The organism is Sphingomonas horti (genome assembly GCF_009753715.1).
Classification (GTDB): Bacteria; Pseudomonadota; Alphaproteobacteria; order Sphingomonadales; family Sphingomonadaceae; genus Sphingomonas_B; species Sphingomonas_B horti.
Genome location: NZ_WQMS01000001.1, coordinates 111,817 through 169,487, shown reverse-complemented (window position 1 = coordinate 169,487; position 57,671 = coordinate 111,817). Strand labels below are relative to the sequence as shown.

The following is a 57,671-nucleotide window of genomic DNA, read 5'->3' as shown; positions in this document are numbered from 1 at the left end:
TTCCTGCGCGCGCCGCATCAGCTCGTCATTGGCAGCGATGCCCTCGACGGCGCGATCGAGCCGGCCGGCCGCCTCGAACGTCTCGATCAGCCGGACATAGGCCGGCAGCTCCTCGGTCGCGCCGGCTTCGGCGATCGACAGAGCGAGCGTCTGGTGGCGGTTGTCGTCCAGCACCAGCTCGGCGACGTCGTCCGTCATCCGCGCGAGCAGCGCGTTGCGGTCCTCGAACGACAGCCGGCCTTCGTTCATCTCGCGATTGAGCGCGATCTTGATGTTGACCTCATTGTCCGAGCAATCGACGCCGGCCGAGTTATCGATGAAATCGGTGTTGATCCGCCCGCCATGCGACGCGAACGCGATGCGGCCGGCCTGGGTGACGCCCAGGTTCGCGCCTTCGCCGATCACGCGGGCGCGGATGTCCTCGCCATTGACGCGGAGCGCGTCGTTGGCCGGATCGCCGACTTCCTGGTTCGATTCCGCGCGCGCCTTCACATAGGTGCCGATGCCGCCGAACCAGATCAGGTCGACCGGGCTCTTCAGGATCGCCGAGATCAGCGCCGCCGGCTCGATCTCGGCCGTGCTGATCCCCAGCACTTCCTGCGCTTCCGGCGAAAGGGTGATCGTCTTGGCGGTGCGCGGGAAGACGCCGCCGCCCCTGGAGATCAGCTTTTCGTCATAATCGGCCCAGCTGGAGCGCGGCAGGTTGAACAGCCGGTCCCGCTCCGCCCAGCTCTTTGCCGGGTCGGGATCGGGGTCGATGAAGATGTGGCGGTGATCGAACGCCGCGACCAGCTTGGTCGCCTTCGACAGCAACATGCCGTTGCCGAACACGTCGCCCGACATGTCGCCGCAGCCGACCACCCGGACGGACTCGGTCTGCACGTCGATGCCCATTTCGGCGAAATGGCGCCGGACCGAGACCCAGCCGCCGCGGGCGGTGATGCCCATCGCCTTATGGTCATAGCCGTGGCTGCCGCCGGACGCGAAGGCGTCGCCGAGCCAGAAATTGCGCTCCAGCGCGATCGCGTTGGCGACGTCGGAGAAGCTGGCCGTGCCCTTGTCCGCCGCGACGACGAAATACGGATCGTCGCCGTCCCGCGAGACGACGCGGTCCGGATGCACGACCTCGCCCGCGACGATGTTGTCCGTGACGGACAGCAGCGAGCGAATGAAGATGCGGTAGGACTCGGTGCCTTCCGCCAGCCAGGCGTCCCGGTTGGTGGCCGGGTTCGGCAGCTGCTTGGCGAAGAAGCCGCCCTTGGCGCCGGTGGGCACGATCACCGCGTTCTTGACCCGCTGCGCCTTCATCAGGCCCAGAATCTCGGTGCGGAAATCGTCGCGCCGGTCGGACCAGCGCAGGCCGCCGCGCGCGACCGGGCCGGCGCGCAGGTGGATGCCTTCGACGCGCGGGGAATAGACCCAGATCTCGCGCCACGGCACCGGCGCCGGAAGGCCGGGGACCTGGTGGCTGTCGAGCTTGAAGGCAAGCGCCTCGGCCGCAGCCGGGGAATAGGCGTTGGTACGCAGCGTCGCCGTGACGACGCCGCGGATCATCCGGAGGATACGGTCGTCGTCCGCCGCCTGCACCCCGGCCAGGCCGGTTTCGATGCAGGCGAGCGCCGCGTCGGCCGCGCCCTCGAAGCAATTGTCCGGATTATGGCGCGCGTCGAACAGGTCGATGATGCCCCGGGCCACGGCCGGCGCGCGGCGCAGCGCGTCGACGACGGTCTGCAGGCCGTAGGACAGGCCGGTCTGGCGCAGGTAACGGAACCAGGCGCGGAACAGCACCGCCTCGTGCGGGAGCATCGAGTTGGTGACGACCAGCCGGTTGAACTGGTCGTTCTCCGCAGCGCCCGACAGCACAGCGGCGATCGCCGGCTCGATCACGTCGGCGCGGGCGAGCAGCGTCTCGGCGACCTGACCCTCGTCCAGTTCCAGCAGAAAGTCGGAAATGTCGCCCAGCCCTTCGTCGAGGGTCGCGGGCACTTCCTCCATCACGCGGAAGCCGAAATTCTCGAGCGCCGGGACGGCCGAGGACAAGGGGACCATGCCGCCCCGGTTGAAGATCTTCAGCCGAAGCTGGCGCGGGCCGTCCCGATCCAGCCGGTGCAGGCGCACCGCACGGGTCCCCGGCGATTCGAGCTCGGCGAGCCGCAGCACGTCCAGCGCCGCTTCGGCGGGGGTGTAGCGGCCGCGATAATAAGCCGGGAAGTGGTTCGCATATTTCAGCCGCAGCCGCGCAGCCCGGCCGCTGTCGACATGCTCGGCCAGCGTCGATTCGATCGCCGGGGCCCAACCGCGGACCATTTCGCCCACGCGCCGGTCGAGCGCGTCGGTATCGGGCACATGGCCTTCGCGGATGTCCAGCGTGTAGCGGATCAGCGCAAGGTCGCCGCTTTCCAGCGCCATAGCCCAGTTCAGGATCTTCGCGTCGGCGGATTGCGCGAGCATGCGGCCGATCGTCACGCGCCGCGCCGTCGTCAGCTCCTCGCGCGGCAGCCAGACAAAGGCGAAGACGTGGCGGTCGAGCGCGCCCGACACCGTCACCAGCTTGGGCCGCGGGCGGTCCGACAGGGACATGAAGGTCAGCGCCAGCCGCTCCAGGTCATTCGGCGTGAACGCGATCAGCAGGTCGTGGGGAAGGGTGGCGATCGCGTGCGTCAGCGCCTTGCCGGCATGGCCGGCCGGGTCGAAGCCGTATCTGTCCTGCAGCGCCGCGAGCCGCGAACGCAGCACCGGCACCTTGTTCGGCGGCGTTGCCAGCGCGGCGCTGGTCCAGAGGCCGGCGTGAATCGACAGAGCCTTGACCTGGCCCCCTTCGTGCACGGGCAGCAGGATCAGGTCGAGCGGCGTGCGCCGATGGACGGTGGCGACCAGGTTCGACTTGATCAGCAACGGCGCTTCGCCGCCCTTTTCGAACCATTCGAAAGCGCGTTTCAGCGAGGTGGGGGCGAGCAGGTGCTCGCGTCCACCGACCCGGGAAATGCCGAGCGCGTCGGACTTCGCGTTGCCGCGGTCCCGCACTTCATGGCCGAGCTGGGTGAAATGATTGTCGAGGAACCAGCGCAGCAATTCGGCGCCTTCGCCTTCCGGCATGCGATCGGCGTCCGCCTTCATCGCCTGCTGCATCGCGCGCCAGTCCTGGACCGCGGCGCGGACATCGCCCAGCACCGCCTCGATCTCGTCGCAGATCGCCCGCCGGACGCGCGCGTCGGCGCGCTCGACCTCCAGATAGATCATCGATTCGCGCCGGGCGCCGTCGCCACCGTCCAGCGCGATCAATCTGCCGTCGGCGTCGCGGCGGACGCTGACCACGGGGTGAAGCACGCGATCGATCGACAATTCCTGCGCGGTGACTGTGCCCGCGACCGAGTCGACCAGGAAGGGCATGTCGTCGTTGACGATCGCAAGCCGCATGTAACGGCGGCCATGGCCGACTGATTCCAGCCGGACCGACGGGGTGCCGGGCGCGCGCTGCGCGGCGGCCTCCGCCATGAACCGGGCGGCTTCCGCCACCGCATCGCCGTCGAAGCCATCAAGCTCCCCGGGCAGCGCGCCCTTGACCAGAGCCTTGGAAATGTCGCTGATAAGCTGTTGATCCGGCGTTTCCTGCCGGTCGCGCGTGGCCGTCGCCATGTAACTCCGCCTAGGTTTGAGCCCGTCCTCGCGGGCCTGACATCCGGTCGCTATGCGCCGGGCGGGTTACGATCTCAACCCCGGAAGGTCCCTTAGGCGGCTGCCTTGCGAATAGCCTTGTCGACCAGCGCCGGATCAGTGACGGGGGCGAGGATCGCCAGCTGGCCGGGGCCGCTGCGGCGCGCGACCAGGATCACGAATTCCTCGTCCCCGGCCTCGATCTCGATCTCGGCCCTGGCGGGCGCAACGCGAAGCGCCGAACGTGCCGCTTCGCCATGGTCCGGCTTCGCCGCCGGGGCGCGGTGCGCGCGCTCGGCGCGAACCACGGCCTTCAGGCCGCCTTCGAACCTGTCCAGATACCGGGCCAGCGCGCCCCGCTCGACGCCTTCGCGCCGGGCGTAGCTCAGCGCCGCCGCATATTCGGTCAGCCGCGTCTTGTCATAGCCGGCGCCGAAGACGAGCTTGACGATCGGCGTCATCGGCGCGCGCGCCTGGACGCTCAGCCCTTCCTGCTCCAGCAGCGCCGTATAGGCGTCCGGCTGCTCGTCGGCTGCGAGCGCGAAGTCCCAGGCGCGGCCGATCGCTGCGTAGAGAGCGGAATGGGCGCGGCCTTCCGACTGCGCAGCGCCTTCGGCGCTCAGCCGGGCGGCGGCGAGCCAGTCATGCAGCGAATGGCTGGCGGCCTCGGCCGGGGCGTCCGCTTCCGGCCAGACCGGCGCGGCATCCGGGGACGCGGCGACGGTGCCGAGCGCGCCGGCGACCTCGCGCTCCAGCTCCTCGCTCATCGCATCCGACGCGGCGTGCTTCCAGTTGATGACGCCATAGACGTAATCGATGGTCTCGCCGTCCGACGAAAAGGGCATCAGGATGCCGCGATACAGCGTCGGCAGCCCGCGATGGTTGGTGAACTCCGCCTCGAAGCCGATCGGCGCCCGGTTGGCGATGATCTGCATGCACGGATCGGTCAGCCGCGACACCAGCGAGCGCGGGGGTACGTCTGCGACGGTGCGGATGCCGTAGAGCATGTCGCACTCCTCGCGCAACGCGCGGCCCAGATAGGTGACGGTCGGGTTGTCGAGCGATCGGCTGAAATCGAGCAGCACGCTGTGCGGGCCGAAATCGGCGATGCTGGCCGGGTCGAGATCCTGGATCGACGGGCAGGGGCGGCCGTTCAGCAGCGACGCCCAGTAATCATAGGCGCGGACGTGCATGCGCCGCTCGCTGCCGCCGATCACCGGCGGCGGCGAATCCCAGCCGATATCGTCCTCGTACTCGTCGCGATTGAAGTCGTACGCGGTGTCCATAGCCGTGCCCCACTTGATCGCCACGATTTGCCGCAAGCAAGGTTAACGCCGCGTAAAGGCCCTAGCCGAACGCCCAGCGCAGCGTGCGGGCGATGCCGATCGTGCCGCTGCGCACCAGCGGGGTCAGCGGCCCGGCGCCGCGCAGCCCATGCATCCGCCGCGCCCAATCGGGCAGCAGGTCGACCGCGGCCCACATCGTCAGCCGATGCAGCGGCTCCGCGCTGGGCTTGTGCGCGGGCGAGCCCAGCACCAGGGCGGCCACTTCGCGAGTCCGGGAATCGACCTTCAGCTCGCCGCGCGTCGCCTCGATCAGGCGCCACGCCTCGGCCAGGCTGCGCGGCACGGGATCGGCGCCGAGCGCTTCCCCGATCCGCGCCATTTCGGCGACGTAGCGATCGCGATCGGCCGCGTTCATCCGCGGCTCTGCATAGCGGATCCAGCCGGCCAGCGCGCTGACCGTCTCGGTCACGTGCACCCAGGCGAGCAGGCGCGGATCGTCGGCGCGGTAGCGCGTGCCGTCCGGCAGCGTGCCGGAGACGCGGGCGTGGATCGCACGCACCCGCGCGATCGCCGCTTCCGCTTCCTCGCGGCCGCCATAGCTGGTCAGCGCGATGAAACGCGCGGTGCGGCGCAGGCGGCCGAGCAGGTCTTCGCGGAAACGCGAATGATCCCAGACGCCGGCGAGCACGGCCGGGTGCAGCATCTGCAGCAGCAGGCCGGAGACGCCACCGACCATCATAGCGGTGACGTCGCCATGCACGCGCCAGACGACCGAGCGGGGGCCGAACAGCCCATCGGGTCGCCGCACGACCGGCTTCTGGCCCCTGGCGCGATCGTTGAAGATCGCCACCACTTCCGACGCGATCCGCCGCTTCACCAGTCCGGCAAAGGGAAGGGCGGCAGCGCCGGCATCGGGGTAGCGCGCGGACATGGTGTCAACATAAGCGCGAACGGCCCGCTTGCCAGCGCCGATTCGCGCTGATAAGCGCCCGCCTCGCCCTTGGCCGCTTTAGCTCAGTTGGTAGAGCATCGCATTCGTAATGCGGGGGTCGCAGGTTCGAGTCCTGCAAGCGGCACCAACCCTGACATGGTCATCCGGCACCACCGCGCCAGCTATCGGCGGAGGGCCTGGCGCAGATTGCCGTCGGCCGTTTCGATCGCCCCTTCATCGATACCGCGCGCGATCAGGACTGCGCGCTTGATGCTGCCGCGGGACGCCACGAGCGCGGCTTCGGCCGTGCCGAGGTCGGTTTCCGCGATCTTCGACACGATCGTCGCCGCGCGGACGCGAAGCTTTGCGTTGGAGACGCGCATGTCGACCATCAGGCCGGCATGAATACGGTCAAGTCGCAGCATGATGGCGGTGGAGAGGATGTTCAGCGCGATCTTCTGCGCGGTGCCCGCCTTCATGCGGGTCGAGCCGGCGACCACTTCGGGCCCGGTCTCCAGTAGGATCGCATGATCCGCAAGCGCGAGCAGCGGGGTTCCCGCATTGCTCGCGAGGCCGATCGTCAGCGCGCCCGCCGCCGCCGCGGCACGCAGGGCGCCAAGCGTGAACGGCGTGCGCCCGCTCGCGGCGACGCCGATCATCACGTCGGCCGGGGTCGGCGAAGCCTCGCGGATCGCGGCCTCGCCCGCGGCGGCATCGTCCTCGGCGCCCTCGACGCTGTCCAGCAGCGCCCCCATGCCGCCGGCCAGGGCATAGACGGTGCGGTCCCAGTCAAAGGTCGGGCCAAGCTCCACGCCGTCGAGCACGGCCAGCCGGCCGGACGTCCCGGCGCCGGCATAGATCAGCCGCCCGTCCTGGCGCAGCCGGTGCGCCGCCGCGTCCGCCGCGTCGGCGATCGCCCGGGACTGGGCATGCGCCGCCGCCGCCGCGGCGAGCTGCCCTTCCAGCATCGCCGCCACCGCTTCGTGCGTCGGCCACAGGTCGAGATCGGCGTAGCGCGGGCTGATCCATTCGGTCGACAAGGCGGACACTCCCTTCGCCGACGGCTCTATTCCCTAATGTCATAGCGATGCCATATCTTCTTAGTCGGACCTTCATGCCATTGGCCTAAGGTCGTGGACCGACGATGGACTATTATCTGGGCATCGACGCCGGCGGCACGCACACACGCGCGCGCCTCGTCACGGCGGACGGCACGATCGTCGGCAGCGGCGAGGGCGGCCCCGCGAACACGCGCATCGGCCTTCCGAACGCGCTCGATGCCGTGGCCCACGCCTATATGCAGGCGCTGGAGGAAGCGGGCCTTGACGAGAGCCATTTCCACCAGATCCGCGCCGGGCTCGGCATCGCCGGCCTCAACCGGCGCGGCGTGCTGCCCGGCCTGCAGGAACATGATTTCCCGTTCCGCTCGATCGCCTTCGCCAGCGACGCCGCGATCGCCAACCTGGGCGCGCATGCCGGCGGCGACGGCGCCATCGTGATCGTCGGGACCGGCAGCATCGGCTTCGCGCGCGTCGGCGACCAGGTGCACACGATCGGCGGCTATGGCTTTCCCATCTCGGATGAGGGCAGCGGCGCCGACCTGGGGCTGCGCGCGATCCGCCAGTCGCTCTGGGCGCGCGACGGCCGCATCCCGCACAGCGCGATGACCGAGGCGGTGCTCGGCCATTTCCACGGCAAGCCGAGCGAGATCGTCGCCTGGACGGGACGCGCGACCCCCGCGGATTATGCCGCGTTCGCGCCGCTGGTTATGGACCATGCAGGCGAGGGCGATCCGGTGGCCGAGGCGATCGTGCAGGAAGCGGCGCTCAGGATCGACCGGCTGATCCGCGTGCTGCTCGACCGCGGCGCGCCGAGCTGCTGCCTGATGGGCGGCGTCGCCGCGCGGATGCGCGACTGGCTGGCCGCGAGCATCCGCGAGCGGCTCACCGAGCCGCTGGGCGACGCGCTGGAGGGCGCGATCCTGCTGGCCCGCACCCGCGCGGTGGAAAAGGAAACCGCTTAGGCGGGCAGGACGGGGCGCCGACAGCCTTCAACTCCGGCAATTCAGCGGTTAAGCCCTGATCGACATGAATCTGCGTCACATCGAGATTTTCCACGCCGTCTATGTGAACGGCTCGGTCAGCGCCGCGGCCCGTGCGCTCAACGTTTCGCAGCCATCGGTTTCGAAGATGCTGCGCCACGCCGAATCGCTGCTCGGCTTCAACCTGTTTCAGCGCACCAACGGCGGGCTGGTGCCGACCGAGGACGCGCACACGCTGTTCACCGAGGTCAGCGAGATCCAGGACCGCGTCTATGCGCTGCGCGAGGCGGGGCGGAACCTGAAGCGGGGCGCGGGCGGCGTGCTGCGCATCTCCGCCTTGCCGTCGCTGGCGCTGGGGGCGCTGCCGACCGCGGTCGCGCGGTTCATGCGGAATCACGAGAATGTGAAGTTCGACCTGCAGACTGTCCATCACGACGACCTGCTCAGAAAGCTGTACGAGCGCGAGACCGACGTCGCCATCGCCTATCAGGTGCCGCCGGCGACGCCGATCGGCAATCGCTGGCTGGGCGAGGGCGAGCTGGTGCTGCTGTACCGCGAGGAGGACATGCCCGACGCGGCGCCGTCGCTGGAGCTCGACGTGCTGCGGGGCAAGCCGTTCATCAGCCTGGCGGCGAGCGGCCCGATCGGCGCGCTGTTCAGCCAGGAGCTGCAACGGCGCGACCTTCAGCTCGACGAAGTCGTCTCGGCGCGGACCTTCTATATCGCCTGCTCACTGGTTCGGCAGGGCGTGGGCATGACCGTCGTCGACAATTTCACCGCGCAGGCGTCGCTGACCCCGGGGCTGTCGATGCGGCCGCTGAAGCCGCGGCTGACCTTCGATGTGCAGGCAATGTTCCTGACCAATCGGCCGCCTGGCGCGCTCGCCTGCGATTTCCTGAAGACGCTCGGCAGCGTTATCGACGATCTATAACGACAAGCTATGCCGAGCGCCGCACTCGCTATGCGCCGGCTTCCGGTCGCGCGGGATACGCCTGCGCGGGATGATCCCAGGTCCCTTCCTCCTCTATCTCGGCCACAGCGACGATCCCGTCGCGATCAAGACGTCGCGCGGGCTCGCCGAATTCCGGCGGGTGGATTGCATCGGCGAATTCCGGCATGACGATTGCCCGCTGACGCTGGGCCTGCCGCGGATGGGGATGGACGAGGCGGCCGCGGCTGGCGCACGCACCTTGGTGCTCGGCATCGCCAGCGCCGGCGGCCGGCTTGGGCCCGACCTGGTCGCAGACGCGGCGGCGGCGCTCGAATCGGGGATGAACGTCGCGGCCGGGCTGCACGAGCGGCTGCGCAAGGAGTCGCGCCTTGTCGCGCTGGCGGCCGAGCGCGGGCTGCAATTGTTCGACGTGCGCGACCCTCCGGAGGATCTGAGCGTCGGCAAGGGCTATCCGCGCGCCGGGCGGCGGCTGCTGACCGTCGGCACCGATTGCTCGGTGGGCAAGATGTATTCGACGCTGGCGTTGACCCGCGCTTTGCAGGCCCGAGGCGTCGCCGCCGATTTCCGCGCGACCGGCCAGACCGGCATACTGATCGCGGGCGAGGGCGTGCCGGTCGATGCTGTCGTCTCCGACTTCATCTCGGGCGCGATCGAGCGGCTCGCGCCGGCGCGCGACGACAATGGCTGGGACCTGATCGAGGGTCAGGGATCGCTGTTCCATCCCTCCTTCGCCGGGGTTTCGCTTGGCCTGCTGCACGGCGCGCAGCCCGAAGCGCTGGTGCTGTGCGACGAGCCGGGGCGGGCGCATATGCGCGGCATTCCCGGCCGCCCGACGCCGGGGCTGGCCGATACGCTGGAGCGCAATCTCGAGGCAGCGCGCGTGACGAGTCCCCAAGTCCGCGCGGTCGGAATCTGCCTGAACACATCGAAGCTGGATCGCGACGAGGCGCTGCGCCTGTGCGCGCGGACGGAAGACGAGCTTGGACTGCCCTGCACCGATCCGGTCGCTTTCGGTGTCGAAGCCATTATCGACAGGCTGCTATGCGTCGAACCCTCAACGCCCGCCACGATCGCTTCGCGCTGACGCAGCCCTTCCGCATCTCGCGCGGAGTGAAGACCGTCGCGGATGTGGTGACGGTGACGATTGGCGAAGGCGATGCGGTCGGGCGCGGCGAGGGCGTTCCCTATGCCCGGTACGGCGAGAGCATCGACAGCGCCTTGGCGCAAGTCGAGGCGGCGCGGGACTTGATCGAACGGGGCGGTGGCCGGCGCGAGCTGCTGGCGGAACTTCCTGCCGGCGCCGCGCGCAACGCGATCGACTGCGCGCTCTGGGACCTCGAGGCGCGGCGCTCCGGCGTCAGCGTCGCGGCGACGATCGGCGCGCCCGAGCCCGCGCGGCTGGCGAGCGCGCTGACGATCGTCATCGACGCGCCCGACGCGATGGCACGTGCCGCCGCTGCGGTGGCGCGGGCGCCGCTGCTGAAGGTCAAGGTCAATGCCGACGATCCGGCCGCGCAGATCCGTGCGGTGCGGGACGCGGCGCCCGAGGCGGCGCTGATCGTCGACCCCAACGAAAGCTGGGACCAGCCGCTGGTCGAGGCGATGCAGCCGGTGCTCGAAGCGGCGCGGGTGGCGCTGCTGGAGCAGCCGATCCCGGCGGACGCGGATGACTGGCTGCAAGGGTTCGAGCCGGTCGTGCCGATCTGCGCCGACGAGGCGGTGCATGTGGCGGCGGACCTGGAGCGGGTCGCACGGCGGTACCAGGTCGTCAACGTCAAGCTCGACAAGTCGGGCGGGCTGACGGCGGCGCTGGAGCTTGCCGATGCCGCGCGCGCGGCGGCCCTGGGCCTGATGACCGGCTGCATGGTGAGCTCCTCGCTGTCGATCGCGCCGGCGCTGCACATCGCGCGCATGTCTGACTTCGTTGATCTGGACGGGCCGGTGTGGCTCAAGCAGGATTATCCCGGCGGCGTCCGGGATGAATGGGGGCTGCTCGTGCCTCCGGAGAAGGGCTTTTGGGGAACGGTGTGAAGACTCTGCGACTGGCGCTGCTCTGCGTGACCTCGGCCTTCGGCATGGGAGCGGCGCCCGTGCCACCGATCGACCTGCTGATCCGGGGCGGCACCGTCTATCCCGGATCGGACGCGCCGTTCACCGGCGACGTCGCCGTGAAAGGGAACCGCATCGTCGCGGTCGGGCCGCATCTAGCGATGGGCGCGGCCCGCGTGATTGACGCCAAGGGCATGATCGTCGCGCCCGGGTTCATCGACCCGCACACCCATGTGGAAGGGCACCTCGCGTCGAAGGACGCGCAAGAGCGGCTGGTGCCGGGCTTCCTGATGCAGGGCGTGACGACCGCGGTGATCGGCAGCGATGGTGGCGGATCGTACGACATGACGAAGGTGTTCGCCCACCGGCAGACCGGCATCAACTACGCCGCCCATGTCGGCTTCGGTGCCGTGCGCAGGGCGGTGATCGGCGAGGCGGATCGCGCGCCCACCAACGACGAGCTGGCGCGGATGAAGCAGCTGGTCGCAGGCGCGATGTGCCAGGGCGCGATCGGCTTCTCGAGCGGCCTCTTCTATGCGCCGCAGAGCTTCGCGAAGACCGAAGAGGTTGCGGCGCTCGCCGCAGAGGCGGGCAGGCGCGGCGGCTTCTACGACAGCCATATCCGCGACGAATCGAGCTACAATATGGGGCTTGCCGCGGCGATCGGTGAGGCGATCGATATTGGACGCCTGGGCCATCTGCCGGCGCACATCTCGCATATCAAGGCGCTGGGCGTCGATGTGCACGGGCAGGCGCCGGCGATCATCGCGAAGATCGAGGCGGCGCGCAGGGCCGGGCAGGACGTGACCGCCGACCAATATCCCTGGTCGGCATCGGGCACGAGCCTTGCCGCCTCGCTGGTGCCGCGCTGGGCGCAGGACGGCGGGCGCAAGGCATTGCTGGCCCGCTTCGACGATCCATCGCTGCAGCAGAAATTGCGCGCCGACATGACGGACAACCTGCGCAGGCGCGGTGGACCGGGCGCGTTGCTGGTCACCGAAGGCGAGTTTCGCGGCCAGCGGCTCGACGCGATCGCGAAAGCGCAGGGCACCGACCCGGTGTCGGCCGCGATCGCGGTGATCCGCAAACATGATCCGGCGGTCGCGTCGTTCAACCAGACCGAGGCCGATATCGAGGCGTTCATGCGCCAACCCTGGGTCATGACCAGCTCCGACGCGTCGACCGGCCATCCGCGCAGCTATGGCAGCTTCGCGCGCAAATATGCCCGCTACGTCGTGGAGCGCCACACGATCAGCCTGCGCGACTTCATCGAGCGGAGCAGCTCCCTGACCGCCGACACGCTGGGGCTGAGCGAACGCGGCCGGCTGAAGCGGGGCGCCTTTGCCGACATCGTCGTGTTCGACCCGAAGCATTATGCCGAACGCGCGACCTATGAGCAGCCGACGCTGCTGGCGCAGGGCGTGCGGACGGTGGTGGTCAATGGCGCGGTCGCGGTCGACCAGGGCAAGCTGACCGGCGCGGCCGCGGGGCGCGCGCTCAGGAAGACACCGCGGCCGGGCAGCTGCTGATGGGGCTGCTGAGGGGCTGGTTCGCGATCCCGCTGTGGAAGCGCGTGCTCGGCGCGCTGCTGCTCGGGCTGCTGTTCGCCCTTGTATGGCCGGAAGGGACGCCCGCCGTCGCATTCATGGGCGAATTGTTCGTCCGCGCGATCCGGATGCTGGTCGCGCCGATCGTGCTGGTGACGATCGCCGCCGGCATCACCGCGCTGGGCGACCCGAAGCGGATCGGCGGGCTGGGCGGCCGCACGATCGGGCTGTTCGCGCTCACCACCGCCATCGCCGTCTCGGTCGGCATGGCGGTGGCGGCGCTGATCCGGCCGGGCGTGGACGCGCCGCTGGGCACCGCCGCACCGCATGCGCTGGGACCGGCGGTGACACCCTATGACCAGCTGATCGGCATCGTCCCGCTCAATATCTTCGACGCGCTCGCCAAGGGCGACATGCTGGCGCTGATCTTCGTCGCGATCCTGACCGGCGTCGGTACGCTGGTGGCGGGCGAAGCGGGCAAGCCCTTCGCGGCGCTGCTCCAGTCCGCATCGGCCGTGCTGCTCAGGATCGTCGGCATCGTCATGGAAGCGACGCCGTTCGGCGTGTTCGCGCTGATCGCCAATGCGGTGGCGGCGAACGGCGCGGCGGTGTTCGTCAATGTCGGCTGGCTGGCGCTCGCGGTGCTGATCGGCTCGCTGGTGCAGATCGTGCTGGTACACAGCCTGATCCTGCGGCTGCTCGCGCGCGTGCCGGTGCTGCCGTTCTTTCGCGGCATCATCGACGCGCTGGTGGTCGCCTTTTCGACCGCGTCCAGCTCGGCGACGCTGCCGGTCGCGATGCGCGTGGCCGAAAAGAACCTGGGCATCGGCCGCCCGGTCTTTTCGACGACGCTGCCGCTGGGCGCGAGCATCGGCAAGGACGGCACCGCCATGTATGTCGGCCTGCTGAGCATGTTCAGCCTGCAGGCGTTCGGCGTGGAGCTGTCGCCGGCCGTCTATGGGCTGGTGCTGCTGACCGGGGCGCTCGCCGCGTTCGGGACGGCGCCGGTGCCGTCGGCTTCGCTGTTCATGCTGGCGGCCGTGCTGTCGGCGGTCGGCGTCGCGCCGGAGCAGACCGCGCTGGTGGTCGGCTTCGTGCTGCCGTTCGACCGGTTGCTCGACATGACGCGCACGGTGCCGAGCGCCAGCGCCAACCTGACCGTCGCGACGACCGTGGCGCGCTGGGAAGGGGAATTGGACGAAAGAGTCTACCGGGCGGCAGCGACCGCCTGAACGGGGGAGATTGGCCATGCAGCGAATGTCAGTCCGCAGCGCCGTGCTGCTCGTCGCGGCCCTTGGGTTCGCCCAGCCGGCCGTCGCGCGGGAGCCGCTGCAGCAGCGCGTCGAAGCCGCGTTGGCCGAGGCGGGGCCGGGGACGCGCTTCGGCCTGGTGGTGACGACGGCGGACGGGCGCGAGCTGGTCGCCGTCGCGCCGGACGACCGCTTCATCCCCGCATCGAACACCAAGATGTTCCCGACCGCGGCGACCTTCGCGTCGGTGGCGGGGCTGGACCAGCCGGATGCGAGCGGCGGCGCGGCGGTGCGGCTGGAGCAGAGCGGCCGCGGCGCGCCCGACGTGATCCTGACCGGCCATGGCGATGCGCGCCTGTCGAGCGCGGACGACTGCACGGTCGACTGCCTCGCGACGCTTGCCGACGCGGTCGCGGCGAAGACCCGCCATGTGCGCGACGTGGTCGGCGACGACAGCCTGTTCCCGGACCAGCGCTGGAGCCCGGGCATGAGCTGGAACAACATCCCCTCCGCCTACGGCACCGCGATCTCCGCGCTGACGCTCGACGACAACGAGGTGGCGCTGCGGGTGATGCCTGGCGCCGCGGGCGGCCAGCCGCGCGTCGAGCAGCTGCCTTACTACACGGTCGAGAACCGGGCGGTGACGGTCGCGGCGGGCAAGACCGAGCTGAACGTCGAGCGGCTGCCGGGGCAGCGCACGATGCTGCTGACCGGCACCATCGGCGCGGGCGCGGCGCCGGAGGTCGTCCGGCTCGGCATCGACGATCCCGCGCATTACGCGGCGTGGCGGCTGAAGGCATTGCTTGAGGCGCGCGGCGTCAAGGTCTCGGGCGACATCCGGACGCGCCACCGGGCGTTCATGCCCGCCGACGATCCGAAGCTGCGCGCCGGGACGCCGCCGGTCCGCCCGCCCCAGCCCGAGGCGCTGACGCGGCTCATCCCGCCTCCGCTGATCGAGGACCTGACGCACACCAACAAGGTCAGCCAGAACCTGCATGCCGAACTTTTCCTCCGCCGGCTCGGGCTGATCGCCGGGACCGGCTCGATCGAGGACGGCGAGGCCGTCGTGCGGGCGATGCTCGAGCAGGCGGGCGTGCCGCGCGCGGGCTTCGACTTCTCCGACGGCTCGGGCATGTCGACCTACAACCGGCTTGCGCCGCGCGCGGTGGTGACGTTCCTGCGCTGGGTCGCGGCGCAGCCCTGGGGCGCGGCCTGGCGCGCGACGCTGCCGATCGCGGGCGTCGACGGTACGCTCCGCAACCGCTTCAAGGGCACCGCGCTCGAAGGCCGGCTGACTGCCAAGACCGGGTCGCTGAACGCGACCAATGCGCTGTCAGGCTATCTGACCGCGAAAAGCGGGCAGACGCTGACCTTCTCCGCCTTCGCCAATGACGTGCCCTCGGACGCGAGTGCGCTCAAGGCGATGGACGCGGCGCTGGAGCTGGTCGCGAACGAGAACTAGGCGGAAGCCCAGGCGGCGATGACCGCATCGCCGGTCGCGCGGCGGAGTTCCATGATGCGGTTGTCGCTGTGCCGCGTCGGGTGGACGCGGTTGGTGAGCAGGGTCCAGGCCAGCCCGCGATCGAAATCGACCCAGAGCCCGGTACCGGTGAAGCCTGTATGGCCGATCGTCTCGGCCGAGCAGGCGTCGCCGCCCGGCCAGCCGTCGAAGCGCCGCTCCCACCCGCAGGTGCGGTGGCCGTGGACCGGTGTGCGGATCGCTTCGAGCATGGCCGGCGAGGCGCCGCTTCCGTCGAGCAGGCCGCGCGCGAAATCGAGCACGCCGGCGACGGTGCCGAACAGGCCGGCATGACCAGGCGCGCCGCCCAGCGCGAACGCGTTCTCGTCGTGAACCTCGCCCTTCATCACGCGGCCGCGCCAGGAACATGCCTCGGTCGCGACCGCTGGCCCCGGAGGCGGCCCGAAGCTCAGCCCCGGACCCAGCGGCCAGTCGGAAAGCGGCCTGCCGGTGATCCGCTCGATCGCGATCCCGAGCAGGATGAAGTTGATGTCGGAATAGACCGGCGGCCCCGCCCGCCACTCGCGCTGCAGCACGAACGCGCGCAGGCGCGCCGGATCGTCGCCATAGGTGTAGATCGGCTCGACCGCCGGCAGGTGGGTGCGGTGGGCGAGGCAGTCGCGGAAGGTCAGCTTGCGCTCCGCCGCGCCAGCTATGTCATATTGGCGGAGATCGGGAATCGCGTCGGTCAGCGGCCGGTCGACATCGATCCGGCCCTGGTCCGCAAGGCTCAGGATCATCGTCGTGGTGGCGATCACCTTGGAGACCGACGCGAGATCGAACCAATGGCCTTCGGTCAGCTCCTCCCGCTCGGGCACCAGTGCCGCCATGCCGGCGACGCGAACGGCGCGACGGCCGTCAGCCGTCACAAGGCCGAGCGTCGCGCCGGGAATCCGCCCGTCCGCGATCGCCGCGGCCGTGGGCGCGAAGGCCTGGTCCAGCAGCGCATCCATCAGACCGCCTCGTCATCCGGCGCGCGGGGGCGGAGGCGGCCGATCACCGGCAGGAACAGCACCGACGCGAGGCTGAGCGCACCCGACAGGACGAAGAAGCCGTCATAGCCGATCGCCTGCTGCATCGATCCCGATGCCCCCGCGAGCAGCCGCGGCAGCAGGAAGGCGAAGCCGGACAGGAAGGCATATTGGGCGCCCGGATGGCGCGGGTTCACCAGCATCGATAGATAGACGACGAACACGGCGCCGGCGAGGCCGTTGCCGAATTGGTCAAGCGCGGTCGCGATGTAGAGCACGACGGGGCCGGCCGCCTGGTGGGCCAGCCACACAAACGCCCAATTGCCGATCGCCGCCGCCAGTGCGCCGAGCGCCAGCGTCCACGCCTGCGGCCAGCGCGTCACCAGCCAGCCGCCCAGGGCGACCCCGATCATGCTCGACAGCAGCGCCACCGCGCCGTCGGCGATGCCGATCTGGGTCAGCGTATAGCCGAGCGAGGCGACCAGCGGCTTCGACAGCGTCAGCGCCAGCACGTCGCCCATCCGGTAGAGCGAGACGAACGCGAGGATGACCAGCGTCGCGTAACCATAGCGCCAGAATACGTCGACATAGGGCCCGATCGCGGCCGAGCGCCGGATCGGCGCATCGGGCGGCGCGCGGCGGATCTTCGGCAGCACCAGCGCCATTGCGACGAACGGCAGCATTGCCAGCAGCAGCACCGCGAGCCGGGCGTCGGTCTTCGGGCCGATGCCGGCGCTCGTCGCCAGGTCGAGCAGCAGCCAGCCGACCAGGGCGGTCGCCGCCGCCGCCGCGAGCAGGATCGCGGCGCTGGCGACCAGTCCCTGGATCAGCGCCGTCGTGCGGCCGGCACTCGCGTCCGGCTCGCCGCGCATCGTGACGAGGATGGGGAAGGGCAGGAAGGCCGCGGCGGCGATCACCAGATAGGCCGCTGTCCAGCCGCTGCTGTCGGCGACGATCAGCGCGCCGCTGCCCGCCGCCACCATCGCGGTCCGGTAGCCCCACAGGTTCGCGGCGACGATCGGCCCCTGTTCTTGCTCGGTCGGCGCCAGTTCGATGCGCCATGCGTCCGCCGCGACCTCGAGCGTCGTCGTCCAGAAGGCCAGCAGCACCGCCCAGAGCGCCGTCACGGCCAGGCTGGCGTCGCTGGAGGTCAGCGCCATCGCCACCATCGCGCTGACGATCCCCAGCTGCGACAGGATGATCCAGCCGCGACGCTTGCCCCAGAAGCGGCCGAAGCCGGGCACCGAATAGCGGTCGAGCAGCGGCGCCCACAGGAATTTGAAGGTAGGCAGCAAGGTCACCCAGGCGAAGAAGCCGATCATCACGATGCCGACGCCGTGCTGCGTCAGCCGCAGCGCGAGCACGGTCGAGAACATGTAGAAAGGCAGCCCGGCGCAGAAGCCGAGCAGCAGGTAGAGCGCGCTGAGCCCGATTCCCCGCGGATGGGCCCGGGGCGAAGGCAGCACCGCCTCAGCCGCGGTCGACATAGGAATGTCCCTCGATCACCCGCACACGCTCGACCGGCGGGGCCGATCCGTCAACGGGCTTCGCGCCCGGCAACCTACCGAAAAACGTCCGGTTCGCGCGTGAAATGACCGAAGGTTATATGCGAGCCAACAGAAACTATGGCGCTTCCGGGTGGTCCTGTTACTTATTGTCCGCAGGGGTTTCGCCAAGGGGGATTATTGCAAATGTTGGCTTCCATCTCGCTGAAAAGGGTTCTCCTTTCCGGGACCGCCTGCGCAGTTCTTGTCACCGCCGCTGCCGCATCGGCGCAGACCGCGCCGTCGGCTCAGGCCGCGGATGCCCGGTCGGAAGACATCGTCGTCACCGGCACCCGCATCGTCCGCGACGGATTTGAGGCGCCGACGCCGCTGACGGTAATGTCGCTGGAGGACATCCAGAACTCCTCGCCGACCAACAACGTCGCGGATTTCGTCAACCAGCTGCCTTCCCTCGCGGGATCGACCAAGCCGGCAAACTCGCGCCTTAACCTCAGCAGCGGCCAGGCCGGCATCAACGCGCTCAATCTGCGCAACCTTGGTGAGACCCGCACGCTCGTCCTGATCGATGGCCGCCGCTCGGTCGCGTCGACCATAACAGGACTGGTCGACGTTAATACGATCCCGCAGGCACTCGTGGAGCGCGTCGAGGTCGTCACCGGCGGTGCGTCGGCCGCCTACGGCTCGGACGCGGTGGCGGGCGTCGTCAACTTCGTGCTCAACAAGAAATATGAAGGCCTGAAGGTGTCCGCCGACGCGGGCATCACAAAGCGTGGCGACGGGTTCAATTATTCGGGCAGCGTGACCGGTGGCATGTCGTTCGCCGATGGGCGCGGCCATGTCGTGCTGAACGCCGAAGTGGCGCACAATGACGGCATCTTCAAGGTCGATCGCGCCTGGAACGCCACCGGCTTTGTTCGGATCCAGAATCCGAATTGGACGCCGAGCAGCACCACGGAGCCGCAATTTCTGGTCCGGCGCCAGATCGGTGCGGCCAACTCGACGCCGGGCGGCCTCATTCTTTATTCCTCGGGCGGCACCGCCAACAGGCTGCGCGGCACCTATTTCGGCCCGGGCGGCTCGGTAAACCAGTTCCAATATGGGGCTCTGACCTTTCCTTCGCCCACAGGGTCCTCCGCACCGTCTCTGACGCAAGGTGGCGACTGGCAGGTCAATGATTCGGGCCGCCGCATCGGCCTTGATCCACGCGACGACCGCTACGGCGTCTTCGGCCGGCTCAGCTATGAGATCGCCGACGGAGTCGAGCTGTTCGCGGAAGGCTCGTACAATTGGCAGGAAGTCTTCTTCAACGCCGGTCCCAACCTCTCGTCTTGCGGCAGTGCCAGTGTCAACAATGCCGGTATCCCCGGCGCCAACGGGCTCTGCACGCTGCGGGGAGAAAACGCCTACCTGATCAAGGCACTTGGGCCGACGCAGCTTGCGGGCATCACCGCGGTGGGGATCGGCACCACCGCGGTCGATCTTCCTTTCCGCGCCGCGAACAACAAGCGCGAGGTGCAGCGCTACGTGGTCGGGGCCGAGGGCGAGTTCACCGCGTTCGGCAAGTCGGCGCATTGGGACGTGTACGCGCAATATGGCCGCGCGGATCTGCGCGAGCAGCTGCGCAATATCATGCAGTTCCCGCGAATGTCGAAAGCGGTCGATGCCGTGTTCTCGGTGCCCGGCGATACGTCCAGCCAGATCGTCTGCCGGGTGAATGCCGACGCCGACCCGACCAACAACGATCCGGCCTGCGTGCCGCTCAACCGGCTGGGCATCGGCGTCGCCGATCCGGCGGCGATCGCCTACGCGCTCGGCGACCCCTATCGTGACGAGACGGTGACCCAGAAGGTTGTGGGCGCGAACCTGTCGCTCACCCCGTTCGCCACCTGGGCCGGCGACGTCAGCCTCGCGGTCGGCGGCGAATATCGCGAGGAGAAGATCAGGGGCTTCGTGCCTCAGGAGTTTCAGCCGCTCATTACGCGGAACGCGACCACGGGGGCGCTCAGCACGACCAACCTTTGGTCGGTCGGCAACTATCTGCCCTCGAACGGCGGCTTCAACGTCAAGGAGGCCTATCTCGAAACCGTCGTACCGCTCGGCCTCGGCCTCGAGTTCAACGGCGCGGTGCGCGCGACCGATTATTCGACCTCGGGCTATGTCACGACATGGAAAGCGGGCGCGACGTGGCAGCCGCTCGATGCCTTCCGCCTCCGCGTGACCCGCTCGCGAGACATTCGCGCGCCCAATCTTGCCGAACTGTTCCAGGCGGGATCCTCGAACAGCGACGCGGTGCGCAACCCCTTCTTCGTGCAGAACCAGAACAATCCGGGGCCCGGGAACATCGTCTATCCGGCGAGCATTTCCTATTCCGCGACTGCGGTCGGCAACCCGGACCTGAAGCCAGAAAAGGCGGATACCTGGAACATCGGCGCGGTCTTCACGCCTGGGTTCCTGCCGGGCTTCAACCTCTCGATCGACTATTTCCGCATCAAAATGAAAGAAGCGATCGGGACGCTCAGCGCGCAGGAGATCATCAACCGCTGCTTCGAAGGCGTGCAGCAATATTGCGACGCCATGACGCCGGACCCGAACAGCCCCGGGCGTCTGCTGTTCCGTGCCCAGCCGTTCAACTTCGTCAGCCAGGTGGTGCGCGGCATCGACTTCGACGCCTCCTTCCGCCGGACGCTCGCGAATGGCGATACTCTGGCCCTGCGTGGCGTGGCGACGCGCTATATCGACAACCTCACCGACCAGGGTATCGCCGGAGTCGAGGTTATCGACACCGTCGGCGTGAATGGCGGCCAGGCGAGCACGCCAAATTGGCTCTACCGCTTCAACGCAACCTATGACACGCCCCGCTGGTCAGTCACCTGGGTGGCGCGCGGCGTGAGCGCCGGCCTGTATGAAGCCGGGGCCATCGAGTGCCGGTCCGCTTGCCCGGTCTCGACAACTCAGCACCGGACCTATGACAACAATCACGTCGACGGGACATTCTATGTCGACTTCAATCTGACGGCCAAGCTGGGCATCTGGGAAGCAGGGGACTCAGAGGTTTTCGTGAACGTGACTAACCTGTTCGATGCCAAGCCTCTGCTGCTCCCGGAAACGGGACTGGCCGCGAACAGCACCTACAGCGATCTGCTCGGGCAAGCCGTCCGCGTCGGATTCAGGGTGAAGGTACGATAAGCCGGGCGGGATTCCGGCGGTCCCCTTCCCAAGGCCGCTTGAATCCCGGCCGCACGCAAAGCCGCGGTCTCGCAACCGCGGCTTTGCCTTGTTCCGGCGCAACGCGGGGATGAGCCGATGAATCACTTCCCGCCCCGCGACGGCATCGTTCATTGCGAAGACGTGCCGCTGCCGCAGCTCGCGCGCGCGGTCGGCACGCCGGTCTTCGTCTATTCGAGCGGGGCGATGCTCGCGCAGGCGCAGCGCTTGCGGGCGGCGCTTGCCCCTCTCGGCGATCCGCTGATCGCCTACGCGGTCAAGGCCAATCCCAATGCCGCCGTGCTGGCGACGATGGCGGCGGCGGGCCTGGGCGCCGACGTCGTCTCGGGCGGCGAATATGCCCGCGCCCGCGCTTCCGGCGTGCCCGCCGGCAAGATTGTCTTTTCAGGCGTCGGCAAGACGGCGGCGGAAATGCGGCGCGCGCTGGAAGGCGGGCTGCGCCAGTTCAACCTGGAATCCGCCGAGGAGGCGGAAATGCTGTCCGCGGTCGCATCGGCGATGGGCCGCGTCGCGCCGGTCGCGATCCGGGTCAACCCGGATGTCGAGGCCGGCACGCACGCCAAGATCTCGACCGGCGCCGCGCACAGCAAATTCGGCATCCCGATCGCCGATGCGATCGACGCCGCGGCGCGGGTGAAGGCGCTGCCCGGCCTCGACCTTGCCGGGGTTGCCGTGCACATCGGCAGCCAGCTGACCAGCCTGGCGCCGCTGGAACGCGCGTTCGGCAAGCTCGGCGCGCTGATCGCCGAATTGCGTGCCGCCGGACATGATATCCGTACGGCCGACCTGGGCGGAGGCTTGGGGCTCCGTTACGATCCGTCGGCGCCGGAGCCGCCCAGCATCGAGGACTATGGCGCGATGGTCGCTCGGGTCACGCGCGGTTGGGACGTCCGGCTGATCTTCGAGCCCGGCCGGCTGATCGTCGGCGATGCGGGCGTGCTGCTGACCGAGGTGATCCGCGTGAAGGCGGGGGCTGCCCAACCTTTCGTCGTCCTCGACGCGGCGATGAACGACCTGATGCGGCCCAGCCTCTATGATGCGTGGCATGGGATCGAGGCAGTCAGGCCGGACGGCGAAACGATGATCGCGGACATTGTCGGGCCCGTCTGCGAGTCCGGGGACACGTTCGCGACCGCAAGGCTCATCGACCGCGTCGCGGCCGGGGAGCTGATGATTATCCGCACCGCCGGCGCCTATGGCGCGACCATGGCCAGCACCTACAATTCGCGCGCGCTCGTCCCCGAAGTACTGGTCAACGGCGCGGAATGGGAAGTGGTGCGCGAACGGCGCGACACCGAGGCGTTCCTGCGCGAGGAACATGTCCCGGCCTGGGTCGGCCGGGAGCTGGTCGGGTAGCGGCCGTGGCCGCCCGTTGCCCGCGCGGCGCTTCGCGTCCTACATTATTGCGCATCGTACTGAGGTCGTTCGCCATGTCGCAAGTCGCTGCCGCTTCTTTTCTGGCCGCTGCGCCGATTGAGGCCGGCCAGCCCGCCTTCAAGGCCGCGGTGGAGGAATTCCGCCAGCTCCATCGCGAGGAAGTACGGCGGGCGGGCATCGTCGGCAGCAGCTTCTACTTCATCCGGGATGGCCGGACCGTGGTCGCCGATCACCTGGGGGAGCAGGATGCGGATGCGCACATTCCGGTCGACGCGCAGACGATCTACCACTGGGCCTCGATCACCAAGACGATGACCGGGATCGCGATCATGCAGCTGCGCGATCGCGGGCTGCTGACGCTCGACGATCCGATCGTCCGCTACGTGCCGGAACTGGCGGCGGTGCACAACCGGTTCGGCGACACCGACCGGATCACGCTGCGCCAGCTGATGAGCCACAGCGCCGGCTTCGGCGGCGCGACCTGGCCTTGGCGCGAGCATGACTGGCAGCCGTTTGAGCCCAAAAGCTGGGCGCAGCTGGCGGCGATGCTTCCCTATACCGAGGTGCGGTTCAAGCCGGGCACCCGGTTCAGCTACTCCAATCCCGGCATCGTCTATCTCGGCCAGGTGATCGAGCGGCTGTCGGGCGAGGACTATGAAGTCTATGTCGACAAGCATATCCTGAAGCCGCTCGGCATGCATGCCAGCTATTTCGACACGACGCCGCCGCACCTGCTGCCGCACCGGTCGCACAGCTATTATGTCCGGGGCGGGGCACGCACGGCCGCGCCGTTCGACGTCGATACCGGCGTGACCGTATCGAACGGCGGCCTCAACGCGCCGCTGCCGGACATGGCGCGCTACGTCGCTTTCCTGATCGGCGATCCAGAGCGCCAGGCCGAGTACGATCTGGTCCTGAAGCGCGCGTCGCTCGAGGAAATGTGGCGGCCGCAAATCGCGGCGGGCGACGATTTCACCCAAGGCCGGATGGCGGAGACCACCCAGGCCGGCCTGTCCTTCTTCATCGACGATAGCCCCGGTCTGCGCTTCATCGGGCATAATGGCGACCAGAACGGCTTCCGCGCCTATCTGAGCCTGTGCCCCGACCGGCGCGCCGGCAGCCTGCTGGCCTTCAACACCGAGACGCGGCCGGTCGCGAACGATCCGTCGAACCGGGACACGGCGGAATCGCGCATCGCGCTTGCGGCGGGCAAGCTGTGCGAGGCGATCGCGCCGGACGGCTGATCAGCGTCCGGGGCGGAGGACGGTCCGGGCGGTTACGTGCGCGTCGACGGCGGCGCGGCTGAACAGCATCGGCTGCATCTCGCCCCGAATCCAGGGCCGGTAGAAGTCGCTGTAATGCGGCGACCGCGGGTCGTTCGACTGGCCCGGCAGGTTCAGCATCACCGAATTGTCCCAGGCGCCGACATCGATCACCTGAAGATAGCTGGCGCCGCCGCTGACCTGCCAGCCCGGCGCGTCGCGGAGCCAGCGCGCCATGACGGTGTAGGAGTCGCCGCCCGATCCCTCGCTCTCGATCGGCGGAAAGGCAGCGGCGATCGCCGGGATGCGCGCCAGCGGGTGGGTGATACGGACCTGGTGCAGCGCCCCCCAGCGCCACGCGGCGGGATCGGGCCCGAGCTGCGCGGACGCGCTCTGCCAGGCCGCGGCGAGGGCGGCGTCGAACAGGGCGTCGCGCGCCTTGGCCGGGGCGGCTCCGAGCCGGGCGTCGGGCCGCTCCAGCAGCCCCAGCAGCACGGAAGGCGCGATCTCCGTGACCAGCGCCTTGGCACGCTCGGGCACGATCGCCGCCAGCATGCGCGTGCCGAGCTCGCGCCATAGGATCTCGAACAGCGCCGCCGGTCCGCTGTCGCGGTCCAGCCGTGCGTCCCAGCCGCGGAGCATCGCGATGGCCTGTTCCGCGCCGGCCGATCCGCCTTTCGGAAGCAGCGCGATCAACTGCCGCGCGGGTTCGGAGAAGGTGTCGTGCTGGAGCGCGATACTGTCCGCCAGCCGGTGCTTCGGCTGTGCCGCCAGCACGCTGGCGACCCGTTCGTAACGATAGGGATCGCGGAACGAGAAAGCGGGGATGCGGTCGCGCGGCCAGTCCGGCGGCAGGTTGTTCTGGTTGGCCGAGGCGAACCAGCCCTTGGCCGGGTTGTACTCGCTGGGCAGCGCGCGGAAGTCGCGCATGCCGGTCCAGTCGTAGCGGCCGTCGCCGGGCACCGGCATCAGCCCTTCGCCCCGGCGCCGCACCGGAACATAGCCGATCACCTGCCAGCCATGGTTGCCGTCCACATCGGCATAGTGGAAATTGGTCGGCGACGGGTGAAAGCGGAACGCGGCCCCGTGCAGGCTGGCCCAGTCGCGCGCCAGGTTGATCGCGATCATCGCGAAGGCGCCGCTGCCGCCGGGCTGCAGCTCGATGGTGGCGACCGCACTGGCCCGGCGCTTCGCGGGATCGTGCGCGACCACCGGACCCTGCACCGCGTAGCGCAGCGTAACGGCCTTGGGCGGGGCGTCCTTGACCGGAATGGAGAGCTCGACGCGTTCGAAGCGCTTCCATCCGCCGTCGTGGCGATAGCGCTCCGGGTCCTCCGGATGCAGCTCCAGGATGAACAGGTCTTCCTGGTCGATATGGAAATTGGTGCGGCCGAACGCGAAGCGGTCGGTATGGCCCTGCATGATGCCCGGCAGGCCCGGCGCGCCGCCGCCGATCACGTCCAGGCCGGGCGCGCTAAGATGGGCGACGTGGCGCGGGCCGAAGCCGCCGATGCCCAGATGCGGATCGTTGGCGAGGATCGGCCGCCCGGTCGCGGTGCGCCGTGGCCCGACCGTCCAGGCGTTGCTGCCCGCGTTGGCGCGCTCGGTCGCGTCGGTGCGCGGACCGTCGGGATCGTCCTTCGGAACCAGCGCGCCGAACGGCAGCCGCCCCAGCCGCAGCACGCCCAGGTCGGTCTCGGTCACCGCGGCGGCGTCGAGGCCGTCCGGCACGGCGAGCGGCCAGGCCGGCCGCAACGGCGCGACCACTTCGTCAAGCTCCAGCAAGCCCATGCCGGCAAGCCGCGCGCGCCGAACCTCGTCGTCCATGTTGCCGATCGAGGCGTTGCGCGCCAGCACCAGGTCCTCGACGTCCCATTTGAGCGGGCTCACCCCCAGGATGTGGTATTCCAGCGGTAGCTGAGCGGGATCGTCCATCACCTCGTCGATGCGGGCGTTGATGCCGGCGACATAGGCGCGCGCGCAGGCCAGGATGTTAGGCGGGACGGCGGCGAGCTCCGCCTTCAGATCGCCGCGATAGTGGAACAGCCGCGCGACCGCGTCATGCGGCGCGAATTCGGGCCCGAACGCTTCCGCCAGCCGGCCCATCTCACGCCGATGCGACAGGTCGATCTGGAACAGCCTGTCGCGCGCGACAACATAGCCCTGGCCGAAAAAAGCGTCCGGGATCGATCCGGCGCGGATGTGGGGAACGCCATAGGGATCGTCGACGATCTCGATCGGCGCCGACAGCGCGGCCGCGTCCACGCGGCGGAGCCGGGCGGGGGGCAGCGCGGCTGCGGCGCCGCCGGCGGCCGACAAAGCCGCCAGGGTCGCGGCCGAGCCAAGCAGAAACGAGCGGCGGTCGAGCATCAGCCATCATCCCCGGTTGTGACGCCGCAGGCTAGCCCTCGCAGCCGCCGCGCGTCCCATCACAAGCACTTGGCCAACCATAGAGGCAAGCTATGGCGCCTTGGAAGGCGCGTGCGCGGCGCCCGGCTGTCGCCGGTTCGGCGCTTATCCGGCGGAGGCGGCCCCGGCGACCAGCGCCTTGATCCGACGATTGAGACCGTCGCAGAGCAGCGGCTTTTCGATCAACTCCGCCCCCGCCTCGGCGACCGCCTTGCAGATGCTGCGGGTGGGATTGCTGGTGATGAGGACGGCGGGGAGGCGAACGCCGCGCGAGCGCAGCAGGCCCAGCAGCGCCAGACCATTCATGCCGGGCAGCCGGTAGTCGAGCACCAGGCACGCATCGTCCGGATGAGGCGGGCGCCGCGCCAAGGCCTCTCCGTCCTCGAAGCTTTCGACGACGAACCCGTCCAGCTCGAGGGAAAACGCCAGCGCTGCGCGGACCGCCGGATCATCGTCCACCAACAATATCCGTCGTGCGTCGCTCATCGTCGTCCCCGGCACCAGGAGGGGCGGCGCAGGCAGGCGCCGCCCCGGTTTTGGTTCAGGCGGCCTTGCGCCACATCGGCGCGAGCTCGTTGTGCGGCGGGCAGGGCGCCACTGCGCGCTGCGGCAGGCCGGCAAGCTCGTTGGCGAAGCCGTGATTGACATCGCGGTGATGGGCCTCGTCGGCGCGCACCACCAGCACCACGTCGCGCAGCGTCGCCGTATCCGGCAGGTTCCAGTAGCGCCTGGCGATCGACGGCGCCGGCACGTTCGGCGAGCGCCCCTCGTCGATCTCGGCAAGGTAATGGGTGTAGCTGATCACCGCCTCTTCCTCGAAATAGCCGACGACGCGGTGCGCGGTCTTCGGGCTGATCAGGTAAAGGGCGAAGAAGAACAGGTAGAAGACCCATTGCACGCCGATGATCACCGCGCGCTCGAACCAGGTCGGTTGCGCGACCTCGATGAACGTCATCAGGTGCATTCGCTCGTTTTCGGCTTCGTCCATCAGCGTACGGATCCAGCCGCGATCGTCCTTCATCCGGCGGAGGCTGTGAAGGTGGTTGATGGTCGCGCCGACCATGCCGGGCACGGCCGCGACGGTTTCGAGCACAACCGCGCGGTGCCCATAGCGCTCCGCAAAGAAGGTGTCGGCGCACCAGCGCAGCGCCTTGGTGAAGCCGAACGCGATGCGGTCCGACAGACCCTTGGGCGCGTGGTGGATGCTCACGTCGATGAACGGTGCAGTCATGGCCTAACTCCTGTGCTGGCAGCGCTTTTCGAGCGCTCCCGGGGCCTTGGGCACGGAATTAGGAGGGGGCGGGCGGAGCCGGAATTCGGGTCTTCACCCTAAGTATGTTCACGGAGGTCGCGCTTTCCGTGCGGCCTCCCTATGAGGCGGGCATGGACTGGCGCCTGGCCCGACGAGACCTGCTTGCGAAGCTGCTGATCCGGATCGATCCGTGGCTCGGCTGCGCGATCGCCGCCGCGGCCGTTGCGGCCGGGTTCGCGGCGCGACTTGGGCTGGAACGGCTGCTGGGACAAAGCACGACCTATATCTTCTTCGTGCCGGCAGTGGTGATCGCGGCGGCGCTGTCGGGGCTCTGGCCCGGCCTGTTCGCGACGGCGCTGGGCGCGGGCGCCGGCCTATATATCGACTCCCTGTCCGGCCAGATCAGCACCGGGAATTGGGTCGGCGGCGCCGTCTTCCTGCTGGTCGGGACCGCCGTGACCGTCGGCGGCGAGGGCTATCACGGCGCGCGCCAATATACCGAGGAGGTGAACGCCGGCATCGCCCAGCGTGAGGCGCATCTCCGCTCGATCCTGGAGACGGTGCCCGACGCGATGGTCGTGATCGACGAAGCCGGGTTGATCCGCGACTTCAGCCATGCCGCCGAGCGGCTGTTCGGCTGGTCCGCCGAGGAAGTGGCCGGGCGGAACGTCAAGATGCTGATGCCGTCGCCTTATCGCGAGGCGCATGACGGCTATCTGCAGCGTTACTATCGCACCGGCGAGCGGCGGATCATCGGTATCGGACGCGTCGTGGTGGGCGAGCGCAAGGACGGCTCGACCTTCCCGATGGAACTGGCGGTCGGCGAGATGAGTGGCGCGGACGGGCGTTTCTTCACAGGGTTCGTGCGCGACCTGACCGAGCGGCAGCAGACCGAGACCCGGATGCAGGAACTGCAGTCGGAGCTGGTCCATGTCTCACGGCTGACGGCACTCGGCGAAATGGCCTCGGCGCTGGCGCACGAGCTGAACCAGCCCTTGTCCGCGATCGCCAATTACCTGAAGGGCAGCAAGATGCTGCTCGACCGCGACGCGCCGCCGCACGCGCGCATCGCCGATGCCGTGGACAAGGCCGCGGACGAAGCGCTCCGGGCCGGGCAGATCATTCGCCGCCTGCGCGATTTCGTCGCCCGCGGCGAAACGGAACGCAGCATCGAAAGCCTGCCCAAGCTGGTCGAGGAAGCAAGCGCTCTCGCCCTGGTCGGCGCGAAGGAGCACGGCATCCGCGTCCGCTTCGACTTCAGCCCCGACGTCGACCTCGTGCTCGCCGACAAGGTGCAGATCCAGCAGGTGGCGCTGAACCTGATGCGCAACGCCGTCGATGCGATGGCCGGCTGCCCGCAGCGCGACCTGATCGTGACGATCGCACCGGCCGACGACGAGATGGCGCTGGTCAGCGTCGCCGATACCGGGCCGGGGATCAGCCCGAAGGTCGCCGACCAGTTGTTCCAGCCGTTCGTGACGACGAAGCGCACCGGCATGGGCGTGGGGCTTTCCATTTCGCGCACGATCATTGAAGCGCATGGCGGCCGGATCTGGGTCGAGCCAAACAAGGGCGGGGGCGCGGTGTTTCGCTTCACCCTGCCGAGCGTGGGCAAGGAGGAACTTTTCGATGGCGAATGAGCCGGTGGTGCATGTGATCGACGATGACGATTCGGCGCGGCAGTCGCTGGCGTTCCTGATCGATTGCGCCGGCCTCCAGGTCCGATCCTACGCGTCTGCCGTGGAGTTCCTGGAAGCTGTGCCGGACATGGCGCATGGCTGCATCGTCACCGATGTCCGCATGCCGGAGATGAGCGGGATCGAGCTGCTCGGGCGATTGAAGGCACTGGGCGTGCGCGACCCGATCATCGTCATCACCGGCCACGCGGATGTGCCGATGGCGATCCAGGCGATGAAGGAAGGCGTCGCCGATTTCATCGAGAAGCCGTTCAGCGACGACGCGATCCTGACGGCGATCCGCACGGCGCTGGCGCGGCAGAGCGACCGCGCCCAGGCCGACGAGGAGCGGGCGCTGGTCAACGAGCGGCTGGCGACGCTGTCGCAGCGCGAGCGCGAAGTGCTCGACGGGCTGGTCGAGGGACATGCGAACAAGGTGATCGCGTTCGACCTCGACATCAGCGCGCGCACGGTCGAGGTCTATCGGGCGAACGTGATGGCGAAGATGCACGCCCGCAGCCTGTCGGAGCTGGTCAGGATGGTGACGATCGCGCGCCTTCCCGGCTGAACCGCGCCGAAGCTAGTGCCGGGCGGCGGCGGACTCCTCGCGGATGGCGCGGAACTCCGAGCCCGGGCGCCATTGCGGCCACTGGTGCGAAAAGGCGAGGGTCCGGCCGATGTCGAGGAGGAGCTCGACATCCTGAGCGGCGCCGCGGAAGTCGAGCGCGGGCGACCATGTGTCGCAGGTCTGGTGGTAGCAGGCCATATAGCCTTCAAGCCATTTCTCGCCCGCCCGCTTGCCACCCTCAACCAGAGTGTGTGGCCCGGCGATGCCCATCAGCAGCAGCGTCGGCACGCCGCGCCGGGCGAAGGAGAAATGGTCGGCGCGGTAGAACAGCCCGCGCTCCGGCAGCGTCTCGGGCGTGACGGTGCGGCCCTGGGCCTTCGCCGCGCGGGCGAGGTCATCCTCCAGGCTGCTCTGGCCGGCGCCGACCAGCACCACGTCATGCGCGGGGCCGCCGGTCTGCAGGATGTCCATGGTCAGGTTCGCGACCGTTTTGTCGAGCGGAAAGAGCGGGTGGACGGCGTAGGTTTCGGAGCCGAGCAGACCGCGTTCCTCGGCGGTCCAGGCGGCGAACACGATCGTGCGGTCCGGCTTCGGCCCCGAGGCGAACGCGCGGGCGATCTCGACCAGGCCGGCAATGCCGATCGCGTCGTCGGCGGCGCCGGGACGGATCGTCCGTCCCTGCGCGTCCGGAGCGCCGATGCCGTAGGCGTCCCAATGCGCGCCGTACATCACCGTCTCGTCGGGCCGCTTCGCGCCGGCGATCTTGCCGAGCACATTGTAGCTCTGCACCTGCTCCGACGTGACGGGCAGGTCTGCGGAGAAGGTCGCGCCGGGGAGCGTCACCGGCTTGAACGACGGGCTGCGTGCTTCGCCGCGAAGCCTGTCCAGATCGAGCCCGGCGCGGCGGAACAGGTCGCGCGCGGCCTCGCCTTCCAGCCAGCCCTGGAGCAGAATCGGCCGGACCGGGCCAGTGCGCACGATGTCGTAATTCTCGCCGCCGGGTGCGACTACCGTGCTCCAGCCATAGCCGGCGCCCGGCGTGTCGTGAACGATCAGCGCGGCGATGGCACCCCGGCGGGCGGCTTCCTCATATTTGTAGGTCCAGCGGCCGTAATAGGTCATCGCCTTGCCGCCGAAGCGGCCGGCGGACGGCTCGCCCGGCTTCGCCTCGAAATCGGGGTCGTTGACCAGGAACACGGCAACCTTGCCGCGCAGGTCGACACCCTTCAAATCGTCCCATTGCCGCTCCGGTGCGTTTACGCCGTAGCCGACGAACACCAGGGGTGCGTTGGCGATCGCGACGCGATCGACCGGCCGAACCGTGCTGACATAGACCTGCTGCTTCTGCTGGAGGGGAAGGATCGCGCCGCCAAGGTCGACGCGCATCGTGCCCGCGCCCAGGCGCGTGTGGACAAGCGGCACGCGCTGGGTCCAGCCGCCATCGTCGCCGGCCGGCGACAGGCCGGCTTCCTTGAAGCGCGCGACCAGATAGGCGATCGTCTTCTTCTCGCCCTCGGTGCCCGGTGCGCGGCCCTGGAACGCGTCCGAAGCCAGCACGCGCGTGGTCTCCGACAGGCGCGCTGGATCGACGCTCTGCGCGGGCGCCGCCGCCGACAGGCAGGCGGCGATGACGGCGACGGACCGGATCGCGATCATTGTTCGGCCTCTTCCTCTTCGGCTTCCTCGCCCCCGCTCTGCTTCGACGTACCCGCCGGCTGGGCAGGCAGCGCCTTGCGCTCGACCGGCTTCAGTCCGGCGCGCTTCAGCTGGGCGTTCAGCGGCGCGAGCTCGGCATCGAGCAGCTGGTCGAGCGCCTTCAGCTGGGTGTCGAGCCGGGCGGAGAGGTCCGCGAAGACCAGTTCGCTCTGCTCGGTCGGCGGCGCGTCGGCGCTTTCGACCGTGCCGATCAGCCCGGCCAATTTGTCGTTGAGCATGATCGGGTAATTGAGCGGGTCCTGCCGGCTGCGATTGCGGACCTGGTAAATCCGGCCCTCGACCGCGCTCAATTTCTCGTCGAAGCTCGAGAGCGCGCCCTTGACCGCCGGGTCGGTCGCTTTCTTCGCTGCCACCTCAGTCTGCTGCTTGATGCCGCGGATCAGCAGCACGGCCTGGTTCGCTTGGCTGACGCGGGCCGAGATGCGGCTGGCGAAATCGAACCGGCGCTGCAGGTCGGCGGGATCGGCCTTGGCGCGCGGGTCGGAGCGGATGTCGAACGCCTGCTCCTGCACCTTGCCGTCGACGGTCAGCCGGGCGGTATAGCGGCCGGGCACCGCCTGGATGCCGCGATTGCGGCTGGTCCACAGGATCATGTCGGGAAACTCGGTGAAGCCCGGATAGTGCATGTTCCAGGTGAAACGATTGAGGCCCTGCTTCATGTCCGCGGTCGGGACCGGCTTCGGCCCGTTATCGTCCTCGTCTTCTCCCTCGTCCTTCTTCGTTTCCTCCTTCACGCCGCCGGCGAAGCTCTGCACGAGCTTGCCGTCGGGGCCGATGATGTCGAGGCTCAGCTTCTTCGGCGCCTTGGGCAGGAAATAGTCGACCGCGACGCCGGCATCGACGCCGCGCACCGCGGGCGCCGGCTTGAACAGCGTCACATGCTTGTCGCTGCCGGGCTCGACCTGACGCAGCACGTCGATGTTGTCCATGACCCAGAAGGAGCGGCCATGGGTGCCGATCACCAGGTCGTGATCGGTGACGGCCAGGTCGGCGACCTGCACGGCGGGCAGGTTGCGCTGCAATTTGTGCCAACGGTCGCCATTGTCGAGCGACACCCAGACGCCCCGCTCGGTGCCGAGATAGAGCAGGCCCGGGCGGACCAGATCCTCGCGGATGCTGCGGGCGATCTCGTCGTCCGGAATGCCTTTGCTGATCGGAGTCCAGCTGCGGCCATAGTCGCTGGTCTTCAGCACATAGGGCTTGAAGTCGCCCAGCAGGAAGCGGTGGCCGGTCAGATAGGCGGTGCCGGGCTTGTGCGGCGAATCCTCGATCGTCGTGATCTTCAGGTAAGGCGGCAGCCCGGCCGGCGTGACGTCGACCCAGTTCGCGCCGCCGTCACGCGTGACATGAACCATGCCGTCGTCGGAGCCGGCCCAGATCACGCCTTTTTCGAGGCGCGACGGCGCGAGCGCGAACACCGTGCCGTAGGTCTCGACGCCGGTCTGGTCGAGCGTGATCGGCCCGCCGGACGGGCCCAGCGTCGACGGATCGTGACGGGTGAGGTCGGGGCTGATCCGCTCCCAGCTCTGGCCTTCGTTGCGTGTACGCCAGACATGCTGCGAGGCGACGTAGAGCGTCTGCGGGTCCTTCGGATCGAACACGATCGGATAGGTCCATTGGAACCGCTCGGCGATGTCGCCCGCGGAATAGCCCATCGGATTGTCCGGCCGAACATTGATGCTGCGCGTCTGGCCGGTCGCGTAATCGAAGCGGTCGAGCTGGCCGCCGTAGCTGCCGGCGTAGAAGATGTTCGGGTTGCGCGGGTCGTTCGCGATGTAGCCGCTCTCGCCGCCGCCGACTTCGAAGCCATATTGGCCGCCCAGCACGTTCTTGAACTTCCAGTCTCGCGAGGGGACGCAGATGGTCGTGTTGTCCTGCTGCGCGCCGCAGACGAAATAAGGGAAGTGGTGGCTGATCGTGACCCGGTAAATCTGGGCGGTCGGGAAATCCTGCTCGGTCCAGCTCTCGCCGGCATTGACGCTGACATTGGCGCCGCCGTCATTGCCCTGGACCATCCGCTGGTTGTCGTTGCCGGCGATCCACAGGTCGTGATTGTCGCCGTGCGGCACCTTGATCTTTTTCTTGAACGTCTTGCCGCCATCGTCGGAGCGGAAGAACTGGACGTTCAGCACATAGACGCGGTCCTTCAGCTTCGGATCGGCGATGATGCGCGAATAATAGAATGCGCGCTGACGCAGGTCGCGGCTGTCGTTGGTCCGCGCCCAATGCGCGCCGCCATCGCTGGAGACGAACACGCCGCCATCGGCATGCTCGACGATCGCGTACACGCGGTTGGCATCGGCCGGCGAGACGCTGACGCCGATCTTCCCGATCGGTCCGCTCTGCGGCATGCCCGGAGCGCGGGTCAGCTCGGTCCAGGTCGCGCCGCCGTCGCTGCTCTTGAACAAGCCGCTGCCCGGCCCGCCCGAGCTCATCGCCCAGGGCTTGCGCCAAGCTTCCCACAGAGCGGCATAGAGCGTGTCGGGATGGTTGGGATCAATCGAGATGTCGACCGCGCCGGTGCGGGGATCGCGGTACAGGATCTTCTTCCAGCTCTTGCCGCCGTCGGTCGTCTTGTAGACGCCGCGCGCCTCGCTCTCGGTCCCATAGGGACCGAAGCCGCCGACATAGGCGGTGTCGCAATCCTTCGGATGGATGCGGACGCGGGAGAAATTCTGGACGTCAGTGAGGCCGATCTTCTTCCAAGTTTTGCCGGCGTCCGTCGATTTCCAGACGCCGTCGCCGGGCATGATGTTGCCGCGCAACTCGGTCTCGCCGGTGGTCAAGTAAACCACGTCGGGATTGGCCTCGCACACCGCGACGCCGCCGACTGCGGAATTGTCGAGCTGACCGTCGGTGACCGGCTTCCAGGTCGTGCCGCCGTCGGTCGTCTTCCACAGCCCGCCGCCGACCGCGCCGAAATAATATTCGTTCGGGCGGGCAACGCTGCCGGCCACCGCGATCGAGCGGCCGCCGCGATTGGGGCCGATGTTTCGCCACTTGAGCCCAGTGAAGAAGGCTTCCTCGCCCTTCGGTGGCGGTGCCGCTTCGGCTTTCGCGGCCGGCTTGTCGCTGTCCGCCGCATGGGCGGTGCCCACCGACAGCGCCAGCGCGGAAACACAGACGAACCAAAATCCCAGACGCCGCATCGATCGCTCCCCTTTATTTGCTGTTGGCCTGTAACATAGCCGTGTCTGCCGGCAACGCGTCTGCGTAGCCGCCGCCCAGGGCGCGGACGAGGGCCACCGCGGTGCGCATCCGCTCCGTGCCCACCCCGATCGCCGCGCGCTCGGCATCGAGCGCGGCCGTCTGGGCGGTCACAACTTCGAGATAGTCGGCGGCGCCTTCGCGGTAGCGAGTGAGGGCGAGTTCGCTCGTCCGTGCCGCCGCGGTTGCCGCCGCGTTCTGGTCCACGGCCTGCGCCGCGAGCAGACGCGACGCCGCGAGCGCGTCCTCGACTTCACGGAAGGCGGTGAGCACCGCCTCGCGGTAGCTTGCTGCCGCCTCGTCATATTGCGCGCGCGTCAGCCGCACGCGGGCTTGACGCCGTCCACCGTCGAACAGGTCGAGCGCGGCCGAAATCGGTCCCAGCGCCCAGAAGCCGGCCGGCGCGCTCAACAGGCTGCCATGGCTGCTTTCGAAACCGCCGGCGAGGCCCAGCGTCAGGTCGGGGAAGAAGGCGGCACGGGCGACGCCGATCCGCGCGTTCGTCGCCGCGATCCGGCGTTCCGCCGCGGCGACGTCCGGTCGGCGCTGCACCAAGGCGGCGGGCGCCTCGGCCGGAACGGGAGGCGGGGCGAGGACGCCAGCCGCGGTCGGCGCGATCGACAGCGCCGACGGCGTGGTGCCGACCAGCGCCGCGATCTCGTGCTCGGTCGCGGCGCGGCGATTGGCGACGGCGGAGATCTGCGCGCGCGCGTCCGACAGCAGGGTCTGGGCGCGATTGACGTCAAGACCGGATGCCGCCCCGCCATCATGCCGTGCCTCGGTAAGCTCCAGCGCCTTCGCATAGGCATCGACCGTCGCGCGGAGCAGCGCCGCCTCGGCATCGAGGCCGCGAAGGCGCAGATAGGCGTCGGCCAGCGCGGCGTGCAGGCTCAGGCGGACGGCGGCGAGATCGGCTCCGCTCGCATCCGCCTCGGCGCGTGCGGCGCGGACCGAGTTGCGCACGCGGCCCCACAGGTCGAACTCATAGCTCAGCGCAGCGCCGAGGCTCGCATCAGTGAAGCGGCCGGCGGCGCTCGCCCCGGGCCTGCGCGCGGAGGTCAACTCGCGGGTCAGATCGGCCGAGGCGGTGACGGTCGGGTACAAGTCCGCAGCAGCTTCGCCGGCCGCCGCGCGCGCGGCGTCGTAGCGGGCGACGGCGGCGGCGAGAGTCGGGCTCGCCCCTTCGATTCGCGCCTCGAGATCGTCGAGCATGGGGTCGCCGAACATCGACCACCAGGCGCCGCGCGGGGCGGCGTCGAGCGGCGCTGCGGCGACCCAGCCGGCCGGCGCTTCCTTGTAGGCCGCGGGCGCGGCGATCGCCGGGCGCGCGTAGTCGGGCGCCATCGAGCAGCCGGCCAGCAGCAGCGCGGGGGCGAGGCTAGCCGCGCGCACGGGCCTCGACCTTGAGCTGGTCGCCAGTCTCGATTGCATCGGGCGGCGTGTCGACCACGCGCTCGTCGCCCTTCAGGCCGGCGACGATCTCGACTTCCTTGCCCTGGTCGCGGCCGATCTGGACCGTTTGCAGGCGCGCGCGGCCGCTCTTGTCAACGATCACAACCGTCGGCCCCGACTCGCGGAACAGGATCGCGCTGCCCGGCAGCCGCAAGGCATTGGCGGCGGCGGGAAGGGGGAACGTGACCGTCGCATAGGCGCCGGGCTTCAGCGCGCGGTCGCTGTTGTCGGCCTGGAGCTCGACCAGCACCGTTCCCGATTGCGGATCGACCGCGCCGGCCGTGCGGACCAGGACAGCGTTGAAGGTTCGGCCTGGATATTCAGGGACAGTGAGCGTCACCCCGAGCCCCGGGTGGACCTGCGCCGAAAAGCTTTGCGGCACGCGAACATAGATGCGCAGCCGACGGACGTCCGACACCGTAAACAGCGGCTGCGCCGAGGCGTTGCCGGACGTAACCAGCGCGCCGATCTGGGCCGAGCGACTGGTGACGATGCCGGAGAAGGGCGCCGTCAGCCGCTCGAAACCCTGCACCGCGCGCAGCCGACTGACGTTCGCCAGCTGGGCATTGGCAACGGCGGTCTTTGCCGCATAGTCGCCGGCCTTCTCGTCAGCTTCCTGGCGCGAGACCGCATCCTTTCTCAGCAGCGTCTGCCAGCGCTCCGCAGTGGTACGCGCGAGCTTCTGGTTGGCGAGCGCCGTCTGGTAGTCGGCCTGGGCCTGGGCGAGCTGCTGGTCGACTTCAGGCGCGTCGAGAATGGCGAGCGTCTGTCCGGCGGCGACGCTGTCGCCGATATCGACCAGCCATCGCCGCACATAGCCGTTGGTGCGCGCGAAGATCGGCGCGCTGTTGAACGCCTGGACGTTGCCGGGCAGCTGCAGCTCGGCCGTGCTCGCGCCGCGTTTGGGCTGGACGACGGTTACGATCGGCACGGCATTTTCGCGCGCCGCCGTCGCCAACTCGTGCCCGGCGCTGATCCGGGTCGACACGCCGACCGCGACGATAGCGGCGGCCGTGAATGCTGCGACCAGCCCGGTGCGTTTCAGGGTGCGCGACTGCGCTTCATCAAGCATGGGCGGGTTCAAGCTCCGAGGGCGGTCCGGCCACGCGCCCGCGGCGGTGGACGAAGCTGAAGACGGTGGGGACGAAGAACAGGGTCGCGATGGTGGCGGCGACGAGGCCGCCGATCACCGCGCGGCCGAGCGGCGCGTTCTGCTCGCCGCCTTCGCCAAGGCCGAGCGCCATCGGCAGCATGCCGATGATCATCGCGAGCGCGGTCATCAGCACCGGGCGGAAGCGGACCAGGCCGGCCTCCAGCGCCGCCTTGCTTGCGTCGCCCAGCTCGGCCAGCCGTTCGCGCGCGAAGCTGACGACCAGGATCGAGTTGGCGGTCGCCACGCCCATGCACATGATCGCGCCGGTCAGCGCCGGCACCGACAGAGTGGTCCCGGTCGCGAACAGCGTCCAGACGATCCCGGCGAGCGCCGCGGGAAGGGCGGTGATGATGACGAACGGATCGAGCCAGCTCTGAAAGTTCACGACGATCAGCAGGTAGATCAGCACGATCGCGCCGATCAGGCCGAAGGCGAGACCTGAAAAAGCTGCGTTCATCGTCTGGTACTGGCCGCGCATCGTGACCGTGACGCCCTTGGGCTGCTCCTTCTTGAGCCCATCGATCGCGCGCTGGACATCGGCGGAGACGGCGCCGAGGTCGCGGCCCGCCGGCGCGGCGTACACGTCGATAACGGGCTGCACGTCATAGTGGTTGACGACCGGCACGGTGCTGCTGCGGCTGACCCTGGCGATGCCGCCCAGCGTCTGCACGGCGCTGCCGTCGCCGCCGGAAATGGGAAGTCCCTGCAGCGCCGCCATCGATCCGACGCGATATTCGGGCGCCTGCGTCACCACCGAATAGGACACGCCGTTTTCCGGATTGAGATAGAAGACCGGCTCCGTCGTGCCCGAGCCGGCCAGCGAGGTGGCGAGGCTGGCGGTCACGTCCTTCTCCGTCAGTCCGTACTGGCCGATGCGCGAGCGGTCGATGTCGACGTTCAGCTGCGGCGCCCGCGCCGGTTGCTGGATGCGTGCATCGGCGAGGCCCGGAATGGTGCGGATGCGGCGCAGCAGTTTTTCCGCATAGGCGGTATTGTCCTCCATCTTTCGCCCGCTGATCTGCACGTCGATCGGCGCCGGCGCGCCGAAGTTCAAAATCTGGCTGGTGATGTCCGCCGGCAGGAACGAGAAGGTCGTGCCGGGGAAGCTGCGTGGCAGCTCGCGCCTGAGCGTCGCGACATGGTCCTTGGTCGGGCGATGGCCCTTGGTGAGGGCGATCAGGATATCGCCGTCCTGCGGCCCGATCGTGCCTGAGTTGTTGTAGGTCGTGTTGATGGAGCTGACCGGCAGGCCGATATTGTCGGCGGCCGACAGCAGTTCGCTGGGCGGGATCAGCTCCCGGATGCGGCGTTGGATGCGGTCGAACTGCGCCGCCGTGTCCTCGACCCGCGACCCGACCGGCGCGCGGACATGGATCATGATTTGTCCTGAATCCACGTCCGGGAAGAAGTTGCGGCCCAGGAACGGCAGCAGCGCGAACGAGACCAGGACAATACCGAGAAAACCCAGCATGAACGGCTTGCGCCGGGCGAGCGCCTCGCCGAGCAGCGCGCCATAAAAGGTCCGCGCCTTTTCGAACCGCGCCTCGAACCCCCGCTGGAACCGCACCAGCGGATTGCGTGACCCCGGGGCGCCCGCTGCGTGCACGTCCTCGCCCGGCGCATGCGGCTTCAGCAGGTACATGGCCATGGTCGGCACCAGCGTGCGCGACAGCACGAACGACGCGATCATCGCGAACACCACCGCCAGCGCCATCGGCACGAACAGGAAACCGGCGACGCCTGGCAGGAAAAACATGGGGACGAAGACGATGCAGATGCAGAGCAGGGAGACGAAGGCGGGCGTCACGATCTGCGCGGCGCCGTCCAGGATCGCCTGGATCACGCCCTTGCCCTGTTCGAGGTGCCAGTTGATGTTCTCGATCGTGACCGTCGCGTCATCGACCAGGATGCCGACCGCGAGCGCGAGGCCGCCCAGCGTCATCACGTTGAACGTCTGACCCGCCGCCGCCAGCCCGGCGATGGCGGCAAGAATCGAAAGCGGGATCGACAGCGCGATGATCAGGGTCGAGCGCCAGGAGCCCAGGAACAGCAGGATCATCAGCGAGGTCAGCGCCGCGGCGATCACGCCTTCGTGCACCACGCCGCTGACCGCCGCGCGCACGAACAGCGACTGGTCCCCGACCGGCACGATCTTCAGCGCGTCCGGCAGCCCTTCCATGATCTTCGGCAATTTGTCCTTGACCGCCTGCACGATCGACAGCGTCGAGGTCGCGCCGTTCTTCAGGATCGTGATCAGCACCGAGCGGTTGCCGTCGACATGGACGATGTTGGTCTGCGGCGCGCTGCCGTCGCGGACGTGCGCCACATCGCGCAGATAGATGGTCGCGCCGTTCACGACCTTGACCGGCAGGGCGTTCAGTTCCTCGACCGACGCCGGCGCGTTGTTCAGCTTTACGCTGTACTGATAGGTGCCGATCTTGACGAAGCCGGCTGGATTGATCTGGTTCTGCGCGGCGATCGCGGCCGTGACGTCGGGCGCCGCCAGCCCCTTCGACTGGAGCGCGGCGGGATCGAGATCGACCTGGATCTGCCGGGACTTACCGCCATAGGGCGCGGGCATCGCGATGCCGGGGACGGAGATCAGCTGGATCCGAACCTGGTTCATCGCGATGTCGTTCAGCTGCTGCTCGGTCAGCCCCTTGCCCGACAGAGCCAGCTGCATGATCGGCACGGTCGAGGCATTGTAGTTGAGGATCAGCGGCGGCGTCGCCCCGGGCGGCATCTGCCGCAGCACCGTCTGCGACACCGACGTGACCTGGGCAGTGGCGGTGCGGATATCGGCCCAGGGCTGCAGGAACACCTTCACCACCGCGATGCCTTCGAGCGACTGGCTCTCGACATGCTCGATGTCGTTGACGGTGGTGGTGAGCGTGCGCTCGAACGGCGTGATGATCCGGCTGGACATCTCCTCCGGCGGAAGGCCGCCATATTTCCAGGCGGTCGCGATCACCGGCACCGGAATGTCGGGGAAGATGTCGACCGGCGTGCGGATCGCTGCCAGCACGCCCACGATCGCGATCAGCATGGCCATCACGATGAAGGTGAGCGGTCGCTTGAGGGCGATGCCGACAATGCCGATCATGCACGTCTCCGGCCCGAACCGCGGCGCCCAACCGGGCGGTTCGCCCAAGAAACCCCGACCGAAGGCGAGCACCCCCTGCCCGAATCCCGATCGGCGGCGTTCTTGCCCCAATTATACCGGCCAGCGCAACGCCTAACCGGCTCGAGCCGCATAAGGATTTGCGCCAGGGCCGGCGCGGCTGATAGGCGAAAGCCGGACCGGCCGGTCGGTCTTTCTATGCGGGAGGGACGCGTTGGCGCGCACCCAGGCGGCGGATTACGAGCAGCGGCGCGAAGCGATCGTCGACCGGGCCGCGCGGCTGTTCGCCCGCCGCGGGTTCGACGGCAGCTCGGTCGCCGACCTGGCGGCCGCGTGCGACACGTCCAAATCGCTGATCTATCATTACTATCCGTCGAAAGAGGATATCCTCTACGCGGTCATGTCCTCGCACATCGACCAGCTGGTCGCCGATGTCGGGGCAGTGCTCGCGCGCGGCGGCGGTGCGGCGGAGCAGCTCGACGCGCTGATCCACACCTTCATGGGCCATTATGTCGGTGCCGCGGACCGGCAGAAAGTGCTGCTGAACGAGCTCGACAGCCTGCCGCCCGAGCAGCGGGCGACGGTGGTGGCCAAGCAGCGGCGCGTGGTCGATGCGGTCCAGGCGCTGCTGGTCGCGCTGGACCCGGAGCTCGGCCTCGATCCCGCGCGGGCGCGGGCAAAGACGATGCTGCTGTTCGGCATGATCAACTGGACCCACACCTGGTACGATCCCGACGGGCCGATCCCGCCTGCGCAGATCGCCGACATGGCGCTGGCGATGGTTCAGGCGTCGTAGTCGAGCACGACGTCGTCGCTGGCCGGCACCGCCTGGCAGGTCAGCACATAACCCTGCGCCACTTCCTCCGGGCTGAGGCCATAATTCGCCTTCATCTCGACTTTGCCGGAGACCAGCTTCGCGCGGCAGGTCGCGCAGACGCCCGCCTTGCAGGCGAACGGTGCGGGCAGGCCGGCTGCGCGGGCGTTTTCGAGGATGCTGCCCTTCTCCGCATCGAAGGCTAGGCGCCGCCGTCGGCCGTCCAGCGTCACCTGCACCATGCGGCCGGCCGCGTCCTGCTCCAGCGAGCGGACCCGCGCCGCCTGCTCGGCGGTCATCTCGCCGACCGTGAAGCGCTCGATCAGGATGCGATCCTTCGCCACTCCGGCCGAGAGCAAGGCCGCCTCGGCCGCATCCATCATAGGGCCAGGGCCGCAGATGAAGGCCGCGTCGATCGAATTCGGCTCGACCAGCGACGCCAGCACTTCGGCGATCTTCGCCTGGTCGAGGCGGCCGTTGAACAGCTCGACCTCCTCATCCTCCTCTTCGAGAAAATGGTAGATCTGCAAGCGCTCCATGAACCGGTTCTTGAGCGCGGCCAGCTCTTCCAGGAACATGATCGTGTTGGAGGAGCGGTTGCCGTACAGCAGAGTGAAGCGGCTGTCCGGCTCGACCGACAGTGCCGTCTTCAGCAGCGACAAGACCGGCGTGATGCCGGAGCCGCCGGCAAAGCCGACATAGTCGCGCGCTGCATTCGGGTCGAAGCCCCAGGTGAAACTGCCGTGCGGCGGCATCACGTCGATGGCGTCGCCGGGCTTCAGCGTCTCGTTCGCCCAATTGGAGAAGATGCCGCTGCCGATCCGCTTGATCGCGATCCGAAGCTCGCCTTCGTGCGGTGCGACACAGAGCGAGTAATTGCGCCGCACGTCCTCGCCGCCGATTTCGGTGCGCAACGTCAGATGCTGGCCGGGCGCGAAGCGAAACGCCTCGCGCAGCTCATCGGGGAGGTGGAAGCGCAGCGAGACCGCGTCGTCGATCTCGCGGCGCACATCGGCGATGGTCAGGCGATGGAAAGCGGCGGACATGGCGGTTCCGTCAATGGCATTTGAAACGGTCGAACGGCTCGGCGCAGGCGCGGCAACGCCACAGCGCCTTGCATGGCGTCGAGCCGAAGCGGCTGACTTCCTCCGTATCGGTCGAGGCGCATTGCGGGCAGGTGGCGGTCGCGGCGAGGGAGGGCGGGGCGATGCCGTAGGCGTGGAGCTTGGCATGGCCTTCCGGCGTGATCCAGCCGGTGGTCCAGGACGGCGACAGCACGGTTTCGACGGCGACCTCCCGATAGCCGGCGGCGTCGAGCGCGGCGCGGATCGAGGCCTCGATCGCGAGCGTTGCGGGGCAGCCGGTATAGGTAGGGGTGATCGTCACCCGGTGCGGCTCGACGCCGCGAACGATGCCGAGGTCCACCACAGAGACGACAGGGATTTCAGGATCGGGAACGCCCTTGAGCACTTCCCACACTCGAGACGCCACGCCCGTCACCACACAGCGTCAGGATAGGTTCGGGGCAGGAACTGCATCACGGCCAGCAGATGGCCGAGATGTTCGCTATGGTGTCCCTTGCGCCCGCCGAGGACCGCACGCGGATAGACGGGAAGGGGCAGTGTGGCCTCGGTCAGCACGCGCTCCACCGTCGCATCAAAGTCGGGACGGAGCGTGGCCTTGTCGACCCCGATCCCGGCATCGGCGAGCGCCTGCTCGACCGCGTCCATCTGGAACAGCTCCTCGACGAAGCGCCAGTGCCAGTCGAGGCCGTCGATCATCCGCTGCCGGCTTTCCTCGGAGCCGTCGCCGAGCCGGATCACCCAGTCGGCGGCGAGATCGGCATGGTAGCGGACTTCCTTGACCGCCTTGGCGGCGATCTCGGCCAGGCGCGGCGACGCGGAATGCTGCAACGCCTCGTAAAGCGCCGCCTGGTAGGCCGAGAACAGGAATTGCCGCGCGATAGTGCGCGCGAAATCGCCGTTCGGCTGCTCGACCATCAGGCAATTGCGAAAGGCGAGCACGTCGCGGTGAAAGGCGAGGGCGTCGGCGTCTCGACCGTTGCCTTCCAGTTCGCCGGCAAGGCCCAACAGCAACGTCGCCTGGCCGATCAGGTCGAGGCCCAGGTTCGCGAGGCTCAGGTCTATTTCCAGCTGCGGGGCGTGCCCGCACCATTCGGTGAGCCGCTGGCCCAGGATCAGGGCATCGTCGCCTAGCCGCAGCGCATAGTCGGCGATCGCATCGCGGTGCTCGTCGAGCGCTGGCGCGTCGAAAACGCCTTCGTGGCTGGCGCGCCCGGCCGTGGCGACATCCTCCGGCTGGATGGTCGGCAGCGACGGCATCAGATGTGCTTCACTTCCGGCGGGATCTCGTAAAAGGTCGGGTGGCGATAGACCTTGTCCTCGGCGGGCGCGAACATCGGCCCGGCCTGGTCGGGATCGGACGCGACGATGTCGGCCGACCTGACCACCCACAGGCTGACGCCTTCCATCCGGCGGGTATAGGTGTCGCGCGCATGGCGCACGGCCAGCTCAGCGTCGGGCGCGTGGACCGAGCCGACATGCTTGTGGCTGAGCCCGCCACGCGAGCGGACGAAGACTTCCCAGAGCGGCCAGTCCTTCATTCGATCCTCCCCTGCTTTGGCAGGGGAGGGGGACCATGCGAAGCATGGTGGAGGGGCCGGTGCGCAGCACCGGAAAGCCACGCTCGCTCCGCTCGCGCCCCTCCACCGAACTTCGTGCGGTCCCCCGCCCCGAGCAAGCTCGGGGAGGACCTGATTGCGGCGCTCACGCCGCTGCCCTCGCCGCGCGCTTCGCTTCATGGGCGAGCGCCGCCTCGCGCACCCAGGCGCCGTCGTCCCAGGCCTTGCGGCGCGCTTCCATCCGTTCCTTGGCGGCCGGACCCTCGCCGCGGACGACCGCGTAGAATTCCTCCCAGTCGACCTCGCCGAAATCATAGCCGCCCTTGGCCTCGTTCCAGACAAGGTCGGGATCGGGCACGGTCAGGCCCAGGAACTCCGCCTGCGGCACCGTTATGTCGACGAATTTCTGCCGCAGCTCGTCATTGGTATCACGCTTGATCCGCCAGCGCATCGACTGGGCGGTGTTCGGCGAATTCTCGTCCGAGGGGCCGAACATCATCAGGCTCGGCCACCACCAGCGATTGAGCGCGTCCTGCGCCATTGCTTTCTGTTCCGGCGTGCCGTTCGCCATGGCGATCATGATTTCATAACCCTGGCGCTGGTGGAAGCTTTCCTCCTTGCAGACGCGGACCATCGCGCGTGCATAGGGGCCGTAGGAGGTGCGCTGCAGCGGCACCTGGTTCATGATCGCGGCGCCGTCGACCAGCCAGCCGATCGCGCCGATGTCCGCCCAGGTGAGCGTCGGATAATTGAAGATCGTCGAGTATTTCGCTTTGCCGGAATGGAGCGCCTCGATCATCTGCTCGCGGCTGGTGCCAAGTGTTTCCGCCGCGCAATAGAGGTAGAGGCCGTGGCCCCCCTCGTCCTGCACCTTGGCGAGCAGCACTGCCTTGCGCCGGAGCGACGGCGCGCGGGTCAGCCAATTGCCTTCGGGCAGCATGCCGACAATCTCGCTATGCGCGTGCTGCGAAATCTGGCGGACGAGCGTGCGGCGATACGCCTCGGGCATCCAGTCCTTGGGCTCGATGAACTCGTCGGCAGCAACGCGCGCTTCGAACGCTTCCAGCAGCGCCGGGTCCTCGCCGCCGATCGCGGCGACCTTTGCGGGATCGGGCTTGCCCATTTCGGTGGTGTACATCGCGAAGCCTTTCGCTCGGGGGCTCGTGTGGAAGTTAGGATAAGCCGACCAAGCGGTCAACTAATCCTCAGGCGACGCGTTCCACCGCCATCGCGATGCCCTGGCCGACGCCGATGCACATTGTCGCGACGCCGTAGCGGGCGCCGCGACGCTGCAATTCCTCGGTGACGGTCAGCGCGAGGCGAGCACCCGACATGCCGAGCGGATGGCCGAGCGCGATCGCGCCGCCGTTCGGGTTCACATGCTCGGCGTCGTCGGCAAGGCCGAGCTGGCGCATCACGGCGAGGCCTTGGGCGGCGAAGGCTTCGTTCAGTTCCATCACGTCGACGTTTCCGATGGAGAGGCCGAGCCGCTCCAGCAGCTTTTGCGTGGCGGGCGCCGGTCCCATGCCCATGATCCGGGGCGGAACGCCGGCAACCGCCGTGCCGAGGATGCGCGCGCGCGGGGTGAGGCCGTGCCTTTTCGCGGCGGCTTCACTAGCGACGATCAAAGCCGCCGCGCCATCATTGACGCCGGAGGCGTTGCCGGCGGTCACGGTGCCGTCGGGACGGACGATCGGCTTCAGCTTCGCCAGCGCTTCCATGCTGGTCTCGCGCGGATGCTCGTCGCGATCGACCGTGTCCGGATCGCCTTTCTTCTGCGGGATCGTCACCGGCACGATCTCGGCCGCGAGCCGGCCGGACGCCTGGGCGGCAGCGGCGCGGCGCTGGCTCTCGACCGCGAACCGGTCCTGATCCTCGCGCGTCACCTGGAATTCGGTCGCGACGTTCTCCGCCGTCTCGGGCATCGAATCGATACCATATTCGGCCTTCAGCTTCGGATTGACGAAGCGCCAGCCGATCGTGGTGTCATAGACCGCGTTGCCGCGGCTGAACGCGCTTTCCGCCTTCGGCATCACGAACGGCGCTCGCGTCATGCTCTCGACGCCGCCGGCGACGATCAGCTCGGCTTCGCCGGCCTTGATCGCGCGCGCGGCGGTGCCGACCGCGTCGAGGCCCGACCCGCACAGGCGGTTGATCGTGCTGCCCGGCACCGATGTGCCGAGGCCTGCCAACAGCGCCGCCATCCGCGCGACGTTGCGATTGTCCTCGCCTGCCTGGTTGGCGCAGCCGAGGACCAGGTCGTCGAGCTGGGTCCAGTCGAGCCCCGGATTGCGTTCGGCAAGTGCGCGAAGCGGGATCGCGGCGAGGTCGTCGGCGCGCACCTGCGCCAGGGCGCCGCCATAGCGGCCGATCGGCGTGCGGACGGCGTCGCAGATGAAAGCGTCTGTCATAGATCCTCCAGGGTGGGGCCGCCGACGGCGCGGCTGAGGCCTTGCATTTCGGCGATCACGCGGCCGTCTTCGCCGGTGACGGTGATGACATAGGCGCCGGTGCGGCCGCTGAGCGCCGTCTCGCGCGCCTCGGCCACCAGCCGTTCGCCGGCACGGCCGGCATCGAGGAACACGATGCTGCCCGATTGCGCGACCGTCCTCACGTTGCGCGAATTGCAGGCATAGGCGAAGGCGGAATCGGCAAGCGCGAAGATCATGCCGCCATGCGCAATGCCGAAGCCGTTCAGCATCGCCGGGGTCAGGCGCATCGCGACGCGGGCATAGCCGGCCTCGGCGGCTTCCAGCTCCAGACCCCAGGCGGCGCCGGTGCCTTCGCGGGCGATCATGCAGCGCGCGACAGTCATGGCGTCGGGAGGGGAGGCCTGGTGCACAGCGCCCGATATCCGGCCCGGGCGGCACTTGCCAATGTTTGTTCGACCGATCATTCGGGAATACCCGAACGGAGAGGCGCGCATGTACCGGACGATCCTTTTCGACCTGACCGACGGCGTCGCGCGGCTGACGCTCAATCGCCCGGATCGCCTCAACAGCTTCACCGCCGAGATGCACGGCGAAGTCGCCGATGCGCTGGACCGGGTGACGGCGGAAAACGGCGCGCGGGTGCTGCTGCTGACCGGCGCCGGTCGCGGCTTCTGCGCCGGGCAGGACCTGAACGACCGCGCGGTGGCGCCGGGCAGTGCGCCGGTGGATCTCGGCGATTCGGTCGAACGCTATTACAATCCGCTCATCCGGCGGCTGGTATCGCTCGACATGCCGGTGATCTGCGCGGTCAACGGCGTCGCGGCGGGGGCGGGCGCCAACATCGCCTTTGCCTGCGACATCGTGCTCGCCGCCCGCAGCGCGAAGTTCATCGAATCCTTCGCCGCGATCGGCCTGATCCCGGATTCGGGCGGCACCTGGGTGCTGCCGCGCCTGGCCGGCCTGCCACGCGCGCTCGGCATGGCGCTGACCGGCGAGCCGATCGCTGCCGAGCGGGCCGAGCAATGGGGGCTGATCTGGAAATGCATCGACGACGAGGCATTGATGGACGAGGCGCAGGGGCTCGCCGCGCGCTTCGCCGCCGGGCCGACGCTGGGCCTCGCCGCGACCAAGCACGCGATCCGCGGATCGGGGCTGAAGACGCTCGACGACGAGCTGGACAATGAGCGCGACCTGATGCGCCGGCTCGGCAATTCGGCCGATTATCGCGAAGGCGTCGCGGCGTTTCTCGAAAAGCGCAAGCCGGTCTTCACCGGCCGCTGAACTGGAGTGTGATGATGGGCGTCGTCCAAAGCTTTGCCGAAGGTCATTGGGTTTCCCCCAGGGGAGCGACCGAACCGGTCCGTTCGGCGCTGACCGGCGAGGTCGTCGCCGAAATGGGCAGCGAGGGTCTCGATTTCGGCGCGATGGCCGATCACGCGCGGCGCATCGGCGGGCCGAATCTCAGGCGCATGACGTTCCACGAGCGCGCCTTGATGCTGAAGGCGCTCGGCCAGGCGGTGATGGCGCGCAAGGAGGAGCTGTACGAGCTCGCCTGGGCGACCGGCGCGACGCGGGCCGACAATTGGATCGATATCGAGGGCGGGGCGGGAACTTTGTTCTCCTTTTCGTCCAAGGGCCGGCGCGAGCTGCCGAACAGTCAAATCCTGATCGACGGCGACACCGAGATTCTGGGGAAGACCGGCAGCTTTGTCGGCCAGCACGTCTACACGCCGCTGCAAGGCGTGGCGGTTCATATCAACGCATTCAACTTCCCCGTCTGGGGCATGCTGGAGAAGCTGGCGCCGACCTGGCTCGCCGGCATGCCGGCGATCGTGAAGCCGGCGCAGCAGACCGCTTATGTCGCGGAAGCCTGTGTGCGGATCATGGTGGAAACCGGGCTGTTGCCCGAAGGCGCGATCCAGCTGGTTTCGGGCAAGGCGGGCGACCTGCTCGATCACCTGACGGGCCAGGACGTGATCGCCTTCACCGGCTCCGCGCGCACCGCCGAGCTGCTGCAGCGTCACCCGGTCGTCGCGCGCGAGGCCGTGCGCTTCACCGCCGAGCGGGATTCGCTGAACGCCTCGATCCTTGGCCCTGACGCGACGCCGGACAGCCCGGAGTTCGCGCTGTTCGTCAAGGAAGTGGCGAAGGAAATGACCGTCAAGGCGGGGCAGAAATGCACCGCCATCCGCCGCGCGCTGGTGCCCGCGCCGCTGATCGACGCGGCGCAGCAGGCACTATCGGCGCGCCTGGCCAAGACCGTGATCGGCGATCCGCGCGTGGAAGGCGTACGGATGGGTGCGCTGGTCGGGCGCGCGCAGCTGGACGATGTGCGCGTGAAAGTCGCCGAACTCGCGCGACAGGCGCCGATCGTGTTCGGCGATCCCGAGCATGTCGAGCTGGTCGGCGAGGGGCTGGAGAAGGGCGCGTTCATCTCGCCGATCCTGATGCGCGCCGACGATCCTTGGGCGACGGACGCGATCCACGAGGTCGAGGCATTCGGCCCGGTTTCGACGCTGATGCCGTATCGCGATCTGGACGACGCGGTCGCTCTCGCCAATCGCGGCAAGGGTTCGCTCGTCGTCTCCGCCTTCACCCACGATCCGGACGTGGCGCGGGAGTTTGTGCTGGGCTCCGCCTCGTTCCACGGCCGCATGGCTTTTATAGACCGCGACTGCGCGGCCGAGTCGACCGGCCACGGCTCCCCGCTTCCGGTGCTGACGCACGGCGGCCCCGGCCGCGCCGGCGGCGGCGAGGAGCTCGGCGGCATCCGCGCGGTCAAGCATTTCATGCAGCGCACCGCGCTCCAGGGCAGCCCGGCGATGCTGAGCAAGGTGGTTGGACAGCAACTCGCCGGCGCGCCGATTGTCGAAGGCGACCGGCACCCGTTCCGCCTGCGGTTCGGCGAGCTGGAACCCGGCTACAGCGTCAGTACCAAGGCGCGGACGGTGACGCTCGAGGATATCGAGCACTTCGCGGATTTCACCGGCGATACCTTCTACGCGCACATGGACGAGGAAGCGGCGAAGGCGAGTCCGATCTTCGGCGGGCGTGTCGCGCACGGCTATCTGATCCTGTCGTTCGCCGCCGGCCTGTTCGTCGATCCCGCCCCGGGGCCGGTGCTGGCCAACTACGGCCTCGAAGGTCTGCGCTTCGTGAAGCCATTGAAACCCGGCGAGAGCATGAAGGCCGTGCTCACCGCCAAGTCGAAGACGCTGAAGACGCCGGAGATGGGCGAGGTGCGGTGGAACGTCCGTGTCACCAACCAGGATGACGAATTGGTCGCGACCTACGACCTGCTGACGATGAACGCCGTCTGATGCTGCGCCGCGGGGGACTGGCGTTCGAGCGCGGCGGCAACGGCGGGCCGTTGCTGGTGCTGATCCACGGCCTTGGCGCGACCGCCGGCGTCTGGTCCGCGATGCTGGCCGAGCCGTGCTGGCAGGGGCGGTGGATCGCGCCGGACCTGCCGGGGCATGGTCGGTCAGATCATGGCGGCGACTATTCGGTCGGCGCGATTGCGGCGGCGATTGGAGACCTGATCGAAGCGGAGCGGGACGGCGAGGAGGTCATAATCCTTGGCCATTCGCTCGGCGGGCTGGTCGCAATCGCGCTGGCGGGCACCGCGCTGCCGGTGCGCGCCGCCCATGGCCTCGGGATCAAGGTCGACTGGAGCGACGAGGAACTGCAGCGCTTTGCCGGGCTCGCCGCCCGGCCGCCCAAGCTGTTCGACAGCGAGACCGAAGCTCTCGCGCAGCATCGCCGTCTCTGCGGGCTGGGCGAGGTGGCGCCGGACTCGCCGCTGCTTGCCCGCGGCGTGGCGATGCAGGACGGACAGTGGCGCGCGGCGATGGACATGGCCGCATTCGCCGTGGAGCGGCCACGCATGGCCGAACGGGTCGCGGCGGCGCGCTGTCCGGTGCGGTTGGCTTGCGGGGAAGGGGACGCGATGATCTCGGCCGAGCGGCTGCGGGATTTCGACCCCGAAGCGTTCGCGATCGGGGGCGCCGGTCACAACGCCATGGTCGATGCGCCCGGCGCGGTCTGGAATTGGCTGCAGGCGACGCCGTGACGCCGGCGCCCTGGTCGCTGAGCAAGCCGCCGGACGGATTCTTCGACGATCCGTTTCCCTTCTACTGCCAGCTTCGCGAGAAAGCGCCGATCGCGCAGACACCGGACGGTTCGGTGCTTCTGTCGCGCCACGCCGACCTGTCCGCCGTCTATCGCGACGCGGTGTCGTTCAGCTCCGACAAAAGGGTCGAGTTCGCGCCCAAATATGGCGACGGGCCGCTCTATCGGCACCACACGACCAGCCTGGTCTTCAACGACGATCCTTATCACGGCCGCGTGCGCAGGCGGCTGGTCGGCGTACTGACGCCGCGCGCGGTGGCGGCGCTGGCCGAGGCGGTCGGGCCTTACTGCGAAGCGCTGCTCGACCGTCTCGCCGATCGGGGCGGCGGCGATGCGGTCGAGGGCTATGCGACGGCGGTGCCGGTCCGCGTGATCGGCGACATGCTGGGCGTGCCCGAAAGCGACCGCGGGCCCTTGCGTGGCTGGTCGCTCGCGATCCTGGGCGCGCTGGAGCCTCAGCCCGGCCCGGCGCGGCTCGCGGCGGGCGACGCCGCTGTGTCGGAGTTTTCCACCTATCTGTCCGATCTGATCGAGGCGCGCCGCCGCTCGCCCGGCGACCCGGAACGCGACTTGCTGACGCGTCTGATCGCCGGCGAAGGCGCGGAGGAGCTGACCCCGGCCGAGCTGATCCACAATGCCATCTTCCTTCTCAATGCGGGGCACGAGACGACCAGCAACCTGATCGGCAGCGCGCTGTACATTCTGGCGACGATGCCCGGCGTTCGCCGCGCGTTGATCGCGGGCCCGGAGGCGATACCCAGTTTCGTGGAGGAAGTGCTGCGCTTCGAAAGCCCGAACCAGCTCGGCAACCGCCGCGCCGTGCGTGACACGCAGGTCGCCGGCGTCGCCGTCGCGGCAGGCACACAGATCACGCTGGTGATCGGCGCCGCGAACCGCGACCCGGCCGCCTTCGCCGAGCCGGAGGCGTTCGACTTCCGCCGCTCGCCCAATCGCCATCTCGCTTTCGGCGCCCGGGCCCATCAATGCGCCGGCCTCAGCCTCGCGCGGATCGAGGCGCGGATCGCGATCGGCGCCTGGCTGCGTCGCTTTCCGGCGTTCGCTTTGGCAAAGCGGCCCGCCTGGCAGCGGCGCGTGCGTTTTCGGGGCCTGACCGCGCTCGAGGTCGCGCTGTGAGCGTCGACTATGGCCCTGCCTCCGCCGACGAACTGCGCGCGCTCCAGCTCGACCGGCTGAAAGCGACGCTTGCCCACGCCGGCGCGAACTCGCCGCATTACCGGCGCGCCTTCGCGGAAGCGGGCGTCGATCCCGCCGACCTGCGATCGTTGGACGATCTCGCCCGCTTCCCGTTCACGACCAAGGACGATCTGCGCGCCCACTATCCATTCGGCATGTTCGCGGTGCCGATGGGACAGGTCGCGCGCATCCATGCCTCGTCAGGCACGACTGGCAAGCCAACAGTGGTCGGCTACACGGCCGAGGACATCCGCATCTGGGCGGGGCTGGTCGCGCGCTCGATCCACGCCGCGGGCGGGCGGGCGGGGATGAAGGTCCATGTCGCCTATGGCTATGGCCTGTTCACCGGCGGGCTCGGCGCGCATTACGGCGCCGAGGCGCTCGGCTGCACCGTGATCCCGATGTCGGGAGGGCAGACCGAAAAACAGGTCCAGCTGATCCGCGACTTCGCGCCCGAGATCATCATGGTCACGCCGAGCTACATGCTCGCGATCCTCGACGAATTCCGCCGCCAGGGGATCGACCCGGCGGCTTCGTCGCTCCGCTACGGCATCTTCGGCGCGGAGCCCTGGACCGAGGCGATGCGGCGGGAGATCGAGGGTGCGTTCGGCTTGCAGGCGACCGACATCTACGGCCTTTCCGAAGTCATGGGCCCGGGCGTCGCGCAGGAATTCGTCGGCGGCGCGCCCGGGCCGACGATCTGGGAAGACCATTTCTATCCCGAGATCGTCCATCCCGAGACCGGTGCGGTGCTGCCGGACGGGGAGGAAGGCGAGCTTGTCCTGACCTCGCTCTCCAAGCACGCGCTGCCGATCGTCCGCTACCGCACGCGCGACCTGACGCGGCTGCTGCCGGGCATCGCCTCACCGATGCGGCGGATGGCGAAGATCACCGGGCGATGCGACGACATGCTGATCGTGCGCGGCGTCAACCTGTTCCCGACCCAGATCGAGGAGCAGGTGCTGAAATGCCCCGGCCTCGCGCCGCATTTCCTGATCGAGGTCAGCCGGCCCGGCCGGCTCGACCAGGTGCGGGTCCGGGTGGAAACGCGCGAGCCCGTCGGGGACATTGCCCCGCACGCCCGCCAGCTTGCTCATTGCATCAAGAGCGCGATCGGGATCAGCGCCGAGGTGGAGGTGAACGCGCCGGGATCGCTGCCGCGCTCGGCCGGCAAGGCGGCGCGGGTCAGGGATCTGCGGGCGCGCGGCTAAACCGGCATTGCGGTCGTGTACTTCACGCGGTTCAGCGCGAAGTGCGACGAGGAGCTGGCCACAGCCGGGTGGTTCAGCAGCGTGTGCATCAGGAACCGTTCGTAGTCTCGCACATCGGCGACGGCGATGCGCAGCAGATAATCCCATTCGCCGGACATCGAATAGCAGTCCATCACTTCGGGATGCTCCTGCACGAAGGCTTCGAAGCTTGATCGCACCTCCGCCGTGTGCGTCTTCATCCGCACCTGGCAGATCGCGTCGAGCCCGCGGCCGACCTTGACCGGATCGACCAGCCGCACCGCCGGCCCCAGCACGCCCGCCGCCTCCAGTGCCTTGATCCGGCGCCAGCAGGAGGCCGGCGAGGCGGCGACTTCCTGCGCCAGCTCGGCATGGCTGATCGCGCCGTCGCGCTGCAGCACGCGCAGAATGCGCCGGTCGAGCGCGTCCAGTTCGGCTGCGTCACGAGAGAGGTGAGAGATTTGTTCCATATTGCGGCGCCTCTGCGGCTGGTTCTGTTCACGAGCTAGCGGTGTTCGGCGAAATTAGAAATGATTTTGCGCAGGCGATGCTCTATGCCTTTCGCATGGCTACTCTTCTCGATTCCGCCGCGCCCGCTGAGAGCGCGCCCTCGTCCGCGCCCGGCATTTTCGACGCGCTTGCCCAACAGCCCGCCGATCCGCTGCTGTCGGTGATCGGAGCGTTCCGATCGGACCCGCGGCCGGAGAAGATCGACCTTGGCGTCGGCGTGTTCCGCACCGAGTCCGGGGACACCCCGGTGTTCCGCGCGATGAAGGCGGCCGAGCGGCGGCTCCTCGAGACGCAGGCGACCAAGGCGTATCTTGGGCCGGAGGGAGACATTGGCTTCTTCGAGGCGCTGCGGCCGGTGCTGTTCGGCGCGGCCGATCCGCGCGAGCGTGTGTTCGGGCTGCAGACGCCCGGCGGCACAGGCGCGCTGAGGCTGGCCGCCGAGCTGGTCGCGCTGGCGCGCCCGGGCGCGCGCGTGTTCGTCGGCACGCCGACCTGGCCGAACCACCCGCCGATCCTGAAGAAGACGGGGCTGGAGCAGGTCTCATACCGGCATTTCGATCCCGAGACGCAGGCGGTGTGTTTCGACGAGGTCTTGGCGGCGCTGGAAACGGCCGGCGCCGGCGACGTCGCGCTGCTGCAGGTCTGCTGCCACAATCCGACCGGCGCCGATTTTGCGCGCGATCAATGGAAGGAGATTGCCCGCATTCTCGGCCGGCGCGGCGTACTGCCGTTGCTCGACCTCGCCTACCAGGGTCTGGGCGAAGGGCTGGATGCGGACGCCGCCGGCGTGCGGATCGTGCTGGAGCAGGTGCCCGCGGCGCTGATCGCCTATTCGTGCGACAAGAATTTCGGCCTGTATCGCGAGCGGACTGGCGCGCTGTTCGGCGTCGCGGCGAACGGGGAAGGGGCGCGCGTGGCCCATTCCAATGTGCTCGCCATCGCCCGCGCCGCCTGGTCGATGCCGCCGGATCACGGCGCTGCCGCTGCGCGGGTCATTCTCGAGGACCCGGCGCTGGCCGCCGATTGGCGCGCGGAGCTGGCGAGCATGCGCGACCGGATCGTGTCGATGCGCGAGCTGCTCGGAACCATCGACCCCGCGTTCGCCCCGCTGACGCGCCAGCACGGCATGTTCTCGACGCTGCCCCTGTCGCCGGAGCAGGTGCTGCGGCTGCGCGAGGAATTCGCGGTCTACATGCCGAACTCGGGCCGCATCAACGTCGCCGGCCTGACCCGCGCCAATGTCGAGCCGTTCGTGCGCGCCGTGAAGAGCGTGATGTGATGGCGGCGCAGGCGCCGGCGATCGACGCGCATCGCGGCAACGCGCCGCATCCGGCCTGGGACTGGCGGCGGGTCACCTATCTGGTCCAGCTCTCTCGCGCGCTCGACAGGATGGAAGAGACAAGGCTCGTGCCGGAGAAGAAGGTGCTCTACCAATTCTCCGCGCGCGGGCACGACATGGCGCAGGTGCTGCTCGGGCTGCGGCTGACCGACCCGGTCGATGCGGCGTGCGGCTATTACCGGTCGCGGCCGATGCTGTTGTCGCTGGGCGTGCCGGTCGAGGATGCGCTGGGCTCCGCGATGGGGCGCGCGGGCGGCTATTCGGACGGGCGCGATATCGGCGTCGTCTTCAACTATCCGAACCCGCACGGCGCCTCGGCGCTGCCGATGTGCGGCGGCGTCGGCGCGCAATATACGCCGACGGCGGGCTGGGCGCAGGCGATCGAATATTACCGCACCGAGCTGAAGGACCCGCGCTACGACAAGGCGATCGCGGTGGTGCTCGGTGGCGAGGCGAGCTGCGCGACCAACGGCTTCTGGGCCGCGCTGACGATCGCGACGACGCAGCAGCTGCCGATGATCTTCTTCATCGAGGATAATGGCTATGGCATTTCGGTGCCGTCCTCGTTCCAGACGCCGGGCGGGGACATCGCCGCCAACCTTGCCAGCTTCTCCGGGCTCGAAGTGCTGAGCGGCGACGGCACCGAGCCGGCTGAGGCGGCCCGACTGATCGACCGCGCGATGACGCATGTGCGCGAACGGCGCGCACCGGTGCTGCTGCGCCTGACCGTGCCGCGGCTGCAAGGGCACAGCTTCCAGGACACGCAGACCTACAAGGGCGAAGCCGTCGTCAAAGCCGAATGGGCGCGCGATCCGCTGCCGAAGCTCAAGTCCTTCCTGGTCGGCTCGCTGATGAGCGAAGCGGAGTGGGACGCGATCGAGCGCGAAGCCGTGGAAGCGGCGGAAGCAGCGCGGGTTCTCGCCGAGGCGCGGCCGGTGTCCGACCCGGAGCAAGTGACGCGGAACGTCTTTTTCGAAGGCGAGATGCAGGCGGAAGGCGGGCAGTGGACGCACGGCTATGCCCCGCCGTCTGCTACCGAAACGCCAGCGCCCGACGGGCAGCGCATCAACATGGGCGCGGCGATCCGGCGGACGCTGGAGCAGGAGCTGGAGGCCAACCCGCGCGTGCTGGTGTTCGGCGAGGACGTGGGCCCCAAGGGCGGGGTCCATGCGGTCACGCTCGGGCTGCAGGAGAGATTCGGGACCGCGCGCGTGTTCGATACCAGCCTGTCGGAGGAAGGAATTGTCGGGCGCGCGGTCGGCATGGCGCTGGCCGGGCTGATGCCGGTGCCGGAAATCCAGTTCCGCAAATATGCGGAGCCCGCGACCGAACAGATCAACGATTGCGGCACGATGCGCTGGCGCACCGCCAACCGGTTCGCGGCGCCGATGGTGCTGCGCGTGCCGGGCGGCTTCTTCAAGTGCGGCGATCCCTGGCACAGCCAGACCAACGAGGTCGCCTTCGTCCACCAGCCGGGCTGGAAAGTCGCGGTGCCGTCGAACGCGGAGGATGCGGTCGGGCTCCTCCGCGCGGCGCTGCGCGGCAATGATCCCGTGATTTTCTTCGAGCACCGCGCGATGCTGGACGAAAGCTGGGCGCGGCGACCCTGGCCGGGCGACGCGTTCGTGCTGCCGTTCGGGCGCGCGAAGAAAGTAGCCGAGGGGGACCGGATCACCATCGTCACCTGGGGCGCGATGACGCCCCGCTGCGAGGCGGCGGCCGCCCATGTCTCGGCCGACGTGATCGACCTGCGCACGCTGATGCCCTGGGATCGCGAGATGGTGCTGGAGTCGGTCAGGCGAACGCGGCGCTGCCTGATAGTGCACGAGGATATCCAGACTGCCGGCTTCGGCGCGGAGATCGCGGCGGTGGTGGCGGACGAGGCGTTCCTGGACCTGGACGCGCCGGTCGCGCGCCTGACGATGCCCGACATTCCGAGCCCCCATAACCCGGTGCTGCTCGACTGGGCCGTGCCTTCCGTCGAGCGCATCCGAGCGAAGATCGACGAGCTGGTGGCATTCTGATGGGCGGCAAGATCGACATCACCATGCCCGCCGAGCTGGAGGGCACCAAGGCGGTGGTGCGCAGCTGGCTGAAGGCGGTGGGAGACACGGTGCGCCGCGACGAGCCTTTGGTCGAGCTGGAGACCGACAAGGTCACCACCGAAGTGCCCTCGCCCGCCGACGGCGTGTTGCTCGAAATCCTGCTTGGAAGCGACGCCGAAGCCGAGCCGGGCGCGCTGCTCGGGCGATTAGGTCATTCGGCCGAGACACGTCAAACCGGCCGGGCTGAGCCTGCCGAAGCCCTCCCTTCTCATTCTTCGGCATCGCAAGAACAAGGGGGGGCTTCGACAAGCTCAGCTCCAACGGAGCGGGGGATCAGCACGGAGCAGATTCGCGAGCATCGGCTGTCCCCGGCCGTGCGCCGCGCGATCTGCCAGCATAGCCTCGATCCCGCCGCAATCCGCGGCACCGGCCGAAACGGCCGCATCACCCGTGCCGATGTGGACGCGCATGTCGCCGCCCGCACCGCCGCGCCGTCGTCCGGCAGCCGCATCGTGCCGCACGACCGGATGCGGCGGCTGATCGCGGACAACATGCTGGCGAGCGTGACCACCGCGCCGCACGTCACCGCCGTGTTTGAGGCGGATTTCAGCGCAATCATCGCGCACCGAGCCAGGCACAAGGCCGCCTATGAGCGCGACGGCATCTCGCTGACCTACACCGCCTACATCGTCGCGGCTTGCGTGGCGGCGATGCGGGCGGTGCCGGTGATCAACAGCCGATGGCACGCCGATCACCTCGAAATTTTCGAGGACGCGAATATCGGCATCGGCACGGCGCTGGGCGACAAGGGGCTGGTGGTTCCCGTCGTCCATCGCGCGCAGCAGCTGTCTCTCCAAGGCATCGCCGCGCGGCTGCACGACCTGACCGCGCGCGCCCGGTCGGGTCAGCTCAAGGCCGCCGACATGAAGGACGGCAGCTTCACCATATCGAACCACGGCGTGTCCGGGTCGCTGGTCGCGACGCCGATCATCATCCAGCAGCCGCAATCCGCGATTCTGGGCGTCGGCAAGCTGGAAAAGCGGGTGGTCGTGCGCGAGGTCGACGGCGTCGATACCATCCAGATCCGGCCGATGGCCTTCGTGTCGCTGACCATCGACCACCGCGTCGTCGACGGCCACCAGACCAATGCCTGGCTGACCGCCTTCGTGCAGGCGATCGAGAGTTTCGGGGGCTAAAAGCCGCTCAGGAAACT

44 protein-coding genes and 1 tRNA gene (2 of these 45 only partly in view) are annotated in these 57,671 nt (G+C 68.8%); 22 read left to right on the top strand and 23 right to left on the bottom strand.

Annotation, left to right across the window (positions count from 1 at the left end):
* The 3 genes from GON01_RS00765 to GON01_RS00755 all read right to left on the bottom strand — a co-directional run.
* A protein-coding gene (locus GON01_RS00765) for an NAD-glutamate dehydrogenase (protein ID WP_157025082.1) crosses the window boundary here: on the bottom strand, positions 1-3,636 show its 5' portion. It extends 1,011 nt beyond the left edge of the window; the window shows 3,636 of its 4,647 coding nt (coding positions 1-3,636); the start codon lies at positions 3,634-3,636; its stop codon lies beyond the left edge, outside the window.
* Between the two features lie 92 nt (positions 3,637-3,728).
* Complete coding sequence (locus tag GON01_RS00760) at positions 3,729-4,964, bottom strand: PAS domain-containing protein (RefSeq protein ID WP_157025081.1); 1,236 nt, start codon at positions 4,962-4,964, stop codon at positions 3,729-3,731.
* Between the two features lie 37 nt (positions 4,965-5,001).
* Positions 5,002-5,871 (bottom strand): oxygenase MpaB family protein, encoded by an 870-nt coding sequence (locus GON01_RS00755; RefSeq protein WP_157025079.1) that lies wholly within the window; start codon positions 5,869-5,871, stop codon positions 5,002-5,004.
* Between the two features lie 72 nt (positions 5,872-5,943).
* On the opposite strand from GON01_RS00755, the gene GON01_RS00750 reads away from it, so the two are divergent.
* Positions 5,944-6,019: transfer RNA gene (locus tag GON01_RS00750), tRNA-Thr, on the top strand.
* Between the two features lie 34 nt (positions 6,020-6,053).
* Here GON01_RS00750 and GON01_RS00745 read toward each other — a convergent pair.
* Positions 6,054-6,920: an N-acetylmuramic acid 6-phosphate etherase gene (locus tag GON01_RS00745; RefSeq protein ID WP_456299954.1), complete on the bottom strand. Its 867-nt coding sequence runs from the start codon at positions 6,918-6,920 to the stop codon at positions 6,054-6,056.
* A 95-nt stretch (positions 6,921-7,015) separates the two neighbouring features.
* Between GON01_RS00745 and GON01_RS00740 the strand changes: the two genes are divergently transcribed.
* From GON01_RS00740 to dacB, 7 genes are all read left to right on the top strand, one after another.
* Positions 7,016-7,894, top strand: coding sequence for a BadF/BadG/BcrA/BcrD ATPase family protein (locus GON01_RS00740; protein WP_157025075.1), 879 nt, complete (start codon positions 7,016-7,018; stop codon positions 7,892-7,894).
* A gap of 64 nt (positions 7,895-7,958) precedes the next feature.
* A complete protein-coding gene (locus GON01_RS00735; protein ID WP_157025073.1) occupies positions 7,959-8,843 on the top strand; it encodes a LysR family transcriptional regulator in 885 nt (294 codons plus the stop codon).
* Positions 8,844-8,913: 70 nt separating this feature from the next.
* Positions 8,914-9,948 carry an N-acetyltransferase DgcN gene (gene dgcN / locus GON01_RS00730; RefSeq protein ID WP_157025071.1) on the top strand — a complete coding sequence of 345 codons (1,035 nt, stop codon included), beginning with the start codon at positions 8,914-8,916 and terminating at the stop codon, positions 9,946-9,948.
* On the top strand, positions 9,906-10,895 hold the full coding sequence (dgcA, locus tag GON01_RS00725; protein ID WP_157025069.1) for an N-acetyl-D-Glu racemase DgcA: 990 nt from the start codon (positions 9,906-9,908) through the stop codon (positions 10,893-10,895). Before dgcN ends, dgcA begins: the two co-directional genes overlap by 43 nt.
* Positions 10,892-12,442 (top strand): N-acyl-D-amino-acid deacylase family protein, encoded by a 1,551-nt coding sequence (locus GON01_RS00720; protein WP_309503675.1) that lies wholly within the window; start codon positions 10,892-10,894, stop codon positions 12,440-12,442. The genes dgcA and GON01_RS00720 overlap by 4 nt, the downstream gene beginning before the upstream one ends.
* Complete coding sequence (locus tag GON01_RS00715; protein ID WP_157025067.1) at positions 12,442-13,692, top strand: dicarboxylate/amino acid:cation symporter; 1,251 nt, start codon at positions 12,442-12,444, stop codon at positions 13,690-13,692. Before GON01_RS00720 ends, GON01_RS00715 begins: the two co-directional genes overlap by 1 nt.
* Before the next feature lie 16 nt (positions 13,693-13,708).
* A complete protein-coding gene (dacB, locus tag GON01_RS00710) occupies positions 13,709-15,172 on the top strand; it encodes a D-alanyl-D-alanine carboxypeptidase/D-alanyl-D-alanine endopeptidase (protein ID WP_157025065.1) in 1,464 nt (487 codons plus the stop codon).
* Here the strand turns inward: dacB and GON01_RS00705 are convergent.
* Both GON01_RS00705 and GON01_RS00700 read right to left on the bottom strand, forming a co-directional pair.
* Positions 15,169-16,182 carry a serine hydrolase domain-containing protein gene (locus GON01_RS00705; RefSeq protein WP_157025063.1) on the bottom strand — a complete coding sequence of 338 codons (1,014 nt, stop codon included), beginning with the start codon at positions 16,180-16,182 and terminating at the stop codon, positions 15,169-15,171. The two genes, dacB and GON01_RS00705, sit on opposite strands and share 4 nt — an antisense overlap.
* Positions 16,182-17,687, bottom strand: coding sequence for an MFS transporter (locus GON01_RS00700; protein ID WP_232328569.1), 1,506 nt, complete (start codon positions 17,685-17,687; stop codon positions 16,182-16,184). The genes GON01_RS00705 and GON01_RS00700 overlap by 1 nt, the downstream gene beginning before the upstream one ends.
* A 204-nt stretch (positions 17,688-17,891) precedes the next feature.
* Between GON01_RS00700 and GON01_RS00695 the strand changes: the two genes are divergently transcribed.
* The 3 genes from GON01_RS00695 (at position 17,892) to GON01_RS00685 (ending at position 23,551) form a co-directional block, all read left to right on the top strand.
* Positions 17,892-20,891, top strand: coding sequence for a TonB-dependent receptor plug domain-containing protein (locus GON01_RS00695; protein WP_157025061.1), 3,000 nt, complete (start codon positions 17,892-17,894; stop codon positions 20,889-20,891).
* 117 nt (positions 20,892-21,008) lie between these two features.
* On the top strand, positions 21,009-22,286 hold the full coding sequence (gene lysA, locus GON01_RS00690; protein WP_157025059.1) for a diaminopimelate decarboxylase: 1,278 nt from the start codon (positions 21,009-21,011) through the stop codon (positions 22,284-22,286).
* A 74-nt stretch (positions 22,287-22,360) separates the two neighbouring features.
* Positions 22,361-23,551 (top strand): serine hydrolase domain-containing protein, encoded by a 1,191-nt coding sequence (locus GON01_RS00685; protein ID WP_181600150.1) that lies wholly within the window; start codon positions 22,361-22,363, stop codon positions 23,549-23,551.
* Here GON01_RS00685 and GON01_RS00680 read toward each other — a convergent pair whose 3' ends face one another.
* From GON01_RS00680 to GON01_RS00670, 3 genes are all read right to left on the bottom strand, one after another.
* Entirely contained in the window at positions 23,552-25,939 is a 2,388-nt protein-coding gene (locus GON01_RS00680) for a penicillin acylase family protein (protein ID WP_157025056.1), read from the bottom strand.
* Positions 25,940-26,083: 144 nt separating this feature from the next.
* Entirely contained in the window at positions 26,084-26,464 is a 381-nt protein-coding gene (locus GON01_RS00675) for a response regulator transcription factor (RefSeq protein WP_181600149.1), read from the bottom strand.
* 55 nt (positions 26,465-26,519) lie between these two features.
* Complete coding sequence (locus GON01_RS00670) at positions 26,520-27,209, bottom strand: alternative oxidase (protein WP_157025052.1); 690 nt, start codon at positions 27,207-27,209, stop codon at positions 26,520-26,522.
* Positions 27,210-27,361: 152 nt separating this feature from the next.
* Here GON01_RS00670 and GON01_RS00665 point away from each other — a divergent pair, with 152 nt between their 5' ends.
* On the top strand, positions 27,362-28,870 hold the full coding sequence (locus GON01_RS00665; protein WP_157025050.1) for a PAS domain-containing sensor histidine kinase: 1,509 nt from the start codon (positions 27,362-27,364) through the stop codon (positions 28,868-28,870).
* Entirely contained in the window at positions 28,860-29,474 is a 615-nt protein-coding gene (fixJ, locus tag GON01_RS00660) for a response regulator FixJ (protein WP_157025048.1), read from the top strand. The genes GON01_RS00665 and fixJ overlap by 11 nt, the downstream gene beginning before the upstream one ends.
* A 12-nt stretch (positions 29,475-29,486) precedes the next feature.
* Here fixJ and GON01_RS00655 read toward each other — a convergent pair whose 3' ends face one another.
* The 5 genes from GON01_RS00655 to GON01_RS00635 are packed head-to-tail and all read right to left on the bottom strand — an operon-like array spanning position 29,487 to position 40,105.
* Entirely contained in the window at positions 29,487-31,130 is a 1,644-nt protein-coding gene (locus tag GON01_RS00655; RefSeq protein ID WP_157025046.1) for a M28 family metallopeptidase, read from the bottom strand.
* Positions 31,127-34,339: a WD40/YVTN/BNR-like repeat-containing protein gene (locus GON01_RS00650; protein ID WP_157025044.1), complete on the bottom strand. Its 3,213-nt coding sequence runs from the start codon at positions 34,337-34,339 to the stop codon at positions 31,127-31,129. The genes GON01_RS00655 and GON01_RS00650 overlap by 4 nt, the downstream gene beginning before the upstream one ends.
* Positions 34,340-34,352: 13 nt before the next feature.
* Positions 34,353-35,828, bottom strand: coding sequence for an efflux transporter outer membrane subunit (locus GON01_RS00645; RefSeq protein WP_157025042.1), 1,476 nt, complete (start codon positions 35,826-35,828; stop codon positions 34,353-34,355).
* Positions 35,776-36,921: an efflux RND transporter periplasmic adaptor subunit gene (locus GON01_RS00640; RefSeq protein WP_157025040.1), complete on the bottom strand. Its 1,146-nt coding sequence runs from the start codon at positions 36,919-36,921 to the stop codon at positions 35,776-35,778. The genes GON01_RS00645 and GON01_RS00640 overlap by 53 nt, the downstream gene beginning before the upstream one ends.
* Positions 36,914-40,105 carry an efflux RND transporter permease subunit gene (locus GON01_RS00635; protein WP_157025038.1) on the bottom strand — a complete coding sequence of 1,064 codons (3,192 nt, stop codon included), beginning with the start codon at positions 40,103-40,105 and terminating at the stop codon, positions 36,914-36,916. The genes GON01_RS00640 and GON01_RS00635 overlap by 8 nt, the downstream gene beginning before the upstream one ends.
* 232 nt (positions 40,106-40,337) lie before the next feature.
* Between GON01_RS00635 and GON01_RS00630 the strand changes: the two genes are divergently transcribed.
* Positions 40,338-40,919: a TetR/AcrR family transcriptional regulator gene (locus GON01_RS00630; RefSeq protein ID WP_157025037.1), complete on the top strand. Its 582-nt coding sequence runs from the start codon at positions 40,338-40,340 to the stop codon at positions 40,917-40,919.
* On the opposite strand, the gene paaE is transcribed toward GON01_RS00630, so the two are convergent.
* From paaE to paaI, 7 genes are all read right to left on the bottom strand, one after another.
* The gene (gene paaE, locus GON01_RS00625; RefSeq protein ID WP_157025036.1) at positions 40,907-41,983 is read right to left on the bottom strand and encodes a 1,2-phenylacetyl-CoA epoxidase subunit PaaE; all 1,077 of its coding nucleotides are present in this window, start codon (positions 41,981-41,983) and stop codon (positions 40,907-40,909) included. The genes GON01_RS00630 and paaE overlap by 13 nt on opposite strands.
* A 10-nt stretch (positions 41,984-41,993) precedes the next feature.
* On the bottom strand, positions 41,994-42,428 hold the full coding sequence (gene paaD / locus GON01_RS00620; RefSeq protein WP_309503668.1) for a 1,2-phenylacetyl-CoA epoxidase subunit PaaD: 435 nt from the start codon (positions 42,426-42,428) through the stop codon (positions 41,994-41,996).
* 5 nt (positions 42,429-42,433) lie between these two features.
* Positions 42,434-43,279, bottom strand: coding sequence for a 1,2-phenylacetyl-CoA epoxidase subunit PaaC (paaC, locus tag GON01_RS00615; protein WP_157025035.1), 846 nt, complete (start codon positions 43,277-43,279; stop codon positions 42,434-42,436).
* Positions 43,279-43,560 (bottom strand): 1,2-phenylacetyl-CoA epoxidase subunit PaaB, encoded by a 282-nt coding sequence (gene paaB, locus GON01_RS00610; RefSeq protein ID WP_157025034.1) that lies wholly within the window; start codon positions 43,558-43,560, stop codon positions 43,279-43,281. The genes paaC and paaB overlap by 1 nt, the downstream gene beginning before the upstream one ends.
* Before the next feature lie 163 nt (positions 43,561-43,723).
* Positions 43,724-44,716, bottom strand: a complete 993-nt coding sequence (gene paaA / locus GON01_RS00605) for a 1,2-phenylacetyl-CoA epoxidase subunit PaaA (RefSeq protein ID WP_157025033.1) — start codon at positions 44,714-44,716, stop codon at positions 43,724-43,726.
* A gap of 67 nt (positions 44,717-44,783) precedes the next feature.
* The gene (gene pcaF, locus GON01_RS00600) at positions 44,784-45,989 is read right to left on the bottom strand and encodes a 3-oxoadipyl-CoA thiolase (protein ID WP_157025032.1); all 1,206 of its coding nucleotides are present in this window, start codon (positions 45,987-45,989) and stop codon (positions 44,784-44,786) included.
* Positions 45,986-46,393, bottom strand: a complete 408-nt coding sequence (paaI, locus tag GON01_RS00595; protein ID WP_157025031.1) for a hydroxyphenylacetyl-CoA thioesterase PaaI — start codon at positions 46,391-46,393, stop codon at positions 45,986-45,988. The genes pcaF and paaI overlap by 4 nt, the downstream gene beginning before the upstream one ends.
* A 109-nt stretch (positions 46,394-46,502) precedes the next feature.
* Here paaI and paaG point away from each other — a divergent pair, with 109 nt between their 5' ends.
* From paaG to paaK, 5 genes are read left to right on the top strand one after another with little or no spacing between them, the layout of a single operon-like run.
* Positions 46,503-47,291: a 2-(1,2-epoxy-1,2-dihydrophenyl)acetyl-CoA isomerase PaaG gene (paaG, locus tag GON01_RS00590; protein ID WP_157025030.1), complete on the top strand. Its 789-nt coding sequence runs from the start codon at positions 46,503-46,505 to the stop codon at positions 47,289-47,291.
* An 11-nt stretch (positions 47,292-47,302) separates the two neighbouring features.
* Positions 47,303-49,330, top strand: coding sequence for a phenylacetic acid degradation bifunctional protein PaaZ (paaZ, locus tag GON01_RS00585; protein ID WP_198159746.1), 2,028 nt, complete (start codon positions 47,303-47,305; stop codon positions 49,328-49,330).
* Positions 49,330-50,082 (top strand): alpha/beta fold hydrolase, encoded by a 753-nt coding sequence (locus GON01_RS00580; RefSeq protein WP_157025028.1) that lies wholly within the window; start codon positions 49,330-49,332, stop codon positions 50,080-50,082. The genes paaZ and GON01_RS00580 overlap by 1 nt, the downstream gene beginning before the upstream one ends.
* Positions 50,079-51,275 (top strand): cytochrome P450, encoded by a 1,197-nt coding sequence (locus GON01_RS17280; RefSeq protein WP_198159745.1) that lies wholly within the window; start codon positions 50,079-50,081, stop codon positions 51,273-51,275. Before GON01_RS00580 ends, GON01_RS17280 begins: the two co-directional genes overlap by 4 nt.
* Entirely contained in the window at positions 51,272-52,546 is a 1,275-nt protein-coding gene (gene paaK / locus GON01_RS00570; RefSeq protein WP_181600147.1) for a phenylacetate--CoA ligase PaaK, read from the top strand. Before GON01_RS17280 ends, paaK begins: the two co-directional genes overlap by 4 nt.
* Here the strand turns inward: paaK and GON01_RS00565 are convergent.
* A complete protein-coding gene (locus GON01_RS00565; protein WP_157025027.1) occupies positions 52,543-53,034 on the bottom strand; it encodes an Lrp/AsnC family transcriptional regulator in 492 nt (163 codons plus the stop codon). The genes paaK and GON01_RS00565 overlap by 4 nt on opposite strands.
* A 95-nt stretch (positions 53,035-53,129) precedes the next feature.
* Between GON01_RS00565 and GON01_RS00560 the strand changes: the two genes are divergently transcribed.
* Genes GON01_RS00560 through GON01_RS00550 form a run of 3 tightly spaced genes read left to right on the top strand, consistent with a single transcriptional unit; the run spans position 53,130 to position 57,654 of the window.
* Positions 53,130-54,353, top strand: coding sequence for an amino acid aminotransferase (locus GON01_RS00560; RefSeq protein ID WP_157025026.1), 1,224 nt, complete (start codon positions 53,130-53,132; stop codon positions 54,351-54,353).
* Positions 54,353-56,437, top strand: coding sequence for an alpha-ketoacid dehydrogenase subunit alpha/beta (locus tag GON01_RS00555; protein ID WP_157025025.1), 2,085 nt, complete (start codon positions 54,353-54,355; stop codon positions 56,435-56,437). Before GON01_RS00560 ends, GON01_RS00555 begins: the two co-directional genes overlap by 1 nt.
* Entirely contained in the window at positions 56,437-57,654 is a 1,218-nt protein-coding gene (locus GON01_RS00550) for a dihydrolipoamide acetyltransferase family protein (protein WP_157025024.1), read from the top strand. Before GON01_RS00555 ends, GON01_RS00550 begins: the two co-directional genes overlap by 1 nt.
* On the opposite strand, the gene GON01_RS00545 is transcribed toward GON01_RS00550, so the two are convergent.
* Positions 57,651-57,671: the final stretch of a histone deacetylase family protein gene (locus GON01_RS00545; protein WP_157025023.1), read on the bottom strand. The gene runs 984 nt beyond the window's last position; the window shows 21 of its 1,005 coding nt (coding positions 985-1,005); its start codon lies beyond the right edge, outside the window; the stop codon is at positions 57,651-57,653. The two genes, GON01_RS00550 and GON01_RS00545, sit on opposite strands and share 4 nt — an antisense overlap.

Bases quoted from the DNA above. Each gene is read 5' to 3' on its own strand.
- GON01_RS00755 (WP_157025079.1), bottom strand. From the start codon at position 5,871: ATGTCCGCGCGCTACCCCGATGCCGGCGCTGCCGCCCTTCCCTTTGCC.
- GON01_RS00740 (WP_157025075.1), top strand. From the start codon at position 7,016: ATGGACTATTATCTGGGCATCGACGCCGGCGGCACGCACACACGCGCG.
- GON01_RS00735 (WP_157025073.1), top strand. From the start codon at position 7,959: ATGAATCTGCGTCACATCGAGATTTTCCACGCCGTCTATGTGAACGGC.
- dgcN (WP_157025071.1), top strand. From the start codon at position 8,914: ATGATCCCAGGTCCCTTCCTCCTCTATCTCGGCCACAGCGACGATCCC.
- dgcA (WP_157025069.1), top strand. From the start codon at position 9,906: ATGCGTCGAACCCTCAACGCCCGCCACGATCGCTTCGCGCTGACGCAG.
- GON01_RS00715 (WP_157025067.1), top strand. From the start codon at position 12,442: ATGGGGCTGCTGAGGGGCTGGTTCGCGATCCCGCTGTGGAAGCGCGTG.
- dacB (WP_157025065.1), top strand. From the start codon at position 13,709: ATGCAGCGAATGTCAGTCCGCAGCGCCGTGCTGCTCGTCGCGGCCCTT.
- GON01_RS00705 (WP_157025063.1), bottom strand. From the start codon at position 16,182: ATGGATGCGCTGCTGGACCAGGCCTTCGCGCCCACGGCCGCGGCGATC.
- GON01_RS00700 (WP_232328569.1), bottom strand. From the start codon at position 17,687: ATGTCGACCGCGGCTGAGGCGGTGCTGCCTTCGCCCCGGGCCCATCCG.
- GON01_RS00695 (WP_157025061.1), top strand. From the start codon at position 17,892: ATGTTGGCTTCCATCTCGCTGAAAAGGGTTCTCCTTTCCGGGACCGCC.
- lysA (WP_157025059.1), top strand. From the start codon at position 21,009: ATGAATCACTTCCCGCCCCGCGACGGCATCGTTCATTGCGAAGACGTG.
- GON01_RS00685 (WP_181600150.1), top strand. From the start codon at position 22,361: ATGTCGCAAGTCGCTGCCGCTTCTTTTCTGGCCGCTGCGCCGATTGAG.
- GON01_RS00680 (WP_157025056.1), bottom strand. From the start codon at position 25,939: ATGCTCGACCGCCGCTCGTTTCTGCTTGGCTCGGCCGCGACCCTGGCG.
- GON01_RS00675 (WP_181600149.1), bottom strand. From the start codon at position 26,464: ATGAGCGACGCACGACGGATATTGTTGGTGGACGATGATCCGGCGGTC.
- GON01_RS00670 (WP_157025052.1), bottom strand. From the start codon at position 27,209: ATGACTGCACCGTTCATCGACGTGAGCATCCACCACGCGCCCAAGGGT.
- GON01_RS00665 (WP_157025050.1), top strand. From the start codon at position 27,362: ATGGACTGGCGCCTGGCCCGACGAGACCTGCTTGCGAAGCTGCTGATC.
- fixJ (WP_157025048.1), top strand. From the start codon at position 28,860: ATGGCGAATGAGCCGGTGGTGCATGTGATCGACGATGACGATTCGGCG.
- GON01_RS00655 (WP_157025046.1), bottom strand. From the start codon at position 31,130: ATGATCGCGATCCGGTCCGTCGCCGTCATCGCCGCCTGCCTGTCGGCG.
- GON01_RS00650 (WP_157025044.1), bottom strand. From the start codon at position 34,339: ATGCGGCGTCTGGGATTTTGGTTCGTCTGTGTTTCCGCGCTGGCGCTG.
- GON01_RS00645 (WP_157025042.1), bottom strand. From the start codon at position 35,828: ATGCAATCGAGACTGGCGACCAGCTCAAGGTCGAGGCCCGTGCGCGCG.
- GON01_RS00640 (WP_157025040.1), bottom strand. From the start codon at position 36,921: ATGCTTGATGAAGCGCAGTCGCGCACCCTGAAACGCACCGGGCTGGTC.
- GON01_RS00635 (WP_157025038.1), bottom strand. From the start codon at position 40,105: ATGATCGGCATTGTCGGCATCGCCCTCAAGCGACCGCTCACCTTCATC.
- paaE (WP_157025036.1), bottom strand. From the start codon at position 41,983: ATGTCCGCCGCTTTCCATCGCCTGACCATCGCCGATGTGCGCCGCGAG.
- paaC (WP_157025035.1), bottom strand. From the start codon at position 43,279: ATGCCGTCGCTGCCGACCATCCAGCCGGAGGATGTCGCCACGGCCGGG.
- paaB (WP_157025034.1), bottom strand. From the start codon at position 43,560: ATGAAGGACTGGCCGCTCTGGGAAGTCTTCGTCCGCTCGCGTGGCGGG.
- paaA (WP_157025033.1), bottom strand. From the start codon at position 44,716: ATGTACACCACCGAAATGGGCAAGCCCGATCCCGCAAAGGTCGCCGCG.
- pcaF (WP_157025032.1), bottom strand. From the start codon at position 45,989: ATGACAGACGCTTTCATCTGCGACGCCGTCCGCACGCCGATCGGCCGC.
- paaI (WP_157025031.1), bottom strand. From the start codon at position 46,393: ATGACTGTCGCGCGCTGCATGATCGCCCGCGAAGGCACCGGCGCCGCC.
- paaG (WP_157025030.1), top strand. From the start codon at position 46,503: ATGTACCGGACGATCCTTTTCGACCTGACCGACGGCGTCGCGCGGCTG.
- paaZ (WP_198159746.1), top strand. From the start codon at position 47,303: ATGATGGGCGTCGTCCAAAGCTTTGCCGAAGGTCATTGGGTTTCCCCC.
- GON01_RS00580 (WP_157025028.1), top strand. From the start codon at position 49,330: ATGCTGCGCCGCGGGGGACTGGCGTTCGAGCGCGGCGGCAACGGCGGG.
- GON01_RS00565 (WP_157025027.1), bottom strand. From the start codon at position 53,034: ATGGAACAAATCTCTCACCTCTCTCGTGACGCAGCCGAACTGGACGCG.
- GON01_RS00560 (WP_157025026.1), top strand. From the start codon at position 53,130: ATGGCTACTCTTCTCGATTCCGCCGCGCCCGCTGAGAGCGCGCCCTCG.
- GON01_RS00555 (WP_157025025.1), top strand. From the start codon at position 54,353: ATGGCGGCGCAGGCGCCGGCGATCGACGCGCATCGCGGCAACGCGCCG.
- GON01_RS00550 (WP_157025024.1), top strand. From the start codon at position 56,437: ATGGGCGGCAAGATCGACATCACCATGCCCGCCGAGCTGGAGGGCACC.